Genomic DNA, 56425 nt, shown 5'->3' with positions numbered 1-56425 from the left:
CGCCGATCGCCGTCGGCCCGGCGACCGAACTGCTCCGCCTCGGCGGCGCCATCGTCGTCACCTACGCCATCTATGACCGCTAACACCGCGCCCGACGATCACGAGCAGCGGCTGGGGAGCGCCGGCGTCGTCCCCGTGCTCCTCGCCGGACCGCTCCAGAGCGTCACGTTCGAACGGGGCCCGTCGTCGACGATCGAACTCGCCGTCCTCGTCGCGCTCGCGGCCGTCGGGGCGCTCCTCACCTACCAGGCGTTCCGCGGCTACCGCCGCAACGACGACCGATCGATGGCGCTGTTCGGGATCGGCCTGTTCCTCCTCACGGTGGCCCATGCGGGCCTCAAACTCCTCTTGGAGCTCGTCGGCCCGCTCGTCGCGGCGGGCGATCCGGCCGTCGGACTCGGCGTCGCGGCGACGAGCCAACTGGTGGACATCCTCGGGCTCGCGGTCATCCTCTACGCGATCCGGCAGTGATCGACCCCTCACCTCGTGACGAGGAGCGCGGTTTTCAGAATCAGAACACTCCTGTAGGGTATACCCGTGCCGGCGACAACCGTTCGATCGCCTCCGCGTTCGGAGGCCCGCTGACGCGTTCCCCTCCTTCAGTTCGTCGGGGACGTCGAGGACGCCCCGTACGGGGAGACGGCGGACAGCCCCGTGTCCCGAACAGTGATCACCGTTTGCTCGGTATCGTCGGAAGTGGTTTCACGGTCGCACGCAACGGTCCGGGACGATGGTCCCCGCACTGTTCGGCGTTCCCGACCCCACGTTCGGCGCCGTGCTGGCGATCGCCTGGCTGCTCGTTCTCGCCGGGACTGTGTACCGGTACGTTCGCGGGAGCCAGTCGCGCGAGCAGTTCTACCTCGTCCTGTGGATGGGGGCGTGCTGGCTCGCGTACAGCCTGTTGCAGGTCTCCGGCGGCGTCACGGGGGCGGCCGAGGTCGGCCTCGTCGCGCTCGCGGTCGGGGTCCTGCTCGGCGGGTTCGGCGCCGGCGCGCTGTGGTGGCGGTCACGGCCGGCGTGACTCGCGTTTCCGGTTCTGAAAACAGGGGCTCCTTATATACCGATCCGACGCCACGATCCCGGTATGGTCGTCATCACAGCCCTCCGCGACGCAGTGTCGCTGCTCAGACGCCACCCGATCCTGTTCGTCCCGACGGCGATGTTCGCCGTGTTACAGGCGCCACAGCTGTTCCTGAACACGCTCGGGCCGCTCGTCTCGGTCGCCGGGTCGCTGCTGTTCACCGCGGTGTTCGCCTTCGTGACGCCGGCGTTCTACGCCGGGACGATCGGGATGGCCGACGACGCCGCGTCGGGTGATCGAACGTCGCTCGGCCGGTTCTGGACTCACGCGAAGGAGCACTACGTCTCGATGCTCGGCGCGTACCTGCTGCTCCTCGGCGTCTCGCTCGTGTTCGGGTTCGTGTTCTTCTTCGGCGGGTTCTTCCTGATCGCCGCCGTCATCGGGATGCAGGCCGGGCTCAGCGTCACCGCCGCCCTGGGCGTGGTCGCGGCGATCGTCGTGCTGGCGTACCTGATCGGTCTGTTCGCCGTTCACTTCTACGGGCACGCGATCGTGATCGAGGACCACGGCGTGACCGACGGTCTCACTCGGAGCGTCGACGTCGTTCGCGACAACCTCACGTCGATGCTCGGGTACGGGATTCTCTCGACGGTGTTCGGCGGCGTGGTCGGCGCGATCTACGGCGGCCTGATCGTCCTCCTGTTCCCCACGCCGGAGACGCCGGGGCAGCCGATTCCGACGCCCGACCTGCTCCCGGCGGTGCTGGGATCGGTTGGCGTCGTCGTGACGATGACGCTGTTCACGACGGTGTTCCTCGCGTACTCGGTCACGTTCTACCGCGCGCTGATCGACGCCGACGGGACGGCGCCCGACACGGACGCGGCGGAGCCCAACGTCGACACGCGCCCCGGCGACGACGCGGAGCTCGCCGGGTGACTTAACACGACGGCGGTCACTCCTCTCACCCGAACGAGAACCGGCTTTCGACTACGACTGCGGCCCTCCGAGACAACTCATGCGATCAGACACGGCGGCGATCGAGGCACGGGATCTGACTAAACGGTTCGGCGACGACGTCGCCGTCGACGGGCTCGATCTCGCGGTCGAGCCCGGGACGGTGTACGGGTTCCTCGGCCCGAACGGTGCCGGGAAGTCGACGACGATGCGGATGCTCACGACGCTGACCCGGCCCACCGGCGGCGAGGCGTGGATCGACGGCCACCCCGTGTCGGACCGGGACGCGGTCCGGGACGCGGTCGGCTACCTGCCCGAGGAGCCGCCGGTGTTCGACGAGCTCACGGGGTACGAACAGCTCCGGTACTTCGCGCGGCTCCGCGGTCTCTCCGAGAGCGACGCCGACCGACGGATCGACCGCTGGCTGGAGCGGTTCGATCTCGCCGGCGACGCGAGCAAGCGGATCGACGACTACTCGAAGGGGATGCGCCAGAAGACGGGGGTGATCCAGGCGCTGCTACACCAGCCCGACGTGGTGTTCCTCGACGAGCCGACGAGCGGGCTGGACCCGCGTGCGGCGCGGACGGTGCTGGACGTGATCGGCGAACTGACCGACGAGGGACACACGGTGTTCCTCTCGACGCATATCCTCTCGGTCGTCGAGGAGCTCGCCGACGTCGTCGGCGTCCTCTACGAGGGTGACCTCGTGACGGAGGGGACGCCCGACGAGCTCACGGCGCGGATGGAAGCCGAGGAGGGGACGACGCTGGAGGACGTGTTCCTCTCGGTGACGGCCGACCGATCGCACGGAGTGGCCGGCAACGAATGACGACGAGTACGCGCCTCCGGCTGATCGCCCGCACCGAGATCCGGCGTCGCTGGCGGGTGATGCGGGAGAACGACGCCCAGCTGGTGGCGCTCGCGATCGCCGCGCTGTTCGTGGTCCCGATGGCGCTCGCGGGGGTCGGCGGGGCGTACTTCGCGGGCCGGATGGTGGCCAACGGCGAGGTCGACGCGCCGCTGGAGCTCGCCCGGCTCGGGTTCGTGTACGCGTGGATCGGCGTGACGGGGTTCGGCGCCTACCGGGCGTACGCCGTCTCGCTCGACCCCGACAACCTCGACGGGCTGCTCACGACCGTCTCACACCGCGATCTCGTCGGCGGGATCCTCCTGGCCGAGTTCGCGCTGTGGACCGTGTTCGCGCTCTCGGCCGCGGGCGCGGCCGCGGTCACGTTCGGAATCGGCGCGGGGTCGGTGCTCTCGATCGTGACCCTGTTGCTCGCCGAGACGCTCACGCTCGCGACCGGCCTCGTCGCCGGGTTCGTGCTCGCGCTCGGGATCCGGAACACGGGCGTCCGGTCGGTGCTGCTGACGCGGCTCCGGACGGTGTTCGTCGGCGTGCTCGCGATCGGGTACTTCTGGGTGATCGTCACGAGCTCGTTCGCCTCGGTGTTCGACCCCCTGTACAGCCTCCTCGCCGGGACGCCGGTCGCGTGGATCGGCGATCTCGCCGCCGTGGCGCTGGGCGTCAGTGCCTCGCCGGGACGGGCCGCGGGCGCCGTGCTCGTCGCCATCGCCTTCCTCGGCGTGACGCTGCCGGCGACGAGTCGGCTCGCCGAGTGGCTCTGGTACGCCGACGGCGTCCACGTCTCCCACGACGTCGAGGACGCCGGCGAGCCGTCCCGGCTGTCGGGACTGCTAACGGCGCCCGTCCTCGGCGTCGTGTCGAGCGACTGGGCACGGGCCCGGCGCTCCCCGCTCTCGCTGTCGTTCGCGCTCTACCCGCTGTTCGTGCTGTTCGATCCGGTCCTCACTGTCGTCCAGACGGAGAGCGTCGGCCGCGGGCTCCCCGTCGTGATCCTGTTCTGCGGGACGTGGATCACGGGGTCGCTGTTCGCGCTGAACGTGCTGGGCCACGAGGGGGCGGCGCTCCCCGCGACGCTGCTCTCGCCGAACCCCCACCGGTCGCTCGTCGCCGGGCACGTCCTCGCCGGCGCGCTGCTGCTGACGCCGGCCACGGTCGTGGCCACGGCGGTGACGGGAGTGCTCAGCCCGCGGCCGCTGGGGGTCGTCGCCAGCCTCACGGCCGCCGCACTGCTGTTGACGGTCGGCGCCGGCGCCATCGCGTCGGGGATCGGCGTCGCCTTCCCGCGGTTCGAGGCGGTCAAGGTCACCCAGAAGACGAAGGCAGTCGTGCCGAGCGTGCTCGGGATCGTCGTCTACTCGGTCGTCGTGATCGGCGTCGCCGCGCCGGCCCTGGTCGGCCACTCCGCGCTGTTCGGCCACGCGGTCACGTCACTGCTCGGCGCCAGTCGGCTCGGCGTCGCGGTCGGCGGAACCGTCGTCTCGGGCGTGCTCGCGCTCTGTGTCGGCGCCGTCTCGGTGTACTACGCTCTCGACAGTGTCGACGACTACCGGATCGCCTAGGTTCGGCCGGACGCAGGAACGTCGCGCTGGGGCGGGCGCGTGCAGCCCTGTTCGTGCCGGCGACGCGGTCGCGTCTCACTCCTCGGAAGCCGCCGCGAACTCCGCCGGGAGGTCCGACCGGAGCTCCCGGTACGTCCGGGCGAAGATCGCGGTGACGACGACGCCGACGATCGCGGCGAACGCCATCGCGAACGGCGTCGTGAGGAGGTGGAACGTCGTCCACGACGCCTCGACCGGCGGTGCGGCCACCGAGCTGACGCTCGACCGGACGGCGATCAGCAGAACGGCGAGGGCGGCGACGCGGACGCGACTCCCGCGGACGGTGTCCCAGCTCCCGCGGAACGCGCCGAGGACGCCGCGGTGCCGGACGCTGATCTCGTGAAGCAGGAAGAGGAAATGCACGGCTACGGTGACGAGCAGCGCGATCGCGAGGAGGATCCCGACGCCAGCGAGGAGCAGCATCGCGGGGCCCGCGACCGCGTCCGGGAGCAGGTCGAGCCTGCCCACCCCCAGCACCGCGACGACCAGGGCCAGACCGATCCCGAACGTGACGACGAACACCAGCGCGGCGTAGAGGAAGTTCGCGACCACACCCGAGACCGTCGCCCGGCCGATACGGTCGAAGAGGTAGCGGTCGGGGATCCCGTCGGTCTCCCCCCCGACGAACGTCCGGATCGCGACGATCGAGATCGGCGTCGTGACCACGGACGTGAACCCGCCGGCGAGCAGCGAGGCGACGGCGGCAGTGAACTGCGGGAGGTCGCCGCCCGCAGCGATATCGCCGCCGGCAGCGACGCCCGTTCCCACGTCGACCGGCACGTACGTCGTCCCGACGCCGACGACCAGCACCACGCCGAGCGACTCCGCGAGGAAGAACAGAATCGCGAAGACGGCACCGTTCCGCGAGAGCGCGAGCGAGACGCCGTCGGAGACGACACGCTGAATCTGAAACGCCATCGGTGGCCCGTTGCGGTGCCGGCGAGTTAATACCGCCCCCCGGTTTCCGCCAGTGAAAGGAGCGGGCGCCTTTATCAGGGCCGACGGGGTGGGAGTTTCTCGGGGTGAAAACACCGGCCGTTTATACGGGATTGGCCCCCCTTTGCCCGTACTGTGAGTGAGGATCCCAGCGTCGAGACACTGCTGTCCGCTCTCGACGACGAGTACGCCCGGACGATCCTCATGGAGACGGACCAACGACCGATGTCAGCAAAAAACCTCGCGGAGGCGTGTGATGCATCGCTTCCCACGATCTACCGGCGTATCGACCGCCTCTCCGAGCTCGGGCTCGTCACGGAGCGGCCGGAGTTCAGCGACGAGGGACGCCACTACAGCGTCTACGAGGCGACGCTCGACCGGGTCGTGATCGATCTCGACGACGGGGACCTGAGCGTCACGATGACCGCCGAACAGACGGACGCAGCGGACCGATTCACCGAGATGTGGGAGGATATCTGACGATGCCGACGACCAGTTCAGTGCTGTACCTCGCCCTGCTGGCCGCGACGTTGCTCGCCGCGACGCTCGGGCTGATCATCGTGTTCCAGGCGTACCGCGGCTACCGCCGGAACGACAGCCGGCGGATGCTGTATCTCGCGGCCGGCCTCGCGCTGATCACGGTCGCGCCGTTTTTCCTCTCGATCGTGTTCACCGTCGTGGCCCCGGCGCTCGACTCGGGCGACCTGCTCCTGTCGTTCGTGCTCCCGCTGGCGAGCCGCGTCCTGGAGATCTCCGGCCTCCTGCTGATCCTCTACTCGCTGTACCGGTCGTGACCGTGCTTCCCGGCACGATCGAACCGACCCCCCGCCTGCTGCCGGTACTGTTTCAAACTAGGTAGCAAGGCGGATTCCCCGCCCCACCGTGGGCGGGGAGGAAGCCGACGCCCGCTGCCACAACCCACCAACTACTAACTACCTTTACTATCTATTGAAACTCGTGGTGGACGACTATCTGAGGCGCACCGCAATCATCCGCCCCATCCTCACCCACGAGCAGAAGCAACTGCTCGATGCCACCATCAGCGAGTGGCAAACTGCCTGCAACATCAGCAGCCAGATCGGATGGGAAGACGGTGAAACGCGGAAAACGTACCTCCAAGACCTCGCCTACGACGCAGTACTGGAGGAGACGCGTCTCGGGAGTCAGCACGCAATCCTCGCCACCCACCAAGCCGCAGCCGCACTCTCCGGCGTCGAAGAAATCAAAGAACTGGACGAGGAGTACAAGACCTCACGTCCGGAGTTCACCGCCGAGACAGTGAAATACGACACCCGGACGATGACACTATTCGACGACGGAACAGTCTCACTCGCAACGGTTGACGACCGGATTCGGTGCGATCTGGCGTTGCCGGACGACGAAGATGGCTACCAACACCAGTACCTCAACAACGAGGACTGGGAACTCACCGAATCCACACTTTCTCGGCGTGACGGCGACTACTACCTGCATCTCGGCTTTCGCAAACCGAAACCCGAGAAACAGGTCGAACAACAGGGCGACGACGAGGACAGGACAGTTCTCGGCGTCGACCTCGGCATCGTCAACATCGCCACCACCAGTACGGCCTACTTCGCGTCCGGCAGGGAACTTCGACACCGCCATCGGGAGTTCGAGCGAATACGTGGCAACCTTCAGCAGACTGGGACACAATCTGCACATCGGACGATTCAGCAGATGAGCGGCAGGGAATCGCGGTATGTTCGAGATGTCCTCCACCGCGTGGCCAACGACATCATCGAGGAAGCACTCATTCACGACTGCGAGTACATCGCCGTCGAGAACCTGAAACACATCAGGGAACGTGCGCCGCCGGTGAAAGAGTTCCACCAGTGGGCGCACCGCCAACTCGTTGGCCTCGTGGAGTACAAGGCTGACGCGGAAGGCATCTGTGTGGAGTACGTCGAACCGGAGAACACGAGCCGGCGGTGTCCCGAGTGTGGACACACGAGCGAGGGGAATCGCGTCAGGCAGGCGGAGTTCGCATGCGAGAAGTGTGGTGCGACAGCGAATGCGGACTATGTTGGAGCGAAAAACGTTGGATGGCGGTACGTCCGTCGCGGCCTACAGTCGTCGCGGCGGACGGGCGACAGTCAACTCGCCCTGAAGTCAGGAACCGTGACGCCGAAGCGGGGATTCGTCCCGTCCGACTAACCACAGTCGGGAGAGGCCGAGTTCACTGACAAGCCCCGCGCCACCGTGCGCGGGGCAGTTGACACCATCCTTCCGAACCGGTGGGACGATGCCCCGCTCGCTCCCCTCGATCCGGACCGTCGCGGTCCTCCTGCTGCTCGTCGTCGGCGTGGTGCTCAGCTTCGCCTTCCACGCGACCGCCGGCGGCGCGAGCGTCACCTACACGGCGACAGCCGTCGAGCCGGGCGAGAACCCCGACCTCGTCGCTCGCGCCGCGGGGAACGTGACCGACCTCGACGAACGGCTCGCGGACACGCCGGAACGACACCGACAGCCGATCCGGGAGGCTGCGGCGACGGGGTCGTACAACGGCAGTCTCGACCCGGAGCTCGACATCGTGGTCGACGACATCGAGTCGCCGTACGTCCGGTACGACGGACGCTACTACTCGTGGGCGATATCGACGGCGGCCGAGACGACGAACGCGACGATCCGGATGGAACCGACCGATCCCGAGACGGTGTTCGACGCCGTCGCGCGTCCGGTCGCCGACGCGCCGCCGGAGGTCAGGACCGCGATCGCGGAGGGATCGGCGACCGGGTTCACGGTCGCCGCCGGCCTGTACGAGCAGGACGGGACGTACTACGCCGTCGCGGCCGAGAACGAGGGCGCGGTCCTCGCCCAGTTCGCGACACTCATCGCCGGGTTCGCGCTCACGCCGGTGGGACGGGGGTACACCGCTGTCGCACTCGGACTGCTCGCGTTCCGCCACCGCGATCCGAACCGTGATCGGCCGCTAACCCCCCGCCGCGCGGCTGCGAGCGCCGCGCTCGCCGTCCCGATCGCGCTCGCCGGCGCCGCCCTGTTCGAGAGCGGCGCGGCCAGTTGGTTCCTGACCGGCCCCGCGAGCGCGTTCGTCGTCGCCGCCGGGGTCGTCGCGGGCGTGTTCGCGGCCCGGGGGCAGTGGCTCCGGCTCCTCGGCGTCTCGGTCGGCACCGCGCTGCTCGCGGGGACGGCGTTCGCCGCCGCGCTCGGCGTCCTCGGCGTGGTGTTCGGCACGCTCGCCGTCCTGTTCGGGTTCGTCACCGGTGTCGTCCCGTTCGGGTACGGCTACTGGTTCGCCCGGCCGCTACCCGAGGACTGAGTTCCGTCACGGTGGCCGACGAACGGCCGCAGCGGGACCGTCGACCACCGGTTTCTTGTCGGTTTGGCCGTATCGTCGAGTCGCGATGGTCCCCACTGGAGCCTCCGAAACCCCGAGGCGGCGCTTCCTCGGTGGGTTGGGTGTCTGTATCGCCTCGCTGCTCGCCGGCTGTAGCGGCTCCGAAACAGGCGAGGGAACCGAACCGGACGACGGCACGCTCGTGACGGAGTACACGGTCGAGACGACCCGCTCATCGGGCGACGAGCCGCCGATCGTCGCGCCCCGAGAGCACGCTGGTAACGACGACACGTCGGCGACGGCAGAGCCACTCACCACCCACACAGTCGGGAGCGAGCAGGACGCCGAGGAGCTCCGGTTCGCCGAGGACGCGACGAACGTCGCGGCCGTCCGCCGACTCGTCGCGGAGACGGCGTACGCAAGCGAGTCGGTGTTGCTATTCCAGGCGTCGATCGGCGAGTGCTACCGGCGGGAGTTGAACGCCGTCCGGCGGGACGCCGACGGCGATCCGGACGTCGACTTCTGCCGGGTGGTTCGCGACGCCGACGTCGACTGCGAGCGCCGCGCCCGCGAGTACGCCGCCAGCGCCGTCCGGCTGCCGTTCCCCGGCGACGAGTACGGTGGCCTCACCGTCGGCAGCGGCGGGAGCTGTGACCCGGTTCCCGAACGCGACCGGAACGGGGGTGGGTCGGCGTGAGCCGCCGAACCAGACGGTCGACGCTCGCGGCTGTCGGCGCCGCAGTCGCCGGCGGGCTCGCAGGCTGTAGCGCCCTGCGGTCGTCGGGCGAGCCGGCCGTCGAGTACGACGAGTCGGCGCTGGGCGCGCTCCCCGGCGACCTCCCCGAGATCCCGCCCACGCTGCCCGTACAGCCGACCGACGCACACGTCACGGCCGCCCGCGACCGGATCCGCTCGCTGCTTGAGGGCGTCGACCCCTCACGGATCCCGAACGAGGTGGTCCGGCGCAGGCTCGCCGCCGAGGCCGAGTCCGCACGGGCTGCGCTGGGCGAGGACGACGACGGGTCACGCGCCGACGCGCTCACCGGCCTCACACACCCGCGCTCGGAGGCGATGTTCGCCGGCGCCGGGTTCGCCGCGTTCGAGGGGGAGCTCACCCCGGCGGACGTCGAAACGCGCCGCGAAAACCACCACCGCGCCGCCGCGTCGTTCCTCGACGACCACTCGCCCGTCGGTCCGCCCGACGACCCCGTGGGTGCGCTCGCCCAACACCTCCGGATCACCGAGTGGGGCCAGACCGGCGCTCGACTCACCGAACCCCAACAGCGCCGCGAGTACAGGAACACCGTCCTGCACGCCGCCGAACTCGCGCAGGGCGCCGAGTGGGGGCGTGCGTACGCCGCGGACGCGCGTCGCCTTTACGACCACTACACGTCGACGCTCGACGATCCACGCGACTACGAGGACCGGTTCGCGGACGTCGCCGCGACGCTCGTCGACGACGTGGCGGAGCACACGACCCCGCCCGACTGGGGGGCGCTGGGCAGCGATCTGGACCGCGACGTGACGAACACCGCCGGCGAGGATCTCCTCCAGGAACTCGCGCGGCGGCGGTTGACGGACGCGGAGCAGGCCGTCGAGCGACACGACGACGGCTACGACGCCGGCGCCGTCGTCTTCGCGATGCGCACGCTCGCCGCGGACCGTGCGTACGAGGCCGCGCGGACGGCCATCGAGGACGGCGAGTACGGCGTGCCCGAGTCGGTCGAGCCCATCGCCGCCGAGCGCGCTGCCGCCGTCGACGGGCTCCGAACGCTCCTCGACAGCTCGCCAGCGATGCTCGCACGACTGCTCGCGCTCCTCGTCGCGAACCCGATCCGGAACGCCGACCGACGCGTCCGCGAGGACGACGTCTACGACGTCGGTCGCTCCCTGTACGCGCGGTACGCCGTCGCGAACCGGTTCGCGGCCGCCGCGCCGGCCGTCGTTCGACGCGTCGGGGACGCGGTCACCGGGTGACTCCGGCGCTCGTCAGACACCCTCTAGCGCCTCGACGGTCCGTTCGGTGACGGCCGGCGCCGCTCGGCCGACCGCCGTCGCAATGACGTAGTCGGTGACGTCCAAGTCGAGTTGCGAGGGGCTGATCTCCCCCTCGTGCTGGGAGATCGCCCAGTCGGCGTTCGCGACGCGCCAGGCGACCCCAGTGATGGCCGTCCGCGTCAGCTCCGGCGTCGAACTCTCCGCGAGCGCCGCCTCCAGCGCGTCGGAGGCGGTCCCCCGGATCTCCCGGACTGCCTCGGCGCTCTCCGGGTCGGGCACGTCGCCGGCGTCGACGCGTTCCTGCAGGCGCTCCAGCGCGCGGAACCGCGTGCGCTGGCGGTTCGCGTCGACGACGGCGCTGGCCGGCCCCGCCGCGTCCGACAGCCGCGTGATCCCGTAGGCCGCGTCCCGACGGAGATCGGCGATAGCGCGCTCGGGGATCCCCCACTCCTCGGCGGTCGGCTCCGGCGGGAGCGCGGACGTGCGCGACCGGATATCCGCGAGCAGCGTCTCGGCAGCCTCGGTGAGCGTCGCCTCGACGCTCCCGGGGTTCGCCGGGAGCGAGTCAGTGAACTGCGCGTCGAGGTGACGAGCGTCGTCGAGATGCGCCCGGACGGATTCGGTCGTCTCACCCCACTCGGCGACGGAGAGGAGGTGACTCCCGTCGCCCCGGACCTCCTCGCTCTCGGCGGCTCGATCCAGCATGGCTTCGATCCGACTGTGGACCAGCGCCGCTCGAACGGGGTCGGTCCCGACGTACTCGTGGGCGTCGCGAGCGGACTGGGCCGCCGCGACCAGCTCCTCGTACTCCTGTTCGAGAGGGTCGGCCGATAGATCCCGGTCGGCGACCGCCCAGCCGGCGGCGGCGTACCGCGCCTCGGACCGGGCCCGTCGGAGCGACGTGAGCGCCGCGAACGCAGTCGGCGCGTCGCGTGCGTCGTCGAGCCCGTTCGTGGCGGCCGTCGCCGCGTCGAGGAGGTGCCGGCGAACGTGACCGTTCGGGATCTCCTCGGGGCCGAGCGGCGTCGGGAGCTCCGCCAGGAGCGAGGTGACTCTGTTCCGGGCAGCGTCGAAGTACGCCGGGGCGATATCGACGGGCACCGACTCGGGGATCACCGGCTCCGGATCGTCGCCGGGGTCGATCTCCCGGAGGTCGTACGCGCTGATCGTCGGGTCGGGGCTCCCGAACTCGGAGAGGCCGGTACAGCCGGCGAGCGCAGTCGCGCCGACCACCGCCAGGAGCCCGCGACGGGTCGTCCGACGCCGGCCCGTCGTGGCGTCGCGCTCCCCCGCCATCACTGCTCACCCCCGGAACCGCTCGTGGGCGTCCCGGTTCCGGTAGCGGTGGCGGTCGGCTGATCGTCGCCCGCCGCGGCGTGATCGGGCTGCGGGTCGCAGACGCCGGTGCCGATCGAGGAGGAGTAGCTGTGCACGTCGTCGGCGTCGAGCGCGTCGGGGATCCGGACGAACCGAGCCTCGATCACCCACTCGTCGACCGCGCAGTGCTCCGTGTACGGGCGGCTCCGGCGGGCGTAATCCGTCGAGATTTCTGTCGCCGACCAGCCGATCCGGCAGAGGGCGAGTTCGAAACACGCCCGCACCTCCCCCAGGTCGACGAACACCGTCTCGGCGTCGAAATCCGTCGCCGCGAGGAACGACGCCACGCGGTCACCGTCGACGGTGTCGGCGACGCTGATCCGGTCGGCACGGGCGTCGCCGTCGACGACGATGGAGTCGCGCCAGCGCTCGAACTGGGCTTGTGTCGGTCGGTCGTCGCCGTCCGACTCAGCGAGCCAGATCGGCGGCCGATCGGCATCCACACGGACGAGTAGCGTCGCAGGGTCGGTCGTCGACCCGGACGTCGGGCCGTCGGCGTCGCCGTCGCGTGGGGCTGTCCGCGTCGATCCGCCGGAGCCGCCGCGACCACTGCAGCCGGCGAGTGCGGCGGTGAGCCCTGCGGCTCCGGCGAGGAGGGTGCGCCGTGTCAGGGGGGCCATTGTCACTGGGTGTTCGGACGACCGCGCGTAAATAATCCGTGTGAACGGGACGAGTGGGTCGCGGACGGTGAAACAGCCATCCAACCCATCGTAACTCCCAAATATCCGTCACCCGAACGACCATTCGTCAGCGGTTTCCCGCTGACTGGGTACGCGACCCACCCCCGGAAAGCCGCTGCGTGTGGATCGAGCTCCCTCTCACCGTGGCAGCGGTTTTCCCTCCCCTCCTTCATCCTACACAGTCGAGAGCGGCGCGACACCCATCCATGAGTGCTCACCCCTGAAGAGGTGGGCTTCCGCTCGCTACGTGTCACTCCGTGGGGTACTCCCCGGCGAGATGGTCGGCGAGATCGCCGAACCGGACGAGATCCGCCACCACTTCGATATCGTCGTCGAGCGGTCGGTCGCCGTCCCACGACCGCACGGCGGCGCTGAGGAGGTCGCACGCGGCCCCCGTCCCGGCGCCGTGAGCCAGCGAGTCGTCGACGAACGCGCTGGCCCGGTTGCCCGCGAGGAGTTCGACCGCGACGACCGACGCCGCGTCCTCGACGGCCGTCGTCGCGTGGTGGGCGCTCCCCGCGCTCATGCTGACGTGGTCCTCCTGCCCGCCGCTGACGGGCGTGTTGTCGGTCGCCGGCGACCCCATCGACCGGAGCTCGTTCACCAGCGCGGCCGCGGTGTACTGCGCGATCATGAACCCGGACTCCTGTCCGGGATCGTTCGCCAGATACGGCGTCAGGTGGTCCTCCTGCAGGTTCGGGTCGAGCATCCGGTTCGTCCGGCGCTCCGAGATGGCCGCGAGTTCGGTCAGCGCGTTCACGGCGTAGTCGAGCCGCAACGCCAGCGGCTCGCCGTGGAAGTTGCCGCCCGACAGGATCGCCGCCGACTCCCCGCCGCTGGACCGGCTGTCGACCCGGTCGGCGTCGAACACGAGTGGGTTGTCGGTCGCGCTGTTCAGCTCCGTCTCCACGGCGGACCGGAGGTGGTCGACCGCGTCGCGGACGGCGCCGTGGACCTGCGGGATACACCGGACGGCGTAGGCGTCCTGCACGCGGTCACAGTTGCGGTGGGACTCGACGATCTCGGAGTCGGCCGTGAGCCGTTTGATCCGCTTCGCCGTCTCCCGCTGCCCGTCGTGGGGGCGGACGTCCTGGATCGCGGCGTCACAGCTCGCGGTCGTCCCCATCGTCACCTCGGTGGTCAGCGCCCCGGCCACGTCGGCCGCCTCGAGGACGCGTTCGCCGTCGACGACGACCAGCGCCGCGAGGCCGGCCGTCAGCTGCGTGCCGTTGATCAGCGCCAGCCCCTCCTTGGGTTCGAGTTCGAGCGGCCTCAGCCCCACGCGCTCCAGCGCCGTCGCGCCGTCGACGTGGCCGTCGTCGCCGAGCACGCTGCCTTCCCCGAGCAGGACGAGCGACATATGCGCGAGCGGGGCGAGGTCGCCGCTCGCGCCGAGGCTCCCCCGCGAACGGACGGCGGGGTGGACCCCCTCGTTCAACATCGTCACCAGGTGGTCGACGACGACCTCCCGGACGCCCGAGTACCCCTTGACGAGCGAGTTCACGCGCGCCACCATCATCGCGCGGACCTCCTCGGGCGAGAGATACCGTCCCGCGCCGGAGGCGTGGCTGCGGAGGAGGTTCGTCTGGAGGGAGCGGATCTCCTCGTCCGGGATGCGCTCGTTGACGAGCGAGCCGAATCCCGTGTTCAGCCCGTACACCGCCTCGTCGGTCGCCATCACGTCCTCGACGCGGGCACGCGACTCGCGGAGGCGCTCGCGGGCCGACTCGGCGACGGCAACGTCCGCGCCGTTTCGCGCGACCGCCTCCACCGCGGCCGGCGTCAGCGACGCGCCGTCGAGCACGATCTCACTCATGGACGACTCGCCCCCCCTTGATCACCGTGTCGACGGTGTTCACGCCGAAGTTGTACGGGACGTGCACCGCGGTCGGCGCGTCGACGACCGCGAGATCCGCGGGCGCGCCCTCTCGCAGGGTGCCGAGCCCGTCCGAGCGGTTCAGCGCGCGGGCCCCGCCCGCAGTCGCGCCGATCAGCGCCTCCCTCGGTGCCAGCTTCATGCCGACGCAGGCGAGCGTGCTCGCAAAGCCCATGCTCTGTGAGTAGCAGTTGGGGTTGAGGTCCGACGCGATCGCGATCGACGGCGCGTCGACGCCCATCTCGTCGGCGACCGCGAGGAACTCTTCTGCGTCGGCGTACTCGGTGTCCAGCCCGAACGCGGTTCCGGGGAGGAACACGGGTGTGACACCCGCCTCGAAGAGGGCTTCGGCGTCCTCCCGGGTCGCCATGAGCAGGTGGTCCGCGCTCGCGGCGCCGACGTCCGCGGCCAGCTGTGCCGCGCCGGTCCGGGCGAGCTCCTCGGCGTGGATCTTCGGCGTCAGCCCGTACTCGGCGCCGGCTTCGAGGACGCGCCGGGACTGCTCGACGGTGAACGCCCCCTCGTCGCAGAACACGTCGTTGAACGACGCGATCCCCTGCTCGGCCACGGCCGGCAGGAACTCGTCGACCACGCGGTCCACGTACTCGTCCGCGTCGGCCTCCCGGGGGACCGCGTGGGCGCCCATGAACGTCGCGACCACGTCGACCGGGTGGCGGTCGTCGGCCTCCGCGATCACGTCGAGCATCAGTAGCTCGGTGTCGAGGTCGAGCCCGTAACCGGACTTCACTTCGACCGTCGTGGTCCCGTGGGCCAGCAACACGTCGAGTTCGGCGAGGAGGTTGTCGAGCAGCGTCTCCCGCGAGGCCTCGCGGACCGCCTCCACGGTCCGGAGGATGCCGCCGCCCTCAGCCAGGATCTCCTGGTACGTCTTCCCCCGCAGTTTCGCCGCGAACTCGTCGGACCGATCGCCGGCGAACAGCGCGTGGGTGTGCGAGTCGACGAACCCCGGGATCACGGCTCGGCCCGAGGCGTCGACCGTCCGGGCCGCGTCCTCGTGCGGGTATTTTCGCTCGATCTCCGCCGCCGGCCCGGTCGCCACCACCTTGCCGTCGTCGACGACGACACTCGCATTCTCGAGTTGTTGGTTGGGGCCGACGAGAACCTCGCCCGCGTCGTGGAGCAGGAGGTCGACCGTCATCGGTCCACCCCCCAGTGGGCGAGGAACTGTGCGATCGCTCGGGCGGCCGTCGTCACCGTCCGGCCGTCGCTGTCGAGCGGCGGGGCACACTCGACGACCTCGAACCCGGCGACCCGGTCGTCGGCCGCGAGTCGCCTGAGAGCATCGAACAGCTCCCGCGATGTGAGGCCGCCGGGCGTCGGCGCGCTCACGCCGGGGGCCGCCGCCGCGTCCAGCACGTCCAGATCGAGGCTCACGTACACGGTGTCGACGTCGGCCAGCTCCGAAAGCGCTGCTGCCGCGACGCCGCCGGGGTCGACGCCGACTTCCGAGGCCGGGTGGATCTGCCCGCCCTGCTCGCGGAGATACTCGTGGTAGCGCGTGCTCGTCTCGAAGTGGCGGGCGCCAAGGACGGCCAGCGAGTCGAGGCCGCGGTTGAACAGCTGCCGGTACGGCGTCCCGCTCGTCGGCCCGTCCCGGAGCTCCCGGCAGTCGAGGTGGGCGTCCAGACTGACGACGCCGACCGAGCCACTCGATAGCAGCGGCGCGACGTTCGGCACCGTCGTCGAGTTGTCGCCGCCGAGGAACACCGGGAGTGTGTCGGCGTCGTGCAGCGGTGCGACCGCCGTCTCGACCGCCCGCTGGACGTCCGAAACGGAGTCCGTCCAGTCCGCGTCGACGTTGCCGACGTCGCCGACGGCGCCGATCGGTCCCTCCGTGAAGTGGTGTGTCTTCGTCGCGGCGAGGGCGTCGCGGATCGCGGACGGGCCGTCGCGAGCCCCCGTCCGGCCGATGACGGCGCCGTCGTACGGTTCGCCGACGAACACGGCGTCGTACTCATCGGCGGCGTCGACGGTGGTCGGACGCACGATATCGCCGATCTGCTCGTCGTTCGGGTCCGACGACGGGCCCTGCCAGGGGTCGGGTTCGATGAATCCAGTCATGAATCGGAGAGGGGAACGTGAACGTCCGATCGGTCGGCCTCGTCCATCGCTTCCTCGTACCCGGCGTCGGCGTGGCGGATCACGCCCATCCCCGGGTCCGTCGTGAACACGCGTTCGGCCTTCTCGGCGGCCAGATCAGTGCCGTCCAGCACGACGTGGTTGTTGGCGTGGATGGCGTTGCCGATGCCGACGCCGCCGCCGTCGTGGACGCTGACGATGTCCGCGCCCGCGGCCGTGTTCAACAGCGCGTTCAGGATCGGCCAGTCCGCGACCGCGTCGGTGCCGTCCTTCATCGCCTCGGTCTCGCGGTTGGGGCTGGCGACGCTGCCGGCGTCGAGGTGGTCCCGGGTCACGACGATCGGCCCCTCGATCTCCCCCTCCCGCACGAGTTCGTTGATCCGGAGCGCGAACCGCGCGCGCTCGGTCAGGCCGTCCTCGTCGTCGGCGGTTTCACCGCCTCCGTTTCGAGACCCCCCCGGCGTCTCGCTCGTCTCGTAGCCGAGCCAGCACACCCGGCTGGGGAGCCCCTGGAACTGGACGCGCTCTTGTGCGAGGTCGATCCAGCGATGGAGCGCGTCCTTCTCCGGGAACAGCTCCGTGACCGCCTCGTCGGTCCGGTAGATGTCGGACTCCTCGCCCGACAGTGCGAGCCAGCGGAACGGCCCCTTCCCCCGGCAGAACAGCGGCCGGATGTACTCCGGCACGAACCCCGGGAAGTCGAACGGGTCGTGCTCGGTTCCAGCGGGCGTCGTCACCGACCCGCGGTGGTCCTCGACCTGCCCGCGGATGTTGTTGCCGTACTCGAACGCGACGGCGCCGCGGTCCTGCATTTCCAGGATCGCCGCGACGTGGCGGGCCATCGTGTCGACGCTCTCCTCGACGTACGTTTCGGGGTCGGATTGGCGGAGTTCGTCGGCCTCCTCGACCGTGTAGCCGGACGGGTAGTAGCCCTCGAGTTCGTCGTGGGCCGACGTCTGGTCCGTGACGATGTCGGGGACGAACCCCCGCTCCAGCATCCCTTCAAGCATGTCCGCGGCGTTCATGTGGACGCCGACGCTGTACGTCTCGCCGCGTTCGGCGGCCGCCGTCGCTGCCTCGATGGCCTCGTCCAGATCGTCGGTTTTCTCCTGGACGTAGCCCGTGTCGAGGCGGCGGTCGATCCGGGCCTCGTCAACCTCGGCGGCGATACACACGCCGTGGTTCATCGTCACGGCGAGCGGCTGTGCGCCACCCATCCCGCCGAGCCCGCCCGTCACGACGATCTCCCCTTCGAGCGAGCCGTCGAACTGTTCGCGGCCCGCGGCGGCCAGCGTCTCGTAGGTCCCCTGGATGATCCCCTGGGTCCCGATGTACGCCCACGAGCCGGCGGTCATCTGGCCGTACATGATCTTCCCCTCGGCCTCCAGCTCGTGGAAGTGGTCCCAGTTGTCCCACTTCCCGACCAGGTTCGAGTTCGCGATCAGCACCCGCGGCGCGCGCTCGTGGGTGGTGAACTTCCCGACCGGTTTGCCCGACTGGACGAGCAGCGTCTCCTCGTCGCCGAGCTCACGGAGCTCGTCGAGGATCGCGTCGTACGCGTCCCAGGAGCGCGCTGCGCGGCCGGTCCCGCCGTACACGACGAGGTTCTCCGGGTCCTCGGCCACCTCCGGGTCGAGGTTGTTGTTCAGCAGGCGCAGCGCCGCCTCCTGTCGCCACCCCTCACACTCGATGTCGGTGCCGGTCGGCGCGCCCTGGTACGACCGCCACTGGTCGCTCGGTTCGCCGATCCGATCCTCGCCGTCGGCAGAATCGTCCATGAGTAGCAACGGTTTGGGGCGCTGTCACAATGGGCCTACGGCCACCGTACGGAGGTGTCTTTAAGAGGACCGACGCGAGAGAGCGGGGTGTGTATGAGGCGACCCTCCGCATCGAGAGTTCGGCCCCGTTCGCGGCGGTGACCGCGAACACCGACGCCTATCTCGAGCTGTACTGCTCGGACCACAGCGACCTCCTCGTCGTGCGCGGCGGCGACCCGGACCGGATGCTCGAACGCGTCCGCGAGCACGTTCCCGTCCGGGACTCGCTCCGCGGGCCCGAGGAGCTGGTCGTGATCACTGAACGGTGTCTCCAGCCAGTCGACGTGCCCACGATCGAACGGTATCTCGACGAGACCGACAGCCTCCTCCTCCCGCCGATCCGGTACGAGAGCGGCCGGAAGATCGGGCGGGTGCTCGCCCTCGACCCCGGGAACCTCGCCCAGCTCTACGCCGATCTCTCGGAGGAGTACGACGTCACCGTCGAGGCGAAACGCGAACTCACGAGCCTACAGGGCTCCGTCCCGTTCGTCTCGCTCGTCGACGCGCTCCCGACGCTCACCGCCCGACAGCGGGAGGTGCTGCTCGCCGCCCACCGGAACGGCTACTTCGAGATCCCTCGGGGTGTCACGCTGGAAGCGATCGGGGACGAGCTCGGGATCGGGAGACGGGCGACGGAGGAACATTTCCGTCGTGCGGTCAACAAGCTCATGGACGCGTTCGTCGAGTATCTCTAGAGGTTCGCGAACGCCTCGTCGACGAGTTCGCCGGTGTCGGCGACGATGTCGGCCATCGCCTCGTCGTCGGGCGCCATCCCGATCAGTCGCGCGATGCGCATGATCGAGACGTGGTAGACGCGCTGTCTTCCGGGTTCTTCCTCCCAGACGACGACGTTACACGGCATGAGCGCGCCGAGTTCGTTGTCGGTAACGTCGAGCGCGCGGTCGGCCATCTCGGGGTTGCAGGCGCCGAGCACGTAGTACGGGTCGCGGTCGGCGTCGATCTTCTCGTTGAGCATCGCCGAGGGCGAGAACTCGACGGGAACGCCGAACCCGGCGTCGGTGAACACCTCACGGACGTGTTCGATCGCCTCCTCGTGGCCCATCTCGAGAGTGGTCTCTGCTTCGCCGACGGCGTCCGGGTCGATCCGGCTCGGGTCGATCGGGAGAGTCATCGGTGTGCGGGGTTGGGAGCGTCGACACGAAATCCCTTCGGGTATCCGGGGACGCGCCGGCGCCCGGCCGTCCACCGGGTTCGAGCGGCGCGAGCCCCGGTCGTCCCGGCCGTGGGCGAGCCCTGCTTATCCCGGCCGTAGGCGGGCCCTGCTCATCCCGGCCGTTCGGGCATCGTCCCCGTCCGCTCGCGCTCGTAGGCGCGCCGCGTCGGTTCGTCCAGTTCCACGAGATGGATCAGCGGGTTCCCGGGGTAGACGACGGGGTTCTCCAGCTTTCCGACGAGCAGGCCCGTAAAGGGCGCTTCCACGTCGACGACGTCGGTTTTGAACGGGCTCGAGATGCTGCAGACGGCGTCGCCCTCGTGGACCAGGTCGCCGCGGTCGTAATGCATCTCCACGAGACCGCCGTCGTCGGCCCGGATCCACGTCTTCTGGTCACTCGTGACGATCGTCCGCCAGCCCGGCCGGTTCACGGGCTCGGCCGGGTAGACGCCGTACTCCGCGAGCACGCTCGCGACGCCGTCCAGCGCCCGATCGATGAGCCGCCGCTGGAACCGGTGGGCCTCCCCCATCTCGACGGTGATCGTCGGAACGCCGTCGGCCGTCGCCTCGTGCCGCAGCGTCCCCGACGCCCCCTCGCCGTCGATGATCACGTTCGAACCGAACGCGCGCGCGAGCCGCGGGACGTCGTCGGCGGCCATGTCCGCGCGGACGTGGAGCATGTTCGTGCGGCCGCGCGTGGAGGTGTGGAAGTCGAGCCCGAGGTCGCAGGGCGCGACGAAGTTCCGGAATATCTCGTCGGCCATCCGCTTCGAGCTCGTCGAGTCGGCGTTCCCGGGGAACGACCGGTTGAGGTCGCGGTCGTAGACGGGAAGGTAGCGCTGCTGGGTGACGAACCCGGGAACGTTCAGCACGGGCAGGCAGACCAGCGTTCCGTGGAGGTTCGTGTGGTCCCACTCGTGGGCGACCTCGCGCACGACCTCGATCCCGTTCAGCTCGTCGCCGTGGGAGGCTGCGGAGAGGAACACCGTCGGCCCCTCGTGCTCCCCGTTGACGATGGAGACGGGGATACGGACGGGGTCGCCGAGATACGTCTCGCTGATGCTGTACCGGATGTCCGCGCGCGCCCCCGGATCGACCCGACCGCCGTTGTACGTGAACGCCCCGTCGGTCATTGCTGTCCGCTTGGCGGGGGGCGTATAAATCAGGGCCGCCCGAGAGGGTGGGTGACCGACCCGTGGGACCGACGTGTCACGCTGCCGGCCCCATCGGCACGGTTTAGTCGCTATCGAGCGAAAACCACGCCAATGGACGACTCTGTCTCGGTGGGCGTACTCAGCCTCCACAACAGCAAGGAGACGAAAGCGATCCTGAACGCGGTGGAGGCGCTCGGCCACACGGGCGTCTGGCTGCGGGAGGAGAACCTCTGTGTGGATATCGAGGACGGGACGGCGACGCTCGACCCGAACGTCGACGTGATCGCGAACCGGCTCCTGCTCTCGAAAACCGAACACCCCGCGGAGCTGCTCGGGCTCGCGCTGTCGCTGAGTCGCCTGCGGCCGATGCTGAACCGGCCGCGGAACGTGCTTACCGCGTTTCACAAGTTCGCGACCGCGACCGCGCTCGTGGACACCGAGGTCAGCCTGCCGGACGCGACGCTCGCGCTCGACGCCGACCGGCTGAACCGGGAGAAAGGGAAGTTCGGCGACGAGGTCGTCTACAAGACCGCGATCGGCACCCACGGCGGCGGCACGTGGAAGATCGGCGCCGGCGAGCAGGTCAACCCCCGGATCGGCGAGCGGTACGCGTTCCTCCAGCAGCTCATCGAGCGGGACAGCGACCGCCACCAGGACATCCGCGTGTACGTCGTCGACGGCGAGATCGTCGGGACGATGCGGCGGTTCGCGCCGGAGAACGACTGGCGGACGAACGTCGCGCTCGGCGGCTCCGTCGAGGGCGTCGACGACCTCCCCGAGGCGGCCGCGGGGATGGCGCTCGAGGCGGCCGACATCGTTGGGCTGGACTACGCGGGCATCGATCTCGTGGAGGGCGAGGACGGCTGGCACCTCCTCGAAGTCAACCCGACTGCCGGGTTCAAGGGGCTGTTCAAGGCGACCGGCGTGAGCCCGGCGCCGCGCATCGCGAAGCTCGCCATCGAGACGGCGGGTGGCGAGGTAGACGACGAGCGCGTCGCCGAACTCGCGACTGAACTCGACGACTCGATGCCCGAGGCGGTGGCCACCGAGCCCGAGCGACAGGCCGAGGAAACCACGACGATCGGCTACACGGAGGACGTGCTCGTCTCCGGCACCAGCGGCACCGAGCGCGTCGTCGCGAAATCCGACACGGGCGCCGCGCGGACGAGCATCGACACGCGGCTCGCGGCGGAGATCGGCGCCGGCCCGATCAAGTCGATGACGAAAGTCCGCTCCGGGAGCGTGAAATCCGGGAAGGCACGGCCGGTCGTCGACATCGTCGTCGGCGTCGGCGGGGACCGCCACACCGTCGCGGCGTCGCTGGAGGACCGCGGCCACATGGACTACCAGCTGCTGCTCGGTCGGGACATTCTCCAGCACTACCGGGTGGACGTCCGGCGGCGGTCGGACGTCGATCAGTCGAGCGAGGAGTAGCGCGGGACGAGTTAGTCCAGGATAAGGAGTAGCACGGGACCAGTCAGTCCAGGATGGCATCCACGTCGGCGTGGGCGTGGAGCAGCTCCTGCATCCGCTCGACGGTCGCCGCGTCGCGCACGCGCCCGCCGTGGATCAGGGACTCGATCCGCTCGATCGTCGTGATCGTGTCCGTCTGGACGGTCACCACCGGCATCCCCTGCTGTTCGGCCTCGCCGAGGATCGCCCCCGAGGGCCGGTGTCCGCCGGTGAGGACGAGACAGTTGACGCCGGGGGCGTCAAGCGCCGCAGCCTGCACGTCCGCCCGGTCGCCGCCCGTGATGACGGCGGCGTCCTTCGTCCGGCGGAAGTGGCTGAGCGCGCTCTCGCCGCTCATCGCCCCGACGAGCACCCGCTCGATCAGGGCGTCGGTCGCGGCGTCGGTGAGCGACTCCGCGCCGAGTTCGTTCGTGAGATCCGCCACCGTGACGCCGGCCATCTCGCGCGCCCACGGGACGACGCCCAGCACGGGGACGCCGCGGGACTCGAGGAACGGGACCACTTCGGTTTCGACCTCGTCGTACGCCGCACTGGAGACGGCGTTGAACACGACGCCGAGACAGCGGTCACCGAGGTTCTCGGCGGCCGTGAGGATCCGGTCGACGTCGCGGGGCTCCTCGTACCGGGTGACGAGCAGCGCGCGGGCGTCCAGTAGCTCGGCGATGTCGGCGTCCGTGAGGTCGATGGCCGCGCCCGTGTCGGGGTCGCCGGCGCCCTCGAGGATCATCGTGTCCGTCCCCTCGGCGAGCCCGTCGAACGCCTCCCGGACGCGCTCGCGGAGCGCCGCGGTGTCCTCCTCGCCCCGGATGGCTCCCTTGACGAACGTCGGGGAGTACACCACCGGCTCCATCTCGTGCATCTCCGCGTCGAGATCCAGCAGCTCCCGCGCGAGCATCGGGTCGGCGTCGAGCGTCTTCCCGACGTTGCTCTGCAGGCGGGTGCCCTTCGGTTTCATGTAGCCGACCGTCGCGCCGCGGTCGGCGGCCAGCCGCGCGAGCGCGAGCGCGACGGCGGTTTTGCCGGTGCCTTCGTCGGTCGAGGTGACGAGTAACGAGGTCATAGCTGGTCTGGGTCGATGGTCAGTCGTACGTCGAGCGCTTGCACGCCGTCGGCGGTGGCGAGCAACGGGTTCACGTCGAGTTCGAGGATGGCGTCGAAGTCGGTCACCAGTTGGCTCAGCCGCCCGATCGCCTCCCGGATCGCCGCCTCGTCGGCCGACTGCCGGCCGCGGGCGCCGCGGAGCAGCGGTGCCGAGTCGAGTTCGTCCACCATCTCGCCCGCCTCCCGGTCGGAGACGGGCGCGATGCGGACGCTGGTGTCCTCCAACACCTCCACGAAGATGCCGCCGAGGCCGAACAACAGCAGCGGGCCGAACTGCGGGTCGCGGTTCATCCCGAGGATGGTCTCCGTGCCCGCCTCGGTGTCGACCATCTCCTGCACCTGCACGCCGAGCAGCGTCGCGTCCGGCTGGTAGTTGCGGGCTCGGGTGACGAGCGTCTCGTAGGTGTCCGCGACGTCCGCCTGGGCGACGCCGACGGCCACGCCGCCGATGTCGGACTTGTGGGGGATGTCCGGGCTGACGATCTTCATCACCACGTCGCCCGCGATGGATTCGGCCGCCGACTCGGCGGCCGCGGGGTCGTCGACGATCGCCGAGTCGGGCGTGGGCAGCCCGTACGCGTCGAGCAGGTCCATCGCCTCCACGCCGAGCCGCGTCGCCCCGCGGTCGGCGGCGTCGGTGAGGATCTCGCGGGCGAGCTCCTCGTCGACATCGAACGACGCCGGCGCCTCGTACGTCCGCGACTCCACGTCCCGCTGGACCGCGAGCGCGTCGAGGCTGTCCACGGCCCGGGCCGGATCGAAGTAGTTCGGGATGCCCGCCTCGCCGAGGATCTCCGCCGCGGGGTCGGCGCGCTGCCCGCCCATCAGACACGCGACGACGGGCTTGTCGTGCTCGGCCTGCCGCTCGGCGATCGCCGCCGCGAGTTCCTCGTAGTCCACGACCGCCGTGGGTGCGGAGATGACGATCGCACAGCCGACGTTCTCGTCGGCGAGCACCGCGTCGAGTGCGGTCTCGAAGCGCTCGATGTCGGCGTCGCCGATCACGTCGACCGGGTTGTAGATGTTCGCCTCCTCGGGCATCGTCGCCTCGAGCTCCGAGAGCGTCTCGTCGGCGAACGACGCCATCCCGAGCCGCGAGTCGCCGACGGCGTCGGTCGCCATCACGCCCGGGCCGCCCGCGTTCGTGACGACGCCGACCGCCTGGCCGTCGGGCATCGGGAGGCCGTCGAGCGAGCGCGCGTAGTCGAACAGCTCCTGGACGTTCTCCGCGCGGACGACACCCGCCTGCTCGAACGCCGCCTCGTAGGCCGCCTCGCTCCCGGCGATCGTGCCCGTGTGTGAGGACGCGGCCTCCGCGCCGGCCTCGGTTCGTCCGGACTTGACGACCACGACGGGCGTGTCCTGTGTGACCTCTCGCGCCGTGTCGATGAACTCGCGGCCGTCCTCGACGCCCTCGAGGTAGCCGAGGATCACGTTCGTCTCCGGATCGTCCCGCCAGTGGGCGAGGAAGTCCGACTCGTCCAGCACGGCCTTGTTCCCGAGCGAGACGACGTCCTTGAACCCGATCCCCTGGTCGTTCGCCCAGTCCAGCACGGCCGTGATGAACGCGCCGGACTGGCTCATAAAGGACAGCGACCCCGGGAGCGCGTTCGACGGGCCGAACGTGGCGTTGAGACGCGCCGGCGTCGAGAGCACACCCAGCGAGTTCGGCCCGACCAGCGCGAGGTCGTACTCCGCGGCGACGGCGCGGAGCTCCTGTTCGCGCTGTGCGCCCTCGGGCCCGGTCTCGCTGAACCCCGCCGTGACGACGACGACGTTCGTCACCCCCGCCTCGCCGGCCTCTCGGACGGCGTCGACCGCGATCGACGGCGGTACCACGACCACCGCGAGGTCGACCTCCCCCGGGACCGAGGCGACATCCGGGTAGCACTGCCGCCCGAACACGGTGTCGCGACTCGGGTTCACGGGGACGACCTCGCCCGTGAAGTCGTCGAGGTTCCGGACGATGGCGGCCCCGATCGAGCCCTCCCGCTCCGTCGCGCCGACCACGGCGACGCGCTCGGGCGCGAACAGGCCGCCAGTGTCTGCCTCCGAGTTCACGTCGTTCCCTCTCACACCGTCAGCGCATAAAACCGGGGCCGGGATCCCGGCGCTCGGGAGTCGGCCGGCACCGAGGTCGTGCGTGGTTGCGGCGCGGGAGAACGCTGGACAGTCGGCCGACGAGCGGTCTCGCGTGGCGGCTGGTACGGTTTCGGCGGCTCAGTCGGTCCGACAGCGCCCGTCCCGTCCGGCCTGACTCTGGACGAGCCACCCCCCATCCATCGCAGCCTCGCGGGTGGTGTAGACGACCTCCGTTTCCTCGCCGGTCTCGTCGCCGTCGACCGACTCCACCCTGAACGGGATATCCATCGAGTCGCCACAGCAGCCGACGTCGACGAACTCCTCGAACTCCGCCCCCTCGACGGGGTCGACGACCTTGCGCAGGTAGTTCCGGTAGCGGTCGGTCTCGATCTGATCGCGGCCCCACTCCGACAGCTCCTCGGGGTACGAGAGGACGATTCGGCTGGCGACAGTCATGGGTGGACGTAGCAGGTCGAGCGGCAAAGACGTTCGGCCGAGCACGGTTAACCAACAGCACCGCGTTTTCGTGGAAAGTGTTGGTTAACTTCTCCACCGTGGATTCTGAGGACGGGAGTAGTGCTCGGGCACGGGAATGATGCTCGGGCAATCCGGTGACACCCCTCTATCGATGTGTTCCAGCTGTGAGAGAGCCTCGCCGAACATTCAGAACGGAGGAGATCACCGAACATCCAGAACTGAGGAGCAGTCGATCGTGAACCATCGACCACACAGACACCCCTCTATCGATGTGTTCCGACGACTCCAGTACGACGGGGAGCGAGCTTTCGAAGAGGGGGCAGCGGAGGGGCCTTCCGTCAGTTCGCGGAGTTCGACATGGAACGACGCTGAAGGGCCGAAATCGATGAGTAGCCGGAAGCGACATCTGGCCGATCTCGGAGAACACGCATCGTCGTGAGCTGAACACTTCGAACACATCGATAGAGGGGTGTGTGTGTTGTTTGTGTATACGAGAAAGAAGAAGAAGGGAAACTCAAGCGGTCAACGATCCGAGTAACACAGCTTCATTGTCTCTAACGCCGAAATTCCACCGGTTAGTCGCAAATCATCGTTCCAGCTCGAGTTCTAACCCCTCCGTGGTCCATGACCAGGAACACATCGATAGAGGGGTGTGTGTCCCAAGAACTCCATATCCCTCCACCAAACACATCGTTAACCATACCAGATACCAGTCCATATTCCGATCCCTGAATGCCGTGAGAACCGCTAAAAACCGTCTAAAACACAGAATCACACTTCGATGGAGGTGGGTAGATTTTTCACGTCCCGGTTGTATGGACGTCCGTATGGGTACTCACGACTCCGACGGTTCCTCCACTGAATCGGAGCAGTCGGAGACGGGGAGACCGACGGAATCAGATCCGGCGTCGGATTTGCCTGAAGTGGACACGACCACCGGATCGACAGACCACTCGTCAGCTGGCGACCCAGTCGACACTGATCGATCATCGGGGTCGCAGTCGATCGAGGACATGCTTCTCGAGTTCGACGACCAGGACGGCCTCATTCGTGACCGATCGCTCCTAGATCCGAACTACGTCGTCGACGAGGATCGGATCGTCGGCCGCGACGAACAGCTCCGGAAGGTCACGAAGATGCTTCGCGTCGCGCTCGGCGACAACCGGCCGCCGAACCTCTTTCTCTACGGCCCGTCCGGGACGGGGAAGTCGCTCATCACGAAAGCCGTCTGTAAGAACATCAGCCGGATCTGTGACACCCGAGATATCGAGTTCGGGACGATCGAAGTCAACTGCCAGGATCTCGATACGCTCGGCGTCGCAGTCTACGAGCTCGCACAGCAGGCTGCGGACGAGGCCGGCGTCGACGTCGAAGTCCCGAAACACGGTGTGGCGACGAAGGAGAAATGGGACGAACTGTATCGCATCGTCAACGAGAACTTCGACTCCGCCGTGTTCGTCCTCGACGAACTGGACATGCTCGTCGGCCGCCGGGACAAACAGGACCCCGCGTTCTCCCGGCTGCTCTACCAGCTGTCGCGGGCCGGCGCCGCTGACGACCTCGCCGCGCACGTCTCGGTCGTCGCTATCTCGAACGACACGAAGATGATGGAATCCGTCGGCAGCCGTGCACTGAGTTCGTTCACACCCGAGGACGTCCATTTCGACGACTACGACGCGAACCAGCTCCAGGCCATCCTCCGTCGCCGCCAGGACGCCTTCACCGACGGCGTCGTCGAGGAGGAAGTCATCCCGCTCGCAGCGGCGTTCGCCGCCCAGACGCACGGTGACGCACGGAAAGCGATCGACCTGATGCGTGTCGCCGGCGAACTCGCCGAGCGGGAGGGCAACGAGCGAGTTCGCGAGGAACACGTCCGGAAAGCCCAGGACAAGGTCGAGAAGAACCGCGTCCTCGAGGTGGTTCGCGGCATCAGCACGCAGAAGAAGCTCTGCTTGTACGCTACGGCGGCTGTCGCTGCCGAGTCGACCGACGGGAGTGCTCGGAGCACCACTGGCTACCGCGTGTATCAGTTCCTGACCGACTCGATCGACGCGGACCAGTACCAGCAGGAGTCGTACGTGAACAAGATGAAGGAACTGACGACGTACTCCCTCGTGGACTTCGAACGCCGGAGCCACGGCCCGAGCTCCGGAATGTTCCTCGAGTTCCAGTTCGGCGAACGCCCGGAGACCATCTTGGAGACACTGCGTGAAGACTCCCGCATCGAGAAGGTGTCCGACGAGGAGGTCAAGTCAGTCGTGCGAGCACAGACCTGAGCGAGGTCGAACTACGTTCGGGTTGTGCGTTCTAGGGACACCCCTCTATCGATGTGTGTTCGGGAGCGGATCCACGGGCTACGATACCGACCGTCTTCGATCAACCGACGATCGAGAATTGTTTCGATCAAGACCGCCTGCGACACACCTCTATCGAAGTGTGTTCAGGCGGGAGAACTCCTGTTCCGCTTGAACCAGCTACTTCCACACTTCGGTTCAGCCGATCGAGCGGTGTTGTCCCTGTACCTCTCAGATGGTGGTCCTCAAGCGGAACGCTATCGATACACCTCTATCGATGTGTTCGAATACGACTTTGTGGCTCTGTTGAAATCCTATTGGTCAAACACTATCTATGGTGAAACAGCCGGTAAGTGGGTTTGCGAATTCACGTTTTTATTCCCAAACAGGTTTTACCTATGGGATATATTTATCTTGTATGAATCGTCGTGCCCTCCTTGTGTCTCTCGGCGGAGTCGGAGCCGTAGGGCTGGCAGGCTATAGTTTCCTGTCCGGTGATCTACCCCCCATCGAATCGAAGCAGGTAAAGATAGAAAACTCACAATGTGTTTCAGCAGACGAGAGGAAGCCTCAAGCCTCTATGTCATATGATCCTCCTGAAAACACACTTACCGTAGATGGGGTTACTGCGACACCGTCTGACTGTACCGACCTATTCATCAATCCAATCGGGGGAACTGGACGCAAGGATCTGAAGGACGATGCGTACGAGATCGTCGTGGATTTCGGGTCAGCTGGTTCTTGCGACCGCTGTCCAGCGGAAACGACGTATTCTGCGACAGTTGAGTTCGGCCACAACCCGTCGGCGCTCTACATCTATCACACCGAAGAGATAGACGACAGATTACGCCCGGTTGGCCCATATGCCAGTGAGCAGATCCGGTAGGAAAGACCTCTGGAGCCTCAACTGGGGATCGGTCACATTCGATAGCCAGATGCTCTGTACTTATCGATTATCTCCAAATCTGTTACGGGGAGGGGATTTCAACAGAGCCGACTTTGTCAAAATCATCGCAGAGTAACTTCCTCCTGACCATGTTCACGTGGGCACGAGAAACGGGGTATGTCCAATTTGACCTCCTCCCACCGCTTTGAGGTGGGATTCCCCGAAGGGGATATTACGGTTGCGCGTTTCCTCGGCCCTCAAGGACGCTTTCGCGTGGGGCGTCAGCGGTTGCCATCCGGTTACGACCCCGGACGTGCTTTCCAGCGTCATCAGAAATCGAGGATTTCTGATTGCTCGAAAATCGCTGTGCGATTTTCGAACGCGTACAGCCGGGTCAAAGCGGCCTTCCTCCTCGGTCACGCCGGGCGGCTGCGAAGCAGCCGGTGGAGTATTCAGTCCACGAGGCCGCACGGTTCGCGGCACCCGAAGGCTTCGGAAATCGAAGATTTCCGAGCGCCTGAAAACGCGAAGCGTTTTCGAGGATGCTACGCCGTGCATGGTTCTCCCTCCCGTTGACGGATGTTCTCGGCAGCGTTCAGGTCGGCGTGACGGCCACAGTCGCACTCGGGACACGAAAAGTGGTCACCGTCACGCGAACCTTCGGCACCACAGATCGAACAGCGTTGACTCGTCTCGAACGGGTCAACTTCCTCAACGCGAATCCCGACTTGTTCGGCTTTGTAGATGATGAACTCCTGCAACTGGTGGAAATGCCACGAGTGGACACCACGCCAGTCACTTCCCTCTCTGATGCCTTCCAAGTCCTCAATTTTCAGGACGGGATTCTCGAACTGCTGTGCCCAGTCGATGAGACGACGGGAGGCTTTGTGGTTCAGATCACGAATCCGGCGCTCCTCTTTGTTACCCACGCGGTTACGTGCGCGAAGCGCACCCGCTTGTTGGAGCGACTCGCGTAGGGAACGATATTTGCGCCGGACGTATTTCGCCTCACGACCGGACACCAGCATCGACTCACCGTTCTCGGCATCGGCGGCAAGCAGGTGGTTGTGGCCGATATCTATACCGATTGACATCCCGTCACCCGTCTCGGCGTCGTATTCGACGGTGAACGTACAGTACCAGTCGTCGCCCCGGCGATACACTTGCAACCAGGACTTGTCCGCCTCGCCCTCTATGAGGCGAGCAACGTCGTCGGCAATGTAGTCGTATACGTCGATAGGTGTGTACCACCACCCCGATATGCAGGGAAAGCCGACGACGACCGATCCGTTCTCGGTGCGGTCGATCTCCCAGTTCTGGTTGTTGGCCGCGAACGGTTGGCTGGCGTGGTACTCCACGATGCCGTCCTTCTTGTAGTCGGATTTGGCTTCGCGGATGGCCTGATTCTGGATGGCCGAGTAGAGTGAGTTGTCGATGCTGGCCGTGGTCACGCCCATTCCAAACTCGTCTGCTTCCCACCCGTCAATACAGAGCTGCTTAGTGTCGCGGTACAGATGGGTGGCACGTTGCCACTCCCTGCGGCGCTCCCGGGATGGGTTGTGGAACGTCGTGGTGACGGCCGTCGTGACCACAGCTACAGGGTGACGTATTCCAAGGTGTATTAAATTGGGGGAATACCGGGCCGGTAGTTTGTTTCCCAACTGTCGGCTTCAAGGGCTAAAGCCGTGAGCGTTCGCCTCGCTACCGTTGTAAGTGTCCGGTCTCGGTCGTTGTGCTACCCTTTCCGTCGGTTCTGCTGCATCCGAATCCACGATGAACAATCCGTGACCCCACACACTTTCCTCGCGGCCGACCAACCACGCAGCTATGGATCCGGATCGGGCGAGCGGCGTGCTGTTGGGGCTGGCGTGTGGCGACGCGCTCGGGCGACCGGTCGAGTTCTCCGCCGCCGACGAGATCACTGCCGCACACGGTCGACTCGACGAGATGGTCGGGCACGGAACGTGGAACCAGCCGGCGGGGACGATCACCGACGACACGGCGCAAGCGCTGTGTATCGCCCGAAGCGTCGTCGACGAGCAGGCGTTCGATCCCGCGGACGTCGCGGATCGGTTCGTGGCGTGGTACAACACGAACCCGTTCGACATCGGCACGATGACGCGGCGGGCACTCAGCCGCCTCGAGAGCGGTGAGCCGTGGGACGAAGCAGGGCGGGCGGTCTGGGAGTCGAGTCCTGAGGGGCAGAACGCCGGGAACGGGAGCGTGATGCGGTGTCCGCCGCTCGCGATCCCGTTCGCGGAGAGTCCCGAAGAACTGGCCGCAGTGAGCCGGGACTCCTCGCGGATCACGCACGCCGACCCGCGCTGTACGGAGGGGTGTGCAGTGCTGAACCTCACGATCGCCGGTCTGCTCCAGGATGTCGATCGACCGCTCCAGAACGCGCTGGAAACTCTCCGTCCGGCCGTCCCCGACGAACTCGACGGCGCGCTTCGCCCACTCGCGCGTGGCGACTCGCCGGAATCGCTGAAAACGCCGGACTCGCTGAAAACCTCCGGCTACGTCGTGCACTCCCTGCAGACGGCACTCCACGACGGGCTCCGTGCGGAGTCGGCGGAGGAGGCGATCGTGACGGCCGTCAATCGGGGCGGCGACACGGACACCATCGGCGCGATCGCCGGCGCCGTCGCGGGGGCGCGGTTCGGCGCCGACGCGCTCCCGGACCGCTGGCTCGCCGCGATCGACGAGACGGCGGAGCTCCGGTCGCTCGCCGACGGGCTCGTCGAGGTGGCCTGATGCTGGTGTTCGCGTTCGACCGCGACTGGACCGTCGACGTCAACCCCCACCCCAACCGCGAGGCGGTGCCGCTGGAGTGGGTCCGCCACCTCGCTCACGAGACGCCACACGCCGTGTACGCGATCGGGAACCAGTCGCTCGCCGAGGAGGCGGCGATCCCGGGCGCCGTCGACGTCGTCGGCCGACACTCGGACGACTGGGACGAGTGGCTGGGGGAGAAACAGCCGGACGGTCGGTACGAACGGTTCCCCGAGCGCCGTGAACGGCTCGCGTTGATCGCCGACCTCCACCCCGACGCCGATGGGTACGTCGTCGTCGACGATCTGGATCTGAGCGACGTGCAGGGATGGGAACACTACCACGCGTGGGAGTTCGTCCCCGCCGTCGAAGCCGGCGACGTCCACCCGGACCTCCCGTGGGCGCGGGAGCCGCGGCCCGACGGTGGGCGATCGCAGGGGCCCGACGAGAGCCGACCGTCGAGTGCAGGGATCGCACCTACCGACGCGTCGCACCTCTCGTCGTTCCTGGAGGAGCACTCGGACGCGCCGGGGTTCGAACTGACGTACGCCGAGGACGGAACGGAACGGACCGAACTCCTGCACGATATGTCGGTCGTTCAGCGGTCGGTCGACCGCCCGTCGGCTGCCTCCGCCGCCGAGTGTACGCCGGTTTCGCCGGCGAAGGACGCCTTCTCGGTCCGGGTCGACGACATCGGGATGCTCTCGATCGCGGAGCCACCCGTCGAACTGTACACAGCGAGTGCGGAAACGCCCGAGGAGACCGCAGTCGGGCTCCGTCGGCTGGCGAGTGTGAACCCCGAGGCAGTGCGCGTTCCTTCGATCCTCGCGCTGCTCGATACTGCCCACGACGACACGAGCGCTGGCGGCGACACACGGGACCGGGCCGCACTCGACGCGATCCGGCAGGTCGCGAGGGCCCGACCCGCGGACTGCATACCGGCGATTCCGATCCTCCGCTCGCTGCTCGGCAACGCTGATCCCCAGGTACAGGTTGGGGTGCTGGCGACGCTGTACCACCTCGGCCGACACGACGCGGCGGCGATCGCCCCCCTGACCGACGAGATCAGCGCCGCGCTGGCGTCGTCGAACGATCGGGTTCGCGGGCGAGCGGCGCGCTGCATGGCCGAGATCGCCGCCGACCACCCCGCGGACGCCGTCGGCGCCGTCTCGTCGCTCGCGGCGGTCATCGAGGACGACCTCGACGACGCACGGTACGCGGTGTTCGCGCTCTCCCGGGTCGCGGACGCCTACCCGGACGCGGTGAAACCCGTGGCAGCGACGCTGGCCGAGATGGCGGTCAACGACTCGATCGCCGATCAGATCCGACTGAACGCCACTGCGGGCCTCGGGCGTGTCGTCGGGGAGTACCCCAGCGTCGGGGTGGATCTCGTCGACGAGCTGATCGCACTCCTCGACACGGAGAACGGGAAACTCCGCAACAACGCGATCGGCGTGATCGGTGACGTCGCCCTCGTCCACACCGACGTCGTCGAACCGTACACGGCGGAGCTCGCACCGCTGCTGTCCGAAGACGACGAGTTCGCCCGCGTCAACGCCAGCGGCGCACTCAGTCGAGTCGCGGAGGACTTCCCCGATTCGGTTGCCCACCTGACGCCGACGTTCGTGGCCCTGCTCGACGCGGAGAGCGCACTCGTCCGGGAGAACGCCTGCTGGGCGCTCGGCCACCTCGGCGCCGCGGAAGCGAGATCCGCGCTCGCGGCGCGCGCGGCTGAAGACGACGATCCGGCCGTCAGGGAGCGCGCCTCGTGGGCGCTGGATCAGATCTGATCGCTCGGCGTGGCGGCCGACTGCTTGTCGTGGCAGGTGGACGGGAACCCCCACACCCCGTGTGCGAAGTGAAATCGGGGAGAAGGTGGGAGGGGGTGTGCGGCGGGACTGACGGTTAGCAGCCGAAAACACTCGATATCAGAGGAAAATAGGGGATGAAAGGCCGGAATCCCGATATGTACTGTCTGAAGGAAGTTTTATTTGAGTAGTATGGTAACTCTAACCATAGCCTCTCCAAAGTCGATCGAAACGAAATAGTCTGTTTCGTAACACGACCGAATCAGTCAGCCAGCCTCCAGTTCGTGTAGTGACGCCGTTCGACCCAGTATCGTCGTCCCCAGCCGTTCGATCGACTGTTCTCGGGTCCATTTCCCTATCTTCGAGTCTCCACCTTCTCGCTGATTTCATATCGCACACGGGGTGTGAGGATCATCCCGTTCCGTCGGGACGGCGCCGTCAGCGGTTGCTTCCCACTCCAGGACGCGACCGTCGTCGATAAGCTATGGCGTGTTGTCTCCGAATTTCACCGTATGAGTCTCACTGATGCCTTCTGGCATTTTTTGGCCTCTTGTTTGTCTTCTCTTACTTCAGGAACGATTTCGGAGCTCGCCCGACTGGTTCTGCCGGTGGTCTTCCCTCTCCTGATAGAGGGATATAGAACTTTACCAAAGAACTATACTACTCTAAACCGTGCGTTTCCACATGAACGACCAAAGCCCACCAGAGGAGTTTGCAGATGTCAATGAGGCGGTCGGAGAGGAATGGGAATCTGAAACGACGCCCTACGAACGCATTCGACACGTCGTTTCGCATACGTACAGTCCTGTTTCAGCCGATGCGGTAGCTGACGATGCACGGACCACTCCGAAGACCGCTCGAAAGCACCTGAACACACTCGCAGATGAGGGATTTGTCGAGACGACGCCAGGCGAGCACGGTAGCACACTCTATCACCGTTCGCCCGAATCGCTCGTCGTCGAACAGGCTGCCGACATCCTTGACAACGTCTCGACTGACGAACTCGTCGCGCGAATCCAGGAGATGCGTGAGCAGCTCACCGAGTACCGGTCCGAATTCGGGGTCGACTCACCCGAAGAGTTGGCTGTCAACCAGACGAATCAGGCTCTCACCGAGTCCGGATCCCCACAGGACGAGATTGATCCAGCGACGATTCGTGAGTGGAAGACGCTCCGTCGGAATCTCGCATTCGCGAACGCTGCCCTCTCGATCGGCAACGCCGAGAAGTTCGTCGACAGCGACCATCGCTCGACCGACGACAGCGTCCCTGCCTGAGCAATGCAGGATTCTCCTGCCCAAGCGGAACCCCATACTCTTCGTGGGGCTACGGATCGTCCGGCGCTGCTGACGATTCGTGATGTCGTTGAGGAGATGGAACCCCTTGCGACAGCCGAACTCGACGACTATCTCCATCCATCCGTCCTTGTAGTCACGCTTGCCGATGGGCTATGTGCGGCCGACGAGGCCCGGATTGACATCCAGTGGACGACCCAAGATGATTACAAGTTCCATTACACGGATAGGAACGCGGTGAATCTTCGCTGGGGAAAGCACCCACACGCAGGAGACTACATCCACGCCCACGGGTTTGAACACTATCATCCACCACCCAATGCGAGTTCAGAGCCAGACGATGTTGAAGCGTCCTGTATCACACAGTCTCCCGAAGAATTAGTCACTCGCGCCGTCCTCAAACTTTGGCGGGTCGCCTACCATACAGATTCGTATGAACCACTCAACGCAGGTCATAATCCACCGTAGGACGAAATACTGGTTTCCCTCTACCAAAATCGTCGGGAAGCGAGATCCTCTACAGGCGGAGCAGGCTGCGTACCTGAAGATTGCTCCGGGCCGGTTCACTTGACCTCCTCCCGCGCCTAAAGACGCGGGAATCCCATCACGGGATTTCGGGCCGGTCGAACCGACCCTCCGGTTTCAAGACGCATTCGTTCCAAGCGTCTCTTGCTGGGTCTCAGCATCGGCTTGGCTGTCTTGTGGGGCGGTCAAACGCCCCCCATCCTCAGCCGAGTCATCGCCATCCGTGTGTTCTCTTGAACGGCTCTCTCCAAAGAGGTAGCGGTCTGCAATATTTATCGCGCCGTTCAGCCCGGAGGCCATCAGGATCGGTTGTGCGGCCGTATTCTGCCACGAGATCGGAGTACGACTCGAGGTGGGCGAGGGCGTCGTCGATCGCTTGCGGGTCCTCCGGTAGCGGTTCGGCGAGATTGTAGATCCGGTCGTCTGCGTGGAACCGGAGTTCTGGGTCTGGGTTCTCTCGGTAGCGCATCGGCGGCACCCCGAAGCGTCGAATCGACACTTCCTAGAACACGCCAGGGGTGAGGGAGAGCGTGTCGTTCGTCAGGCTGCCACCCGCAGCGGTGAACTGGGGGGCTACCTCGTCGCGGGTCGGCTTCTCGAGGTGAGCAAGCGAAAGGGAGACGCGTTGTTCGGGCAGGCCCTCGACCGGTGTCGACGGTGCGTCATCGTCGGTCGTCGTGTTGTGTTGGCTACTCCAGCCCGTTCTTCGAGAAATTCGCCGAGCCGATCAGCCAGGAAACGGTGTCGTCGATGGCGAGGCGGTAGAGTTTGTCGTGGACGTTCCGGTTCGGGCAGTCCCAGATAGTGACTTGCTCGTCTCGGCGCAGTTGTTCGAGCCGATCCATAAGTTCGACACTCTTCTCAGCTGGTCGCGGTGGTCGTCGCATCGCCGATCGTGATCTCGAGGGTTGCTTCGGGGGTGATGTCGTCGATCGTCTCGATGAGGTACTGTGGGGTCGTGCAGTACGTGAGAATGCGGGCCTAGGTTGTGTCCTCAAAGAGTTGTTTGAGGGTTTGGTAGCTCTACAGCTCGAGAACTTCGGCGTGGTCGTCCGGGTCGAGGGTTGAAAGGTTGAATTGCACGCTACTGTATGGCGGGGAGAGCAGATAGCTACGTATGGTGGGTTTTGGGACAGGATAGTGGGGGCGGGGATTAACCAACGTAGATCGGTCAGACGTTGGTTAATGCAGTCTCCTGGAAAGGTGTCCTGTGTCTGTCAGTATTGGTGGTTGGAAAGCGTTGTCTGGCCCACACAAGAGGGTGCGTGTTCATAGATGTACTATCAGCGACGCAGAAGTGGTCTCTATGATAGTGATTGAGGTCTGATTCGACAGCATGTGTTAAGTGGTCCCGATGTCAGTCTAAAACCATGGGTAGTGCCGCGACAACTACGTCTGCCGCACAGGGTTCTATTCAGGAGCGAGCGAAGGAAAACATGAATACGGCAGTGTCAAACGAGGATATGAAGCGGGCTGCAGATATCGGAATCACCGTTTTACTTGCCACACAACCGAACGGCCCAGCAAAAGTGCCGATGTATAGCAATCTAAAGCACGCTTACGCGTTTGCTAGCACAGCAAGTGAAGATGGAGTGGGAGCAGGAGTACAAGCAGCCGGTCAAGGTGTCTTCATGAGCGAGCTCAGCTCCGATTCAGCAGAAGCGACTGTTGCAATGGCACAATCCGCAGTGACGACTGCAGCAGAACGAGAGACGGTGAAACAGGGCGTTGACGCGGCGAATAAGAATCTACAGATGCCGTCCGAGCAAGCGACAGAAGACACACTCGCTGCCGTGATGTCTAACGGCGCAGACGCACTTTCTGAACCAGACCGCTCCAAGGGAGGCTCAAGATGAGCGATCAGTTTGATCTCACAGCTGAAGAACAGCAGAACAACCTCGAGGAGTTCATGGAAACCCACGGGCCAGAAGGATTCTTCACCGTCTATTTCCGGCAGTTACTGTATCGGTTCGTGAAACAGGAGCTCAAATCGGCGACGGAGGACATCGATGGTGTTGGAGAGCAACTCTACTTTACAGAAGATGGGAAACAGCTACTTTCAAAACACCGTGAGGAACTCTTAGATCAGTGTGAAGTCCATGCCCGGGAGCTCGTTGATGATCTTCTCGACCACCCTACGCTCGGGCCAGCCATTACGAACGGCGACATTGAGGCATTTGACCAACATCAGAAAGCGTTCACCGACGCCGTCCACGAGTGCTTTGAGGACTGGAAAGCAGACGGGATTCGACTTTTAGACGAGGTTGAGAGTAGCGGTTCTGAAGAGATAGATGATGGCGAGCACTGAGCGAGTCTATATCCAGCGGAGTGAGGAGTTCGAATCACGACGAGATGAGGCATATCAAGAAACAGGCGGAATGACTTCCATCGGCTCTGTTGTGAATTATGCGCCGAATAGGCAGTCTGATGCTGACTTCCAAATCAAGTATGAACTCTCCGAACTACGGCATCTATTCAACGGCGAGATTCCAGATGATGTCCTTGATCTAGTCGAAATCGCAGTTGCAACCTTCGGTGTGGATCGATATTTAGAGCGGAAGATTATCGCAGGAGATGGTATTCAGGACAGCGATGCGCGTCTCAACACCCGTTCCATCGTTATTCGGATCCCGGTATTTACAGCGGCGTTGACGACGCCGAAAGCCCAGGAACTGCTTTCGACGATGCTGTCGCACATGACGTACGATGTTATTCAGTATGACCTCATTCACCATTCGAAGGCAACCGGTCAGACGAGCGGGGCTTTCGAGACACGATCTCCCGAAACAGACGCGGTCAGTCTTTTCTCCGATGGGTTAGATAGTGCGGGCGGCGTTCATCAGAATCAGGCCGACAACATAGATAGCGAGTACGTGAGCCTCAAGTACGGAAGCGGACTTGGTCCTCGCCACGAGGAACTACAAGAGCTGCTCGGCGTCGATCCCCATCTCTTCAAACTGGAGTACGAGGGGAGAACCAATGAGTACACGACGTTCTCTCGAGGATTCCTCCACTGGGTGTTCGCTGCGGCTACGGCAGTAGCAAAACGTGCGCCCGAAGTCCGTGCATTCGAGACCGGCTTAATGGCTCGATTCGCTATTCTAAGCGAAGGGTGGCAAACCACACGGACCGTCTCTCCAGCCGCTATCGATCTATTCAACATACTCTTGACGGAAGTTCTGGATTGGGATACGGCAGTCACAAATCCGTTCTTGAACGATACCAAGCGGGAAGTAGTGGACCGAATCGCTGCCCGAGAAGTCGTTCAAACGACGGTTTCCTGTCCCCATCACGGACGACAAGGTCAGTTTGATTTGGACAACTGTGGGCAGTGTGTCCCTTGTATTGTCCGCAATATTGCGATTCTCACTAGCCAATTTGACATCTACCCAAGTGAACTGAGCATTTGTGATTGGAACGCGGTTGATTTTGAGGGGCGAAATCTTCCAGAGAAAACGCCTTACGAACTCCCCCACCGGAACGATCGTGACACGTTCTTCCTAGCACTTGGAGAGATTTCGCACTTTTGCCGACTCATGATTCAAGGGGAAGCCTCCACTGTTGTTTCAGAGTACCCCGAACTCAGCTCCTCAGATATCTACGACCTACACAGCCGGTTTGCTGACGAGTTCGTAAGCACATTTGAACAGTTGACAGATGACAACCCCTCTGCAGAAGCGTTGCTTCATCAAAACTAGGGGACATCGAGTCTACTCCGATACCCCTTGGACATGCTCTTCCAAATTCCGTGCAGCAAACGCGAGGACAAACGAGTCACCTAACTCCCGTCGCTGTTCGAGTCGAGACATTACCGGGCTTCCCTCAATAGTTCCTTCACGCCGCGCATTCGAAGCGCTGATGTCTTCCAGCGTTAAGCGGACAATGCCATCACTCACCCGGCATTCCTTCCTTAACTGTGCCCGAAATCCGTATCCGGGCGGAATCTTCAGGAAGTCGGATAAGGGTCTCTGACTTCCGGGCACTCCCAGGCATAGGCGCATCCCTATCGTCACTTTTCATCCGGATATCGATAGAGAAATCATCAATTGCCGCCTTTGCGGCCTCAACCATCGTCGGATACACGTTGCGTCTCTGTTCGATCGTCACTCAGCGACGGCGGTTCTCCAGATCGACCCGTTCAAACGCGTCGGTCTCGCCCACCTTGCGCTCCAGCAGCGAGGCGAGGTTGTCGTTCGCAGTAGCGAACATGATCTGTCGGTCGCCTCGGACTGCGAGTTCAATCACGAGGTTGAAAAACGACAGCGTATTGAGTTCGTCCAAGTGCGCGAACGGTTCGTCTAGCAGCATCAGCGGCGGCGCAGAGTCGTGTGCGAGGTTGTTTGTAACAAAAATCGCCAGCACGAGCGCCGTCCGTTGGCCGGAACTCATCTCATCGATCCCTACTACCTCTCCGCTTTTTCGCCGGACGACCCGGAGTTCCTCGTTGTCGTCGGTGAGTTCGACGCGCTTGAAGTCGTAGGGGCGCTGGAACACTTTGAACAGTATCGTGACTATCTCGGTATACTCCCCGAGCACCTTGTCGAGGCTTTCCTCAACACCCGCGAACGTCTCCCGGAGGTGATCACGCGTCTTTTCCAGTTGTTCAATTCGTTCTTTCAGACGGTCAATCTCCTCTGTCTTCGTGTCGATTTCGTCTGACAACTTCGAGGCTGGCTTTGATACGGCCGCGTCCGCCGCCTCTTCGACTGCGAACTCAATCGTCCGACGGTCGGACTCGACCGCGGGGCTGGTATCGAGGTGTTCTTTTGGCCACTGGTCTTCGAGGACATCGAGCCCTCGCCGAACGGCCGACAGTCGGTCCTCACAGTCGTCAATCTGTCGCCGTACCTCTGTGTTGGAATCGAAGTCCTGTATCTCTGTGGTTTGCTTTGCGATGTCGCCTTCGATTTTATCCATGGCGGTTGATAGCACCGCATTGGCCGAACGTTTGTCGACGGTCTGATCCTGCGCTAGCCTAGCGACTGCTTTCACAGTCTCGGAAGTGGTTCCAGGGAACAGAACCCCCTCCCTACCGTCCTTAACGAGACCGAACAGCCGCGGAACGTCGTCGAAGCCACACAGTTGGTCGCCGTACCGACGGATGTCGTCGTCGATATCCGCCGGGTCGATACTCTCGACGATCTCCAGCGCCTGCTCAACATTCTTTAGCGACTCGATGAGACTCTCCGGAACACCGCCCGCGTCGTGTGTGTGCTCGGGCTCCTCGCGTGCCCGGATGTCCTCGGCAGACTGTTCGATGTAACAGGCTGGGCAGTGTTGAACGTCTTCGTCGTCGGTAATCTCGAGGTACTCCTCCGTGTCGGCACGGATCTGTTCACGGAGTTCCTGCCGACGTTCCTCCAGATTGCCGAGTTCCGCCAGTCGATCGCGGGTTTCCTCCAAGTCCCCACACTGTTCGCGCAGTGCCATTTCGACGGTGACGAACCACGACTCGGCAGACTGTATAGACTCGACATCGCTGACTTTGAGATCCACCTCCTCGATTCCCCGGACGAGTTGACGTGCGTCCTCGCGGCCGATACCATTGGCAACGAAGAGGAGTCCAGTGAAGAACGTCGAGAACGGCAGTTCTGTAGCCTCCTCGGACTTGATGTGTTTCGCAACCTCGACGACCCGACGACGTTCATCTCTCAGCTCCCGGACATCCTTGAGGAGCTTCCTTCTCCGTTTGAGAAGATCCACCTCATCGTTAAGTCCCGACCGCAGGTCGCGGGCGGTCTCCCAGGTCAAGTCTGACATCGTGGCGTCGAGCGCCATCTCAAGCTGTTCGAACCGTCGCTTCCAGTCTCGCCACCGTGAGATCTGTTCACCTGGCGGCACCTCGTCTTTCCCTCCCCCCCCGCCTCCCGAATCGTCGTTCTCGACGAGCGCAGATGCTGCCGGCGAAAGGTCACGTCGGGCGCTCCCAAGCGTCGAAAGAGCCTCCTTCACCTTGTCTCGCCGGTTCAGGAGTTTCTCTCGTTCCGATTCTATCTCGTTAATCTCATTTTCCGTATCGTCAATCTCCCCATCGAGCAGGTCCAGAAGTTCATCCTTCTCTTTCGTAGCGTACGCAAGATCTTCGCCGTAGAGGAAGTTCCTAAATACTCGCTCAATCTCCAAGTCGGTCGATGGTTCGAGCAGCCGCGTCGTTTCGCCGGCCTCGTGGTAGTTGACGCGATAGAACTCGACATGGCGCCTCGCCGGCCCCTGTGGCCGGAACCCGAACCAGTCGGCGACCCGGTCGTTCACCGATTCCGAATCCGTCGGTAGCGGTTCATCGTCACCCTTCAGCGTAACACTCAGTCCCTCGTAAGCATCGACGCGGTCGTCGTCACGGCGGGTCTGGCCGACAAGACCCATCGTGGTCCCGTCGAGGAGACTCGTTTTCCCGGTGCCGTTACGACCGTACAGAAGGGTGAACTGTGCCGCGTCGAGTCGTCGTCTGGACGCATCCTCTCGGAAGTCTCCCAGTTCAACCGTGTCGACGGCCGACGGCCGGTCATCGGTCATCGTCGCCGACGACCCGGCGCCAGCGCCACCGACGTCATCCACGTCAATCTCCAGCAGCCGCTCGAACTTCTGGTCACGATTGGTATTCTGATCGAACAGGAACCCCAGACCGTGGCGGGTCACCCGTTCGACGAGCGCGTCGCGCCCGAACTCAGCATTCACATCGGATAGTGACTCACGGCTATGCTCCAGCGGACGGAGAAACTCCCCGAGCGACTCACGGGGTACACACCGTCGGATGGCGAACTTCGTCTCTCGCTCAAGTTCGCGGCGAATCTCATCGTCTGGCTCACTCTCATCCTCGTAGGCCCAGAACAGCTGAATGTTCCACTGGTTCGGCGTGTCATCGTCGTAGAACTCTAGTTCGAGCTGTCGAGTGTCCCTCTCCAATAGCGTCTCCCAGTCGTGGTTACCCCCTGCCAGCAGTCGAACGAACAACACCTCATCATCGAACCCCCGTTCCCGAGTCCGTTCTATCCGATACAACGGGTCGCTACTCTCCGCACGTACAGGCTCGTCAGCGCTGTCTCCCGGTGGGAAGACTGCGGTTACCTCCCCAACCGCTTCCAACTCCGCAGGGATATCAGTCATCGATTCACCTCTGCAAATTCTACCTGCGAACCACTCGCTGTGACGTCCTCAGGTTCGACTTTGCCATTTGTTACGTCTTCTAGCCCGTCGATTTCTTTCAGTTGAGTTTGAGTAGCCGACACCATCAAGACAAGCGGTTTGAACTTCTTCTCTTCCTGCCGGGTCCATAGTTTGGCGATGTCAGTGAGACGTCGCCGCCGAGTCCCTGTTGTCGGATCGTCGAGCCGCGACAGCGAAATATCGACGCCACGCTCACCATCGTCGATGGCATTGATCGGAATATCTAGAGGTCCACATTGGTCTGCTGGGTCAATCGAATTACCGTACTCCCTGCTAGCCGCCTGGAACGTCTCAAGGAGTCGTTTCGAGTTCCTTTCTACACTATCGCCGCGTCGATGCTCGTGAACCGCGAACGAGTGCGCCAGTTCCTCATCCCCGTTCGCTCGGAGATTCTTGAGTGCCGTCACCGGCACGCCCCACCTTTCATTGAGACTGTCCACTTCGTCTACATCAAGTTGCCAAAGTGTGACCGCAGTGATTAGCTCCGCGTCACGTGGCGTGTCAGGAAGCCGTCTCTGCCGTTCCACTCGACTGCAGCTTTGGCATCTCTCACAGTCGCAGTCATCGCAAATCCCACACCCACACTCTTCTACCCCTTCCGGCGATTCGTTATACGTGGACCCGCCCCAGGTACGTGTACTCAGAATTTGTGGCTCCGGTCGGCGTGCCTGAGCTGGGGCGGAGCTGTTCCCCTCTCGTCGCACACGAAGTCTACTCACCCCGTCGTCAACCAGAGTCCAGACATACTCGAAGTGGTTCGTTGGGTTCACTCCCGGCAAACCTCCGTTGTTATAGGTCTTGCTGTAGTTCTCGAGTGACGACCAATCTCGCGAATTCGTGTATACGCCCGAGTACCCCCACTTTACGTCGTCCCCGTCCACGCCTGGAACGGTACCCCAGTTAGCAGAGACGTACGTCACGTCGTTCGTATTATTGAAGATGCGTGAGCGAAAGGCGGTCCACTCCGAGTGGAAGGGCTTCGGGTTACACTGTGGGTGAACGACGATATGCCCTCTCTGGGCGTAGGTAGTGACTTGATCACGAATGTCGTCGCTCAATAAGTCCGAGCAGGTCCAGACGACGACTCCGGTTCCGGTCAGCGGTCCGAGATGGTGGATCCGGTTACCCGTTGCGAGGTTGTCGGCCTCGTTTGGGTTGGCCCGTTCGCTCATCGGGTGGGTCTTGTATTGAATCACGACCGTCGGCTTGTCGATAATGTCGAGTGCGTCCGCTCGCAACGGGACGATTGTCGGGGTGACGAACTCCTTGTTCTGTTCGTTGGGTACGTCCTCACTGATCACGTGAAAGTCTTCCTGGAGGTCCGCAACAGTCTCTCGCATCGTCTCAATCTCCACTGGACGACACCCGAGGACGAACAATGGGCTCTCGTCGGCGAACAGTTCGTCGTGCTCGTACAGCCACCCTACGTTGTAACTCCACTCCGGGGCAACCGCAAGGTCGGAATCGTCCGCCAGGCTCAGAAATGACTCCGCCCTCTGCTTCGCCTGCCTCGGTCTGGGCAGCGACTGAATGTCTTCGACGACGGTCCCTGGCTGCCATAGTACAATGTCTTTCTCTCGGCTGTCCTCGAAGATAGAATATGCACTCCTCTGGAACCCGCCGGCGATCCTGTCGACCGAGTGAATATCATCGCCGTCTGGCATTCGAAGAAGGATTTAGAACCAGCTAACTTAAACTATCCGCACAACAGTTCCCGCATCATCGTTTCCTGCCTGCCCTAATCGGCATCTGCTCCCGAGCGCTGCTCCCACTTTCCGAAGACAAGCGCCGTGTAGGGGCAAGTATTCCTGATGACAATCCGAATCTAGTCGTACCGACGGTGACCTACTGGAGGCGAGGTTTTTGATACTTAACCAACAATACGGCAGTAAACCTAGGTTTTATTGGTTAATACACGTATTGAACACATTGGGCTCCCGCAATCTCTCCCGAGCAACTGTTCTTTCGCCTCGTCGGAAGTCTCGGTCTCGGTCTCGTCGTAAATCGAGTCATCCAGCCTTTCGTACCGCTGACTCTGGAGCTAGGACATACGCTCACTGAGGTTTCGGCGTCATCCGGCAAGCGAAACGACGAGCCAACTTTCGTTCAAGCCCGACTACTGGCGGCACTGGTTGCGTACTCGTACTCACCGATATTCACACGACGTTCGGTGAGGAATCCTATACCAATTCGACTTGAAGCGGAAGTTGATACGACGCCACTGCCGAGTTTTGATCCGTTCGGCGTTTACATCGCCCGGCATGGCTACGTCTCAATACGATGCGCGATTGGGTACCGATTGGGTACGACAACGAGGAGTATCTGCAATACCGATTTTGGTTCGCACAGGCGGCCTACCAGCAGTCTGGTCCGGAGGACGATTCGCTCGTACCGATTGCGCTTAGGTATCTGTGATGCCTATCCACAGTACGCCCACCGTCACGGAGTGTCGTTGCCACAGCACTGCCGAAACCCTGTCTGTGTTTACTTTCTACCCAAGTGTTATGTTGGGAGAGCAAAGGTGTATTAGTATGCCAAATCCAGACTACGTGATAACCAAGGTATCGTACGATTCCGATCACAGTCGGATTACCCACGTCAGACGAGCAGAGTACGACAATTCTGAGAACTCGTTTGGACCTACAACAGAGAAATCCCGGCAAACAGTGGTTGACTCGACAGAATCTGGATACGAATACTACACTGTTCCTCCAAAAGGAGATGGAGGATATACGTGGGGGGATAGTGTGGAAGTAATTCCGATTGACGGAGAGAAGTTCATACGGACCGACGGTAACGAAGTCGAGGGAGATAATCTCGAGGAACTTCCAGAATACTAATCTGGTTTATTCAGGCGAAAAACATTGATTAGGATATATCAGAGTAGAATCGAACCATAAACCCACAAATTTCTCGGAAGCTTGAAGCGGGCCTGATGCCCCAGTAGAGAGATTTTCCCTTTCCGGTATTATCAGATATATACTAATGAATTTCGATCGCGGAAACGATGCAGTCTAGCAATTCCACTTCCACCTTGATAGGCGGGGATTAATATCTTCGTAGTGCAGACACGTTACCATGTCTTCGCAGAGTCGGTCCAACTGGGATCTTTCCGATCTGGAAGAAGCATCAGTCTTCTATCGCCCAGTGAAATCGAAGGACCGTCTTCGTGATCCTGATCGGGAGAATATAAGCTCCCCCTCCGAACTGAACGACGTTCAGGAACTCGTCCACTATATCCAGAACAAGAAGCTGAACTACCCCATGCCGCTCTCAGAGTCATCGATGGACGAGATGACCACTGACAGGGTCCGCTCTATCTTTGAGGATGACGCGGCTGAGCATTACGTCAAGGACCTGCTCGGACTTTTCTGTGATACGTTGGAAGGCCGTCAGAGGTCCGAGGACAAGTATGCCATGCTGGTCTACCTAGAAGGGCAGTACCTCCTTGCGCATGCTAGAGCGGAGCGCGGAATGTCTCTGCAAGAAGGTATTGGAGAAGAAGGGGAAGAGCAGGAAATCAAGCTCATCAAGCGGTTCCTTGACGTAGATAACATCCTCAGCGCTGCATTATTCGAAGACAAGCGCGATAAAGTGGAGTTCTCTCACTTCACAGACTCCGGGTCAGACTCATTCAGACAGTTCCTCGGTGTGAACGAGCAACACCTGAACTACCGACGCAAAACCATACAGCTGGTTTGTTATTACAGAGGGTTACGAGAGTACCCCTGTAAGTTCGAGTTCACAACCGAAGAATTCCGGGATAAGTGGCTACGAGATGGTGATGTCATGTTCAGTGGGGACAAACTCCAGTTCGCATCAGACGGTGCCGGGCGTCCCCATGAGATTGACGAAATTCGGTGGGGGAACAACACCTACAATTCCATCCAAGAGTTCAAGAGTAGTTTCCGGGAAGAGACACTCGGCCTGAGCATTGACAGGGATAAATACGAGTCGCTGCACAGCATCCCATCCGAAGACGGGGGGTCCATGTCCGTATACGACGCCGACGAAGTAGTTGATCGTCGACGACGAGTAGACGTCATTCAGGAAGGTGGGACGACGGTCATCGAAAAAAGCGATACCCCTGATAACCTCCACGTCATCTATTCCAGCGAGCACATCCGTATGGACTCCTCATTCGCCGAAGACATCTTCGCGGATCTGGCGCACGAGAACGACGTTCAAATCTACCATGCTTCAGAGTCACCAGCCGCTAAAGCGCTAGAATTGGGAGATACTACGTTCCTGAACATCAGCGAGGACGAAGTATCCCCAGAACTGCGAGAGTTCTTGAGTTCAACCTACGATCACGCAGTGAACCGTACAGGCGAGACTGTGCGGAAGTGCCTGCTGAACTCGATGCTACAAGTATTGAAGAAGCCTGCAGAACCACAACTCGAAACCGCGTTCCACCAAATAATCAACATATACAGTGGGAATCCCGCGGATGGAGCGACAGTCAGCACCAAGGAAAACGAAGGTGAGAACATTGTCGAGTACAAAAACAAGCAATTCTTGGAATCCGGCGATCCCGCGAAGGACATCTTAGAGGAGATCAAGACAGAGCAACAGAAAGGGGTGGACACGAAGGTGTTCATGTGGGGGTTCACGGAACAGAGCCGTGAAATCGACGGGTTCCCATCCCAATCTTGGAACGATGATCGAATCGCTGGTATCGAGCAGGCGGTTAGAGAGTATCTCTCGGAAGAAGGAATGACCTCTAGAGAGTTCATGATGCAGCCGATCAACCTCGACGGGAGTGGAGATCGGATGGCGATTACGGGGGTGTTCTTCTGATGGTAGACGCCGAAATCGAAGTGGGTCTCTGCCTGCGCGCTCTGAACTCAGTAAGTACGCTAGTCGACACTGTTCCGGTGAAATTCGAGGAAGACGGACTCGTGATTGACACAGTCGACGGTGCGAACGCTGGCGCGGTGAGCCTGAATCTGAAGAAAGGTGCCTTCGATTCCTACGAGGCTGAGGGCTCGGAACTTCACTTGGACATCGAGCAGATATGCCGGATCCTCGCACGGTTCGACAACGATAGCGTGGTGCGGCTGACTTTTGACGAGGAGGAGCATGTCATTGAGCTTTCTGTGGACACCTATTCTTTCGAACTCGCGCCCATCCACCCAGAGAGCGCTCGTGGCGGGAAGTCGGCGAAGGAAGTCGAACCGCCGGCAAAGTTAATTCTTGAAGCGGTGGAACTGCAGCAAGCTGTCAGGATCGCGGATATGTTCTCAGACGTAATCATGCTGGGGGTAGATGCCAAGCGAGACGTTTTCTACATCAACTCTCGCGGGGACAACAATAACATGGCAGTCTCCTTCGACAGAGATTCAGACAAAGTCGATATCGTCGAAAGTGAAAAGGCCCATAGTAGATACTCCAGAGGCTATCTTGCTCAGATGACGAAAATGATCCCTGGAACCACAGAGATCACACTAAAACTCGGTGTTGAGTACCCAGCCAAAATCGAGTACGAGATCGCAGACGGAGCCGGTGAGGTTGTCTACGGACTGGCACCTCGCATGGATTAGTTAGCTATAGCCACTCCACCTTCCAACTCCCCACCGCTTAGCAATCGGAAGAGGAGGTCCCGTGTAGTGCTCTAAAGAGTCTCCAAGTCTTCCACCCGCTCCACTCGAGAGCCAGTAGTCAATCGCCCACGTCGGTCGGGTACTCAACCCGTTACTCCCCAGAGAACTCGGCATCACCGTGAACATAACCTGCAGCACCGTTGACCGCGTAGACGAGCGTGGCGGCGACGTCGAACGCGTCGTCGCGGGACAGTCCTGAGAGCGGCCGCGTAACGAACTCCTCGCCCGTTGGGTCACGCCCGTAACCGGGGTGACCGTGTCCCTTCGCCCGTCGTCCCGTCGAGACGCACGAAAACCGCAGATCATCGTGATACACCCACTCGACGTAGTTCTCGCCGTAAATCTCCTCCGTCCAGCCTGCGGAGTAATAATCGAGAAGGGCAGACTCACTCTCAGTCATTCACTTACCGAAGATGTGGGGTGAGTAGCGTCAAAGCTGCTCCCCTTACGCAGATTCCTCGGTGTAATCGGGGCGTTCAGCGTATCGAATCGGGTCACGCTCGTCGAGTCGCTGGAACGCCTGGAGGCGGAACGCACACGCATCACACGTCCCACACGCCGGTGTCTCGTCTTGGTAGCAACTCCACGTGTGTTCGTACGAAACACCGAGTTCGAGGCCGCGTTCCGCGATATCGGTCTTTGACCACTCAACGAACGGGGCTTCGATGCTGAGCTCCGTCTCTGGCTTCGTCCCGACATCGACGACGCGTTGGAAGGCATCGAAAAACTCCGGGCGACAGTCCGGATAGCCGGAGAAGTCCTCGGAGTGTGCGCCGATGAACACGGCGTCACAGTGGTTCGCTTCAGCGTACGATGTCGCCATCGAGAGCAGATTCGCATTCCGGAACGGGACGTACGACGTCGGGACCTCGTCGCTATCCAGGTCAGCATCCTCGACGTCCATCTCTTCGTCAGTTAGTGAGGATTCCCCGATCTTCGAAAGGTGATCCGTTGTCAAGTGCAGGAAATCGGCGGCGTCAAAGTACTCAGCTTGTGTCTTCGCACAGTCGTGCTCTTTCGATTCCGTGCGCTGCCCGTAAGACGTGTGGAGCATGTAGAGTTCGTAGCCACGCTCCTTCGCGATGGCCGCTGCCGTCGCCGAGTCCATCCCGCCGGAGGCGAGGATGACCGCCCGCTTCTCGTCGCTCATCGGCGGGCCTCCGAGCGTGTGACTGCAGTGCGGAACTGCTCACGTTCCTCAGTTGTTAGCTCTCCCACTGTCGATCGGGTCGTCGTCGTGCTTTCGGTTTCGATGCCGCGCATGGATTCACAGAGGTGTGTTGCGTTCATTTCGACGAGTACTGCCTCAGCGTCCAGTTCGTCGGCAAGCCCGGACGCAATATCGTTCGTCAAGCGTTCCTGCATCGTGAACTGGCGGGACTGCCAGCGAACATACCGCGTGAGCTTCGAGAGGCCGACGACCTCGCTATCAGGCCGGTACGCGATATCGACCGACCCGTGGAACGGGAGCAGGTGATGCTCACACAGCGAGTGGAACGGGATACCTGTCTTGATCACGAGGTCGCCCGATTCGGCGTCGAAGGTGCGCATCGTCGGCTTTGCCGATGTCCGATTGCCGTCCGTGAGCGTCGTGAAGGCGTCCGGAACACGGCGTTGCCACGTGTCTTTGAGGCCATCCCGATCGGGGTCCTCGCCGAGCGCCTCGAGCAGCATCCGAGTCGCGCGCTGGGCCTTCTCGTGGTCGATACCGTCCGCATCGGGTCGGGGAGAGAGTGTGGACTCTTGCGTCATGGATCAGGTACCGGGGGCGTCGTTCCAGAGATCGACGTGAAGGCGTGGGGTGTAGCGGTAGCCGTGCTCGATCGCGAGTTCTGCCACTGCATTTCGGGACTCGTCCAGCGCGTCGCGAGTCATCCCCTCGGGCATCAGGAGCACGTCCGAATCAGCGACTCGCGTCGACGCCGCCTCACGCACACGATCGACGAGCGCCTCTATCTCCGGCAGGTCGTCCCCGCCAGTGACGACGAACTTCAGTTGGAAGTCGTAGCCGTCGACGAGCTGTGCGAGTGCGTCGATGTCGACTCGGCGCTGTTCGTGCCGTTCCTCCCACTCGCCATCACCTTTCGGGTCCTTTTCCGGTGTCGGCGTACTGGAAGCGAGCTTCGGGCTGATACTGGCGAGATCGATGGGTGCGTCCCGGTAGATCGTCCCGTTCGTCTCAACCGTCGTGTGATAGCCGAGCTCGTCGAGTCGCTCGAGCAGTTCGACCGATTGCTCGTGGATCAGCGGCTCGCCGCCAGTGAGGACGACGTGCTCGGCCTGCTCATGCTCCTGCACTTGCTCAACGATTTCGTCGAGACTCAACTGTCCGTGGGTCGGCTCCCAAGAAGTGTGGTAAGAATCGCAGAACCAACAGCGGAGATTACACCCACTTGTCCGAACGAACACGCTAGGCATGCCGGCGAATGTTCCCTCCCCTTGAAACGAATAGAAGAGTTCGTTAATCGGGAGGGCGTTGGCGTCTTCAGACGCTGACGACGTCGCGTCCGCAGCAGAGTTGACCGGCATCAGTTGTCTCCGGCACAGAGTTCTGCCGTCTCCCGAACGGACACCTCGACAGCCGACACACGGTCCGGCAGGTCAGCAAGCAACCGGTCTTCGAGTAACACCCCCATCACCTCCGCCGTCGGCGGGTGTTCGAGAACGACAACATCATCGCCGTCGCCGCTCGCTTCGAACGCTTCGACGAGGGGATCGCCTTCCTCCAAGAGGAACCGATGGTCCCACTCGTCAATGATGTCCGTCACGTCTCCCTTGTCGACGACCCAACCATCCTCACTCAACGTGCCAGTGATTTCGACCGATATCTCGTAATTGTGACCGTGCGGTCGGCTACATTTGCCGTCATGGTGGAGGAGCCGATGTCCGGTACTGATCCGGATCGGTCGGTCCTTCCCGATATGCAGCGTTCGTTCCCCGGCATCGGCGAGGGTGATGCCAGGATGCTGTTCAAGAGACACGGGTCGGTATTCTCCGAGGGCAACTAAAAGAATATCGTAGGAGTATTGGGAAAACGTCGAAAGAAATCCATTTTCAATATTATACTCAAAACTTGTGCTTATTGAATTCCAATACTAATTGTGGGAATACTGTTCGGATCTCCCTATTACATAATCGTGATGATGAATAGATACAAAAAACTCTCCGCCTTTCTCCTCGCTATTGGACGCTTTGTTTGACAATCACGATTCGTCGATCAAGACATCAGTACGCTGAATCTTTGCGTTAAGTTCGTCAGCGCGCTCCTTTGTCTCGCGCTACTGTTCCAGCCCATCGGCCACATTGGCGACATGCGGGAGCGTCAGCACGCGCAGTCGATCCACCAACGAATTCGTTTTCGTCGGCGTCTCACAGAAGCCCGTAAAACCGCCAGCCTCATCGACGGTCATAGGGAGGAGCGCCTCGATCAAGTCAGCATCAGTTTCGGTGAGGTCAGTAATCCAAAGCGCCGGCAGTAGGTTGATCCTAGTGTCCCCGCTGATCGTTCTCGTGATTTTCGTCGTCCTCGACTTGTACCATGCCGTTACACAATATCATTCACATCTATTTTATAAGATATATGTTATATTCTATTAAGCTGACAACTGTGGGATGCTACTGAGACTGAATTTTAATACTCACAGGGTAAGGTATCTTAATAGTATCTTTGCCTAGTGAGAGAGCTTTGTATGTATTCCCGGATTTATCCTGTACAACTAATGTCGTTGATCTATCTTTCATACGAAAGATACCATAGTAAGTGTAGAAATTTGTATTGATCGCCTGAAGATCAACGGGGGGAGAATCCTCCAACGATCCAATCTCGGTCACTTTTCCCTCCTCAATGGTTGGCCCCTGGCTTTTGTGAAATTTGAGTTGATACGATATTTCTCCAGATTTGCCGTCCCTTTGCTTTTCGTCGAGAGTTCTAGTAGAGTCTATCTCACTCAAAGACAAGCTACTCGCCTGTTGATCTTCTCGTCCACTCATTGTCTGCTCTAATCGTGGTGTATATTAATAATTTTGGACAGTATTACTCATGTTCTTGGTCGACCAAGAGTTCCTTAACAATTACTGAACGCCCTGATAACAGTAGCGAGTTAGTATAACCTCGTTGCAAAATCCAACATCACCGTGCTGTATATGTTTGCCTGAAGTAGGTTAACTGGGGTTATGATCTCGTTTGATCACGCGCCTTTTCGAATGGAATCTGAGTATAGATCGTGGTCCTAGATTAGCCTTCTCGTTATTTTTCGGTTCGGAGCGAACGATCACCATATTCGACCGTTTCTTTGATGCCACCACGTCGGGCTTGTTCTAGTCGAAGATACATAGTCTCGGGTGAAACAGCCGCACCAAATGCTTCATACATTTCTGCACCGAGCTCCTCTGCAGTGATCTCAGTATCTCGGAAAGATTCCAGATACTTCTTCAGGCTTTTACTCTCGAGACAGAGTTCATCAGGAATATACTGAAGTTTGAATTCATAGAAATCAGGACCACCAAAATCGAACGGGCAGAGTGCTGTTACCTCCTCTGTCTCGAACGTGTAGATCTGGTCAATATCTGACGCCGGTGCATCGAAAACTTCGAGGCGGTCTCCACGATCCTGAGGCTCGTGTTTCGCAGTCATCGTTCACTTGAGAAACTGCTGGTAGCAGAAATAAGTCTGGTGCTATATCGGTTTCCACATACGATACATCAATCGTCCACCCTCTGTTGAATACTCGGACTTTTTGGCAAAGTCACAGTGTTCCCAGAACGTGACTGCCGGCGCTTCCGCGGCGACATCTGCAATCATCTCTTTCTTCCCAAAGAACTGCGCAAAGTCAACCGCTGCCGACACTAAGTAGGCACCTAATCCATAGTTTCGATAGGCGGGGTCAACAGCAACCAGTCGTATTTGTGCCTGATCGTCTTCTAAGACTCGAGACTTACACCATACCATCAACGCCGCTATAACCGTCTCTCTCGGCCGAATATAAAGAAGTCGTCGATCATTACGTTCGGAGGCTCGCTCTAGTGTGTCACGATGTGTAAACCAATGAAGTTCAGATTTTATCTGGGTTGAGTTGAAGAATTCGTTGACAGCAGTTACTAATGATAAATTCGGGCCAACCGCTTTTACCGTGAAGTCGGCGATCGAATAATTCGGTCCTTCACGGTTCTTTGGGGTCTCTTCCGTCACATCTCCCGATTTTTCCATTACGCTTCGCCGCCTCCATGCTGGCTTTTTCGGGGACGCATTTGTACTTGTTTGACCGTCTCTTCTTCGTCATCGACACACACAGCCTCCCCGACTTTGTCGATCTTTTTTATATAGGTCTTGAGCTGACTGCCCATGTACTCTTGACTCAACTCGTTTAGCGACTGGATGTCCGTCCGTGTCGTTATCTTATGACAGAGGATCAGGTCCATCTGCGAGACAACATCTGAAGACACCGCACTCGGCTGCTGAGTCGCAATACCCAAAGAAAGCCCCGGCTGGCGTCCCTCCTTAATCCATCGGATAAGCGTATCTTTCGCTAATGATGAGGATCCGGATGGAGCGAAGTTGTGTGCTTCATCAATAAACAGCCACACCTTCGGGACATTAGTTTCTAATTGTAGTTCTTCACGCCGACGTGCCTGCGATCGGTCGTCAAAAATGCGTTTCGTCAGAACGTACACCACTAAATTTCGGAGTCCGTATTTCCCCGGGTCGAGAACGCTTACATCGAGGACGTTAATTCGAGTCGGATCGAGGACCTCCCAGATGTCTGTTTCCTGTCGGCTGAAGATTCCCCACTCGCGTGCCATCTCCAAGCGGTTCGTAAGCGCGTCGATGGTCCGCTCGTTCGCTTTCTCATCATACTCGACGGCTTCTATCAGATCAGAAAGGTCAAAGAACTCACCGTCTTCTGAAAGGGATCGGACTGCACGATAGAGCGCGATTCCCATGGGCTTGTTAATATTCAGATCAAATAGCTCACACCAACCATCGGGGGAGATATCGGACGGATTGAGTCGAAGACTACGTACTTCGAGCCCACGACGTTCCATCTCACTAAGTACATCTCGACCGTACCGTTCCTCGGGGTCTCCGGGGACGAGGACGGTCGTATCGAATCCTTGTGGTTGGAGTCCCCAGTCCCAAAGCAGATCGGACTGTCGGTCGTTCGGGGCAGCCATCGTCCAGTAGATCCCCATCGGATCTACGACAAGGGGAACGGTATCCGGCATGTTCTGTTCAACTTCCTCAATGATATTTCCGAGCGAATAGCTCTTCCCTGTCCCCCGTTTCCCGCACGCAAATACGGTCCGCGCTTTATCGACAGAGATCGTTATATCCTCTCCCGAATCCTGTTCTTGTCCGATGAATAGTTGACTTGTCATAGTTTTATTGAACCTCGATTAATGGCACGATGCTTTCTTGGAACGAATACCCACCATGTACCCCTGGTTCATTACTTTTCAGGTCGTAGAATAGATAGGGATACTCGAGCCGGAGGAACTTCGAACCAGCGTAAGTCTCGGTGTAGCCGGTAGACTCTGGAATCTCGACATCTGGGTTCTCTATATGGCGGCGTTTTGTGTGGTGCCAGCCATTCTGAGTTAGCGTCTCAAAGTCGTCACCCACGTCCATCCGCCACAGGATTCCGTGGTCAGCAGTCGCGAAAATGCGATGGCTGGAGACTTGCTCAGAGAGGACGTCATTCAGAGCAGTCAGTTTTTTCTGAACGAGTTGGGCTTGATGAATAGTATCCGGATTTTCCTTGATCTTGTGGGCAACTCGTTCCGGGCCTGTCAGAGTGACCTGGATGAACGTCTTTTTCTGAGAACTCCATTCGTGTCGGTTGAGATACGTAATGATGTCATCAAAGTCTTCGACATTGCCGATGACGTCATTTTTCGAGAAGGACTCGTGAAGTTGGTCCGTGAGATCCGAATCGGATTTGTCCCAGTAGGAGAACGCAAGCCGGTTCTTGTACCCTTGATTATAGAGTCGGTTTGCCAGGCTTTCTCCCGATTCGCCTCCGTACACGACATTTGGATAGCCACATTTTGTGATTGTTGGACAATCCACATAGACCGGATCCGGTCGATAGCCAGCACGTATCCAATCGTAGTACGACAACCCATCGACAATCACGACGACGATTACATCCTCTGATCCACTCTCTGAGGCAACGTACTCGGCCACCTCAGATTGTGATAACGTCGTTTCCTCCACATCCTTCCACGAGAGGACGCCTTCGCTGATCAGCGAATTCAGTTCAGGAGTGTAGGGATCGCCGGTGTAGGGGATTGTTGGAACCGTTGGTGGTATGTATGTTGTGAGCGTGTTATCGAAGGATGGCTTCGGTGTTGTGTCGTTAATTAGGACGTCCGCCGAAAATCGGTGATCGGGATCTTCGAACCGCTGGTAGAACTCCGTAGTCGTTGAAATCACGTCGATTCCGTGCCGTTGTTGGAGGATCCGTTCAGCTAACGCTGGTAGGTCCGCGCGAATCGGTTCTTCATGCGCCCGATCTGCAATCGACTTAATGTCCTCCATTGACGTCCTCTCTTATCGGTGTTCGCTCTTCACCGTAATCTGGATGTGATTGCCCTCGAACAGCTCCTGAAGATCATCGAACACATTATCGATATCGAGCGACCCGTCGTTTTTCTCAGCGACGTTTGTCAGTATCGTCTCGATATCCGTTCCCTGTCCGTATTCTATTTCGTTCATCAAGTACTGGAGCCCCTCTGACGGCTCTTCAGTGGTTTTCCGCCACTTCTTGATCTCTGATTCGTACGAATCAACGAGCTCACGCTGGGCTACGATCCTCGACGCGATGTCCACAGGTTCATCTTCAACAATCAACTGCAGCGTTTTGCTCGTCTGTGGGAAGTCCTCTTCCCGTTCATCGGCTTCGGGTAGGGGGATATCATCCTTGACGTCCATTTCGCTCACTGCCTGCTCAACAGAAGCGATATGTTGTTCTACTTCCTCAAGTCCGGTCTCGATCGACTCTGGCGTATGCTCTGGGTCGTCTGGGACTTGATTCAGGAGTTCTGCGTATCCGAGCGTCCCCCGAACGCGTTCGATACGT

General features: G+C 62.5%; 54 protein-coding genes and 1 pseudogene (2 of these 55 running past the window's edge). 26 read left to right on the top strand and 29 right to left on the bottom strand.

All coding sequences use genetic code 11. From position 1 onward, the window contains the following. The 6 genes from B9G49_RS01420 to B9G49_RS01395 all read left to right on the top strand — a co-directional run. Positions 1–83, top strand: partial view of a hypothetical protein gene (locus tag B9G49_RS01420; protein ID WP_086215130.1) — the final stretch only. It extends 220 nt beyond the left edge of the window; 83 of the gene's 303 nt are visible here — the last part of the coding sequence; the start codon falls outside the window, past its left edge; it ends in the stop codon at positions 81–83. Then, positions 73–471 carry a hypothetical protein gene (locus B9G49_RS01415; RefSeq protein ID WP_086215129.1) on the top strand — a complete coding sequence of 133 codons (399 nt, stop codon included), beginning with the start codon at positions 73–75 and terminating at the stop codon, positions 469–471. Before B9G49_RS01420 ends, B9G49_RS01415 begins: the two co-directional genes overlap by 11 nt. Before the next feature lie 259 nt (positions 472–730). Next, on the top strand, positions 731–1021 hold the full coding sequence (locus tag B9G49_RS01410; protein WP_086215128.1) for a hypothetical protein: 291 nt from the start codon (positions 731–733) through the stop codon (positions 1019–1021). Positions 1022–1084: 63 nt separating this feature from the next. Further along, positions 1085–1957, top strand: coding sequence for a hypothetical protein (locus B9G49_RS01405; RefSeq protein WP_086215127.1), 873 nt, complete (start codon positions 1085–1087; stop codon positions 1955–1957). Positions 1958–2036: 79 nt separating this feature from the next. After that, on the top strand, positions 2037–2804 hold the full coding sequence (locus B9G49_RS01400) for an ABC transporter ATP-binding protein (protein ID WP_086215126.1): 768 nt from the start codon (positions 2037–2039) through the stop codon (positions 2802–2804). Continuing rightward, entirely contained in the window at positions 2801–4402 is a 1602-nt protein-coding gene (locus B9G49_RS01395; protein ID WP_086215125.1) for a hypothetical protein, read from the top strand. Before B9G49_RS01400 ends, B9G49_RS01395 begins: the two co-directional genes overlap by 4 nt. A gap of 75 nt (positions 4403–4477) precedes the next feature. On the opposite strand, the gene B9G49_RS01390 is transcribed toward B9G49_RS01395, so the two are convergent. After that, positions 4478–5359: a hypothetical protein gene (locus tag B9G49_RS01390; RefSeq protein ID WP_086215124.1), complete on the bottom strand. Its 882-nt coding sequence runs from the start codon at positions 5357–5359 to the stop codon at positions 4478–4480. A 153-nt stretch (positions 5360–5512) separates the two neighbouring features. On the opposite strand from B9G49_RS01390, the gene B9G49_RS01385 reads away from it, so the two are divergent. From B9G49_RS01385 to B9G49_RS01360, 6 genes are all read left to right on the top strand, one after another. Next, a complete protein-coding gene (locus B9G49_RS01385; RefSeq protein WP_086215123.1) occupies positions 5513–5857 on the top strand; it encodes a winged helix-turn-helix domain-containing protein in 345 nt (114 codons plus the stop codon). Between the two features lie 2 nt (positions 5858–5859). Next, positions 5860–6171: a hypothetical protein gene (locus B9G49_RS01380; RefSeq protein WP_079232247.1), complete on the top strand. Its 312-nt coding sequence runs from the start codon at positions 5860–5862 to the stop codon at positions 6169–6171. A 163-nt stretch (positions 6172–6334) separates the two neighbouring features. Beyond that, a complete protein-coding gene (locus B9G49_RS01375) occupies positions 6335–7552 on the top strand; it encodes an RNA-guided endonuclease TnpB family protein (RefSeq protein WP_086215122.1) in 1218 nt (405 codons plus the stop codon). Between the two features lie 88 nt (positions 7553–7640). After that, entirely contained in the window at positions 7641–8675 is a 1035-nt protein-coding gene (locus B9G49_RS01370; RefSeq protein ID WP_086215121.1) for a hypothetical protein, read from the top strand. A gap of 85 nt (positions 8676–8760) precedes the next feature. Further along, the gene (locus B9G49_RS16450; protein WP_158093591.1) at positions 8761–9390 is read left to right on the top strand and encodes a hypothetical protein; all 630 of its coding nucleotides are present in this window, start codon (positions 8761–8763) and stop codon (positions 9388–9390) included. Further along, positions 9387–10670, top strand: a complete 1284-nt coding sequence (locus B9G49_RS01360) for a hypothetical protein (RefSeq protein WP_086215119.1) — start codon at positions 9387–9389, stop codon at positions 10668–10670. The genes B9G49_RS16450 and B9G49_RS01360 overlap by 4 nt, the downstream gene beginning before the upstream one ends. Before the next feature lie 12 nt (positions 10671–10682). Here B9G49_RS01360 and B9G49_RS01355 read toward each other — a convergent pair whose 3' ends face one another. The 6 genes from B9G49_RS01355 to hutU form a co-directional block, all read right to left on the bottom strand. Continuing rightward, on the bottom strand, positions 10683–11987 hold the full coding sequence (locus B9G49_RS01355; RefSeq protein ID WP_198943788.1) for a hypothetical protein: 1305 nt from the start codon (positions 11985–11987) through the stop codon (positions 10683–10685). Continuing rightward, the gene (locus B9G49_RS01350; protein ID WP_086215118.1) at positions 11987–12688 is read right to left on the bottom strand and encodes a hypothetical protein; all 702 of its coding nucleotides are present in this window, start codon (positions 12686–12688) and stop codon (positions 11987–11989) included. The genes B9G49_RS01355 and B9G49_RS01350 overlap by 1 nt, the downstream gene beginning before the upstream one ends. Positions 12689–12998: 310 nt before the next feature. After that, on the bottom strand, positions 12999–14564 hold the full coding sequence (gene hutH, locus B9G49_RS01345) for a histidine ammonia-lyase (protein ID WP_086215117.1): 1566 nt from the start codon (positions 14562–14564) through the stop codon (positions 12999–13001). Then, positions 14557–15783 carry an imidazolonepropionase gene (hutI, locus tag B9G49_RS01340; RefSeq protein WP_086215116.1) on the bottom strand — a complete coding sequence of 409 codons (1227 nt, stop codon included), beginning with the start codon at positions 15781–15783 and terminating at the stop codon, positions 14557–14559. Before hutI ends, hutH begins: the two co-directional genes overlap by 8 nt. Further along, positions 15780–16706: a formimidoylglutamase gene (gene hutG, locus B9G49_RS01335; protein ID WP_086215115.1), complete on the bottom strand. Its 927-nt coding sequence runs from the start codon at positions 16704–16706 to the stop codon at positions 15780–15782. Before hutG ends, hutI begins: the two co-directional genes overlap by 4 nt. Further along, a complete protein-coding gene (gene hutU / locus B9G49_RS01330) occupies positions 16703–18502 on the bottom strand; it encodes a urocanate hydratase (protein WP_086215114.1) in 1800 nt (599 codons plus the stop codon). Before hutU ends, hutG begins: the two co-directional genes overlap by 4 nt. Positions 18503–18591: 89 nt before the next feature. Here hutU and B9G49_RS01325 point away from each other — a divergent pair, with 89 nt between their 5' ends. Continuing rightward, positions 18592–19236, top strand: coding sequence for a helix-turn-helix domain-containing protein (locus B9G49_RS01325; RefSeq protein ID WP_086215113.1), 645 nt, complete (start codon positions 18592–18594; stop codon positions 19234–19236). Here the strand turns inward: B9G49_RS01325 and B9G49_RS01320 are convergent. Beyond that, entirely contained in the window at positions 19233–19673 is a 441-nt protein-coding gene (locus B9G49_RS01320) for a DUF302 domain-containing protein (RefSeq protein WP_086215112.1), read from the bottom strand. The genes B9G49_RS01325 and B9G49_RS01320 overlap by 4 nt on opposite strands. A gap of 152 nt (positions 19674–19825) precedes the next feature. Further along, the gene (locus tag B9G49_RS01315; RefSeq protein WP_086215111.1) at positions 19826–20848 is read right to left on the bottom strand and encodes a succinylglutamate desuccinylase/aspartoacylase family protein; all 1023 of its coding nucleotides are present in this window, start codon (positions 20846–20848) and stop codon (positions 19826–19828) included. 132 nt (positions 20849–20980) lie between these two features. Here B9G49_RS01315 and B9G49_RS01310 point away from each other — a divergent pair, with 132 nt between their 5' ends. Further along, complete coding sequence (locus B9G49_RS01310) at positions 20981–22303, top strand: RimK/LysX family protein (RefSeq protein WP_086215110.1); 1323 nt, start codon at positions 20981–20983, stop codon at positions 22301–22303. Positions 22304–22346: 43 nt separating this feature from the next. Here B9G49_RS01310 and B9G49_RS01305 read toward each other — a convergent pair whose 3' ends face one another. From B9G49_RS01305 to B9G49_RS01295, 3 genes are all read right to left on the bottom strand, one after another. After that, positions 22347–23402 (bottom strand): phosphotransacetylase family protein, encoded by a 1056-nt coding sequence (locus B9G49_RS01305; RefSeq protein WP_086215109.1) that lies wholly within the window; start codon positions 23400–23402, stop codon positions 22347–22349. After that, positions 23399–25504, bottom strand: a complete 2106-nt coding sequence (gene acs / locus B9G49_RS01300; protein ID WP_086215108.1) for an acetate--CoA ligase alpha subunit — start codon at positions 25502–25504, stop codon at positions 23399–23401. The genes B9G49_RS01305 and acs overlap by 4 nt, the downstream gene beginning before the upstream one ends. A 159-nt stretch (positions 25505–25663) precedes the next feature. After that, the gene (locus B9G49_RS01295) at positions 25664–25981 is read right to left on the bottom strand and encodes a hypothetical protein (RefSeq protein WP_086215107.1); all 318 of its coding nucleotides are present in this window, start codon (positions 25979–25981) and stop codon (positions 25664–25666) included. Between the two features lie 1034 nt (positions 25982–27015). Here B9G49_RS01295 and B9G49_RS01290 point away from each other — a divergent pair. Beyond that, positions 27016–28278 carry an orc1/cdc6 family replication initiation protein gene (locus B9G49_RS01290; protein ID WP_198943786.1) on the top strand — a complete coding sequence of 421 codons (1263 nt, stop codon included), beginning with the start codon at positions 27016–27018 and terminating at the stop codon, positions 28276–28278. Positions 28279–28714: 436 nt separating this feature from the next. After that, the gene (locus B9G49_RS16085) at positions 28715–29182 is read left to right on the top strand and encodes a hypothetical protein (protein WP_143414668.1); all 468 of its coding nucleotides are present in this window, start codon (positions 28715–28717) and stop codon (positions 29180–29182) included. A gap of 545 nt (positions 29183–29727) precedes the next feature. Here the strand turns inward: B9G49_RS16085 and B9G49_RS01285 are convergent. Then, positions 29728–30774, bottom strand: a complete 1047-nt coding sequence (locus B9G49_RS01285) for an RNA-guided endonuclease TnpB family protein (RefSeq protein WP_086215105.1) — start codon at positions 30772–30774, stop codon at positions 29728–29730. Between the two features lie 235 nt (positions 30775–31009). On the opposite strand from B9G49_RS01285, the gene B9G49_RS01280 reads away from it, so the two are divergent. From B9G49_RS01280 to B9G49_RS17295, 4 genes are all read left to right on the top strand, one after another. Next, positions 31010–31936, top strand: coding sequence for an ADP-ribosylglycohydrolase family protein (locus tag B9G49_RS01280; RefSeq protein WP_086215104.1), 927 nt, complete (start codon positions 31010–31012; stop codon positions 31934–31936). Then, on the top strand, positions 31936–33744 hold the full coding sequence (locus B9G49_RS01275) for a HEAT repeat domain-containing protein (protein WP_086215103.1): 1809 nt from the start codon (positions 31936–31938) through the stop codon (positions 33742–33744). Before B9G49_RS01280 ends, B9G49_RS01275 begins: the two co-directional genes overlap by 1 nt. A 702-nt stretch (positions 33745–34446) precedes the next feature. Next, positions 34447–35037, top strand: coding sequence for an Rrf2 family transcriptional regulator (locus tag B9G49_RS01270; protein WP_086215205.1), 591 nt, complete (start codon positions 34447–34449; stop codon positions 35035–35037). A 3-nt stretch (positions 35038–35040) separates the two neighbouring features. Continuing rightward, positions 35041–35523, top strand: coding sequence for a hypothetical protein (locus tag B9G49_RS17295; protein ID WP_086215102.1), 483 nt, complete (start codon positions 35041–35043; stop codon positions 35521–35523). Positions 35524–35697: 174 nt separating this feature from the next. Here B9G49_RS17295 and B9G49_RS16915 read toward each other — a convergent pair. Both B9G49_RS16915 and B9G49_RS16445 read right to left on the bottom strand, forming a co-directional pair. Beyond that, positions 35698–35868: pseudogene (locus B9G49_RS16915) on the bottom strand (RNA-guided endonuclease TnpB family protein); the annotation flags it as partial. A 401-nt stretch (positions 35869–36269) separates the two neighbouring features. Then, a complete protein-coding gene (locus B9G49_RS16445) occupies positions 36270–36425 on the bottom strand; it encodes a restriction endonuclease PLD domain-containing protein (RefSeq protein ID WP_158093590.1) in 156 nt (51 codons plus the stop codon). Positions 36426–36950: 525 nt separating this feature from the next. Here B9G49_RS16445 and B9G49_RS16080 point away from each other — a divergent pair. The 3 genes from B9G49_RS16080 to B9G49_RS16075 are packed head-to-tail and all read left to right on the top strand — an operon-like array spanning position 36951 to position 39278. Further along, positions 36951–37436, top strand: coding sequence for a hypothetical protein (locus tag B9G49_RS16080; RefSeq protein ID WP_143414667.1), 486 nt, complete (start codon positions 36951–36953; stop codon positions 37434–37436). Next, positions 37433–37888, top strand: coding sequence for a hypothetical protein (locus B9G49_RS01255; RefSeq protein ID WP_086215101.1), 456 nt, complete (start codon positions 37433–37435; stop codon positions 37886–37888). The genes B9G49_RS16080 and B9G49_RS01255 overlap by 4 nt, the downstream gene beginning before the upstream one ends. Beyond that, complete coding sequence (locus B9G49_RS16075) at positions 37872–39278, top strand: hypothetical protein (RefSeq protein ID WP_143414666.1); 1407 nt, start codon at positions 37872–37874, stop codon at positions 39276–39278. Before B9G49_RS01255 ends, B9G49_RS16075 begins: the two co-directional genes overlap by 17 nt. 190 nt (positions 39279–39468) lie before the next feature. Here the strand turns inward: B9G49_RS16075 and B9G49_RS16070 are convergent, their stop codons facing one another. From B9G49_RS16070 to B9G49_RS01245, 3 genes are read right to left on the bottom strand one after another with little or no spacing between them, the layout of a single operon-like run. Continuing rightward, positions 39469–39687, bottom strand: coding sequence for a hypothetical protein (locus B9G49_RS16070; RefSeq protein WP_143414665.1), 219 nt, complete (start codon positions 39685–39687; stop codon positions 39469–39471). Continuing rightward, positions 39688–42684, bottom strand: a complete 2997-nt coding sequence (locus B9G49_RS01250; RefSeq protein ID WP_086215100.1) for an AAA family ATPase — start codon at positions 42682–42684, stop codon at positions 39688–39690. It lies immediately after the preceding gene. Continuing rightward, positions 42681–44408 carry a hypothetical protein gene (locus B9G49_RS01245; protein ID WP_086215099.1) on the bottom strand — a complete coding sequence of 576 codons (1728 nt, stop codon included), beginning with the start codon at positions 44406–44408 and terminating at the stop codon, positions 42681–42683. Before B9G49_RS01245 ends, B9G49_RS01250 begins: the two co-directional genes overlap by 4 nt. 867 nt (positions 44409–45275) lie before the next feature. On the opposite strand from B9G49_RS01245, the gene B9G49_RS01240 reads away from it, so the two are divergent. The 3 genes from B9G49_RS01240 (at position 45276) to B9G49_RS01230 (ending at position 48287) form a co-directional block, all read left to right on the top strand. Further along, the gene (locus B9G49_RS01240) at positions 45276–45584 is read left to right on the top strand and encodes a DUF3892 domain-containing protein (protein ID WP_158093589.1); all 309 of its coding nucleotides are present in this window, start codon (positions 45276–45278) and stop codon (positions 45582–45584) included. Between the two features lie 238 nt (positions 45585–45822). Then, on the top strand, positions 45823–47544 hold the full coding sequence (locus tag B9G49_RS01235; protein ID WP_143414664.1) for a hypothetical protein: 1722 nt from the start codon (positions 45823–45825) through the stop codon (positions 47542–47544). Then, positions 47544–48287 carry a hypothetical protein gene (locus B9G49_RS01230; protein ID WP_086215096.1) on the top strand — a complete coding sequence of 248 codons (744 nt, stop codon included), beginning with the start codon at positions 47544–47546 and terminating at the stop codon, positions 48285–48287. The genes B9G49_RS01235 and B9G49_RS01230 overlap by 1 nt, the downstream gene beginning before the upstream one ends. 151 nt (positions 48288–48438) lie before the next feature. Here B9G49_RS01230 and B9G49_RS01225 read toward each other — a convergent pair whose 3' ends face one another. The 11 genes from B9G49_RS01225 to B9G49_RS01175 all read right to left on the bottom strand — a co-directional run. Further along, on the bottom strand, positions 48439–48747 hold the full coding sequence (locus B9G49_RS01225; protein WP_086215095.1) for a hypothetical protein: 309 nt from the start codon (positions 48745–48747) through the stop codon (positions 48439–48441). A 45-nt stretch (positions 48748–48792) separates the two neighbouring features. Then, positions 48793–49497: a 7-cyano-7-deazaguanine synthase QueC gene (gene queC, locus B9G49_RS01220; protein ID WP_086215094.1), complete on the bottom strand. Its 705-nt coding sequence runs from the start codon at positions 49495–49497 to the stop codon at positions 48793–48795. Beyond that, a complete protein-coding gene (gene folE / locus B9G49_RS01215; protein WP_086215093.1) occupies positions 49494–50099 on the bottom strand; it encodes a GTP cyclohydrolase I in 606 nt (201 codons plus the stop codon). The genes queC and folE overlap by 4 nt, the downstream gene beginning before the upstream one ends. Before the next feature lie 3 nt (positions 50100–50102). After that, on the bottom strand, positions 50103–50876 hold the full coding sequence (locus B9G49_RS01210; protein ID WP_086215092.1) for a 7-carboxy-7-deazaguanine synthase QueE: 774 nt from the start codon (positions 50874–50876) through the stop codon (positions 50103–50105). Then, a complete protein-coding gene (locus B9G49_RS01205) occupies positions 50876–51328 on the bottom strand; it encodes a 6-pyruvoyl tetrahydropterin synthase family protein (protein ID WP_086215091.1) in 453 nt (150 codons plus the stop codon). Before B9G49_RS01205 ends, B9G49_RS01210 begins: the two co-directional genes overlap by 1 nt. 634 nt (positions 51329–51962) lie before the next feature. Next, positions 51963–52337, bottom strand: coding sequence for a hypothetical protein (locus tag B9G49_RS16060; RefSeq protein ID WP_143414663.1), 375 nt, complete (start codon positions 52335–52337; stop codon positions 51963–51965). A 256-nt stretch (positions 52338–52593) separates the two neighbouring features. Further along, positions 52594–52980 (bottom strand): hypothetical protein, encoded by a 387-nt coding sequence (locus B9G49_RS01195; protein ID WP_086215090.1) that lies wholly within the window; start codon positions 52978–52980, stop codon positions 52594–52596. A 42-nt stretch (positions 52981–53022) separates the two neighbouring features. Then, a complete protein-coding gene (locus tag B9G49_RS01190) occupies positions 53023–53553 on the bottom strand; it encodes a GNAT family N-acetyltransferase (RefSeq protein WP_086215089.1) in 531 nt (176 codons plus the stop codon). Then, positions 53553–54722: an ATP-binding protein gene (locus tag B9G49_RS01185; RefSeq protein WP_086215088.1), complete on the bottom strand. Its 1170-nt coding sequence runs from the start codon at positions 54720–54722 to the stop codon at positions 53553–53555. The genes B9G49_RS01190 and B9G49_RS01185 overlap by 1 nt, the downstream gene beginning before the upstream one ends. Positions 54723–54726: 4 nt before the next feature. After that, the gene (locus B9G49_RS16055) at positions 54727–55884 is read right to left on the bottom strand and encodes a hypothetical protein (protein WP_143414662.1); all 1158 of its coding nucleotides are present in this window, start codon (positions 55882–55884) and stop codon (positions 54727–54729) included. Between the two features lie 12 nt (positions 55885–55896). Continuing rightward, positions 55897–56425: the 3' end of a hypothetical protein gene (locus B9G49_RS01175; RefSeq protein ID WP_143414661.1), read on the bottom strand. 3539 nt of this gene lie beyond the right edge of the window; only the last 529 of its 4068 coding nucleotides appear in the window; the start codon falls outside the window, past its right edge; its stop codon occupies positions 55897–55899.

The organism is Halorubrum sp. SD683, assembly GCF_002135045.1.
In the GTDB taxonomy this organism is placed as follows: Archaea; Halobacteriota; Halobacteria; order Halobacteriales; family Haloferacaceae; genus Halorubrum; species Halorubrum ezzemoulense.
This window is presented reverse-complemented; position numbering and strand designations above follow the sequence as displayed.

Excerpts from the sequence above, each read along its gene's own strand:
- B9G49_RS01395 (WP_086215125.1), top strand. The coding sequence starts at position 2,801 with ATGACGACGAGTACGCGCCTCCGGCTGATCGCCCGCACCGAGATCCGG.
- B9G49_RS16055 (WP_143414662.1), bottom strand. The coding sequence starts at position 55,884 with ATGGAGGACATTAAGTCGATTGCAGATCGGGCGCATGAAGAACCGATT.
- B9G49_RS01350 (WP_086215118.1), bottom strand. The coding sequence starts at position 12,688 with ATGGCCCCCCTGACACGGCGCACCCTCCTCGCCGGAGCCGCAGGGCTC.
- B9G49_RS01310 (WP_086215110.1), top strand. The coding sequence starts at position 20,981 with ATGGACGACTCTGTCTCGGTGGGCGTACTCAGCCTCCACAACAGCAAG.
- B9G49_RS16445 (WP_158093590.1), bottom strand. The coding sequence starts at position 36,425 with ATGGATCGGCTCGAACAACTGCGCCGAGACGAGCAAGTCACTATCTGG.
- B9G49_RS01240 (WP_158093589.1), top strand. The coding sequence starts at position 45,276 with ATGCCAAATCCAGACTACGTGATAACCAAGGTATCGTACGATTCCGAT.
- B9G49_RS01415 (WP_086215129.1), top strand. The coding sequence starts at position 73 with ATGACCGCTAACACCGCGCCCGACGATCACGAGCAGCGGCTGGGGAGC.
- B9G49_RS01275 (WP_086215103.1), top strand. The coding sequence starts at position 31,936 with ATGCTGGTGTTCGCGTTCGACCGCGACTGGACCGTCGACGTCAACCCC.
- B9G49_RS01245 (WP_086215099.1), bottom strand. The coding sequence starts at position 44,408 with ATGCCAGACGGCGATGATATTCACTCGGTCGACAGGATCGCCGGCGGG.
- B9G49_RS01370 (WP_086215121.1), top strand. The coding sequence starts at position 7,641 with ATGCCCCGCTCGCTCCCCTCGATCCGGACCGTCGCGGTCCTCCTGCTG.
- B9G49_RS01250 (WP_086215100.1), bottom strand. The coding sequence starts at position 42,684 with ATGACTGATATCCCTGCGGAGTTGGAAGCGGTTGGGGAGGTAACCGCA.
- B9G49_RS16080 (WP_143414667.1), top strand. The coding sequence starts at position 36,951 with ATGGGTAGTGCCGCGACAACTACGTCTGCCGCACAGGGTTCTATTCAG.
- hutH (WP_086215117.1), bottom strand. The coding sequence starts at position 14,564 with ATGAGTGAGATCGTGCTCGACGGCGCGTCGCTGACGCCGGCCGCGGTG.
- hutI (WP_086215116.1), bottom strand. The coding sequence starts at position 15,783 with ATGACGGTCGACCTCCTGCTCCACGACGCGGGCGAGGTTCTCGTCGGC.
- B9G49_RS17295 (WP_086215102.1), top strand. The coding sequence starts at position 35,041 with ATGCAGGATTCTCCTGCCCAAGCGGAACCCCATACTCTTCGTGGGGCT.
- B9G49_RS01320 (WP_086215112.1), bottom strand. The coding sequence starts at position 19,673 with ATGACTCTCCCGATCGACCCGAGCCGGATCGACCCGGACGCCGTCGGC.
- B9G49_RS01380 (WP_079232247.1), top strand. The coding sequence starts at position 5,860 with ATGCCGACGACCAGTTCAGTGCTGTACCTCGCCCTGCTGGCCGCGACG.
- B9G49_RS01290 (WP_198943786.1), top strand. The coding sequence starts at position 27,016 with ATGCTTCTCGAGTTCGACGACCAGGACGGCCTCATTCGTGACCGATCG.
- B9G49_RS01190 (WP_086215089.1), bottom strand. The coding sequence starts at position 53,553 with ATGGAAAAATCGGGAGATGTGACGGAAGAGACCCCAAAGAACCGTGAA.
- B9G49_RS01225 (WP_086215095.1), bottom strand. The coding sequence starts at position 48,747 with ATGACTGAGAGTGAGTCTGCCCTTCTCGATTATTACTCCGCAGGCTGG.
- B9G49_RS01305 (WP_086215109.1), bottom strand. The coding sequence starts at position 23,402 with ATGACCTCGTTACTCGTCACCTCGACCGACGAAGGCACCGGCAAAACC.
- B9G49_RS01185 (WP_086215088.1), bottom strand. The coding sequence starts at position 54,722 with ATGACAAGTCAACTATTCATCGGACAAGAACAGGATTCGGGAGAGGAT.
- B9G49_RS01295 (WP_086215107.1), bottom strand. The coding sequence starts at position 25,981 with ATGACTGTCGCCAGCCGAATCGTCCTCTCGTACCCCGAGGAGCTGTCG.
- B9G49_RS01390 (WP_086215124.1), bottom strand. The coding sequence starts at position 5,359 with ATGGCGTTTCAGATTCAGCGTGTCGTCTCCGACGGCGTCTCGCTCGCG.
- B9G49_RS01255 (WP_086215101.1), top strand. The coding sequence starts at position 37,433 with ATGAGCGATCAGTTTGATCTCACAGCTGAAGAACAGCAGAACAACCTC.
- queC (WP_086215094.1), bottom strand. The coding sequence starts at position 49,497 with ATGAGCGACGAGAAGCGGGCGGTCATCCTCGCCTCCGGCGGGATGGAC.
- B9G49_RS01315 (WP_086215111.1), bottom strand. The coding sequence starts at position 20,848 with ATGACCGACGGGGCGTTCACGTACAACGGCGGTCGGGTCGATCCGGGG.
- B9G49_RS16085 (WP_143414668.1), top strand. The coding sequence starts at position 28,715 with ATGAATCGTCGTGCCCTCCTTGTGTCTCTCGGCGGAGTCGGAGCCGTA.
- B9G49_RS16075 (WP_143414666.1), top strand. The coding sequence starts at position 37,872 with ATGATGGCGAGCACTGAGCGAGTCTATATCCAGCGGAGTGAGGAGTTC.
- B9G49_RS01210 (WP_086215092.1), bottom strand. The coding sequence starts at position 50,876 with ATGCCGGTCAACTCTGCTGCGGACGCGACGTCGTCAGCGTCTGAAGAC.
- hutG (WP_086215115.1), bottom strand. The coding sequence starts at position 16,706 with ATGACTGGATTCATCGAACCCGACCCCTGGCAGGGCCCGTCGTCGGAC.
- B9G49_RS01230 (WP_086215096.1), top strand. The coding sequence starts at position 47,544 with ATGGTAGACGCCGAAATCGAAGTGGGTCTCTGCCTGCGCGCTCTGAAC.
- B9G49_RS01405 (WP_086215127.1), top strand. The coding sequence starts at position 1,085 with ATGGTCGTCATCACAGCCCTCCGCGACGCAGTGTCGCTGCTCAGACGC.
- B9G49_RS16450 (WP_158093591.1), top strand. The coding sequence starts at position 8,761 with ATGGTCCCCACTGGAGCCTCCGAAACCCCGAGGCGGCGCTTCCTCGGT.
- B9G49_RS01355 (WP_198943788.1), bottom strand. The coding sequence starts at position 11,987 with ATGGCGGGGGAGCGCGACGCCACGACGGGCCGGCGTCGGACGACCCGT.
- folE (WP_086215093.1), bottom strand. The coding sequence starts at position 50,099 with ATGACGCAAGAGTCCACACTCTCTCCCCGACCCGATGCGGACGGTATC.
- B9G49_RS01270 (WP_086215205.1), top strand. The coding sequence starts at position 34,447 with ATGAACGACCAAAGCCCACCAGAGGAGTTTGCAGATGTCAATGAGGCG.
- B9G49_RS01400 (WP_086215126.1), top strand. The coding sequence starts at position 2,037 with ATGCGATCAGACACGGCGGCGATCGAGGCACGGGATCTGACTAAACGG.
- B9G49_RS01195 (WP_086215090.1), bottom strand. The coding sequence starts at position 52,980 with ATGACTGCGAAACACGAGCCTCAGGATCGTGGAGACCGCCTCGAAGTT.
- B9G49_RS16060 (WP_143414663.1), bottom strand. The coding sequence starts at position 52,337 with ATGAGTGGACGAGAAGATCAACAGGCGAGTAGCTTGTCTTTGAGTGAG.
- B9G49_RS01235 (WP_143414664.1), top strand. The coding sequence starts at position 45,823 with ATGTCTTCGCAGAGTCGGTCCAACTGGGATCTTTCCGATCTGGAAGAA.
- B9G49_RS01280 (WP_086215104.1), top strand. The coding sequence starts at position 31,010 with ATGGATCCGGATCGGGCGAGCGGCGTGCTGTTGGGGCTGGCGTGTGGC.
- hutU (WP_086215114.1), bottom strand. The coding sequence starts at position 18,502 with ATGGACGATTCTGCCGACGGCGAGGATCGGATCGGCGAACCGAGCGAC.
- B9G49_RS01410 (WP_086215128.1), top strand. The coding sequence starts at position 731 with ATGGTCCCCGCACTGTTCGGCGTTCCCGACCCCACGTTCGGCGCCGTG.